At 65.2% G+C, this 57,671-nt stretch carries 52 protein-coding genes and 1 pseudogene (2 of these 53 cut by a window edge); 31 read left to right on the forward strand and 22 right to left on the reverse strand.

The annotated features are described in order from the left end of the window. From ACLJPD_RS24075 to ACLJPD_RS24085, 3 genes are all read left to right on the forward strand, one after another. On the forward strand, positions 1 to 239 hold the 3' portion of the coding sequence (locus ACLJPD_RS24075) for an SgcJ/EcaC family oxidoreductase (protein ID WP_410875047.1). 190 nt of this gene lie to the left of the window's left edge; the window shows 239 of its 429 coding nt (coding positions 191–429); its start codon lies beyond the left edge, outside the window; the stop codon is at positions 237 to 239. A 92-nt stretch (positions 240 to 331) separates the two neighbouring features. Further along, complete coding sequence (gene hemW, locus ACLJPD_RS24080; protein WP_410875048.1) at positions 332 to 1,606, forward strand: radical SAM family heme chaperone HemW; 1,275 nt, start codon at positions 332 to 334, stop codon at positions 1,604 to 1,606. A 250-nt stretch (positions 1,607 to 1,856) separates the two neighbouring features. Beyond that, positions 1,857 to 2,099 carry a hypothetical protein gene (locus tag ACLJPD_RS24085; RefSeq protein WP_410875049.1) on the forward strand — a complete coding sequence of 81 codons (243 nt, stop codon included), beginning with the start codon at positions 1,857 to 1,859 and terminating at the stop codon, positions 2,097 to 2,099. 66 nt (positions 2,100 to 2,165) lie between these two features. Here the strand turns inward: ACLJPD_RS24085 and ACLJPD_RS24090 are convergent, their stop codons facing one another. After that, positions 2,166 to 3,608 (reverse strand): hypothetical protein, encoded by a 1,443-nt coding sequence (locus ACLJPD_RS24090; RefSeq protein ID WP_410875050.1) that lies wholly within the window; start codon positions 3,606 to 3,608, stop codon positions 2,166 to 2,168. A 26-nt stretch (positions 3,609 to 3,634) separates the two neighbouring features. Further along, positions 3,635 to 4,054 (reverse strand): hypothetical protein, encoded by a 420-nt coding sequence (locus ACLJPD_RS24095; RefSeq protein ID WP_410875051.1) that lies wholly within the window; start codon positions 4,052 to 4,054, stop codon positions 3,635 to 3,637. 337 nt (positions 4,055 to 4,391) lie between these two features. On the opposite strand from ACLJPD_RS24095, the gene hrcA reads away from it, so the two are divergent. The 9 genes from hrcA (at position 4,392) to ACLJPD_RS24140 (ending at position 14,905) form a co-directional block, all read left to right on the forward strand. Then, on the forward strand, positions 4,392 to 5,426 hold the full coding sequence (gene hrcA / locus ACLJPD_RS24100) for a heat-inducible transcriptional repressor HrcA (RefSeq protein WP_410875052.1): 1,035 nt from the start codon (positions 4,392 to 4,394) through the stop codon (positions 5,424 to 5,426). A 130-nt stretch (positions 5,427 to 5,556) separates the two neighbouring features. Then, a complete protein-coding gene (gene dnaJ, locus ACLJPD_RS24105) occupies positions 5,557 to 6,711 on the forward strand; it encodes a molecular chaperone DnaJ (protein ID WP_101463914.1) in 1,155 nt (384 codons plus the stop codon). A gap of 4 nt (positions 6,712 to 6,715) precedes the next feature. After that, complete coding sequence (locus tag ACLJPD_RS24110; RefSeq protein WP_410875053.1) at positions 6,716 to 7,456, forward strand: 16S rRNA (uracil(1498)-N(3))-methyltransferase; 741 nt, start codon at positions 6,716 to 6,718, stop codon at positions 7,454 to 7,456. Between the two features lie 199 nt (positions 7,457 to 7,655). After that, the gene (locus ACLJPD_RS24115; protein WP_410875428.1) at positions 7,656 to 8,720 is read left to right on the forward strand and encodes a PhoH family protein; all 1,065 of its coding nucleotides are present in this window, start codon (positions 7,656 to 7,658) and stop codon (positions 8,718 to 8,720) included. 109 nt (positions 8,721 to 8,829) lie between these two features. Then, entirely contained in the window at positions 8,830 to 9,378 is a 549-nt protein-coding gene (gene ybeY / locus ACLJPD_RS24120) for an rRNA maturation RNase YbeY (protein ID WP_410875054.1), read from the forward strand. Then, positions 9,375 to 10,754, forward strand: coding sequence for a hemolysin family protein (locus tag ACLJPD_RS24125; protein WP_410875055.1), 1,380 nt, complete (start codon positions 9,375 to 9,377; stop codon positions 10,752 to 10,754). The genes ybeY and ACLJPD_RS24125 overlap by 4 nt, the downstream gene beginning before the upstream one ends. Further along, positions 10,747 to 11,082 (forward strand): cytidine deaminase, encoded by a 336-nt coding sequence (locus ACLJPD_RS24130; RefSeq protein WP_410875056.1) that lies wholly within the window; start codon positions 10,747 to 10,749, stop codon positions 11,080 to 11,082. Before ACLJPD_RS24125 ends, ACLJPD_RS24130 begins: the two co-directional genes overlap by 8 nt. Next, the gene (era, locus tag ACLJPD_RS24135) at positions 11,075 to 11,980 is read left to right on the forward strand and encodes a GTPase Era (RefSeq protein ID WP_410875057.1); all 906 of its coding nucleotides are present in this window, start codon (positions 11,075 to 11,077) and stop codon (positions 11,978 to 11,980) included. The genes ACLJPD_RS24130 and era overlap by 8 nt, the downstream gene beginning before the upstream one ends. Before the next feature lie 57 nt (positions 11,981 to 12,037). Continuing rightward, positions 12,038 to 14,905, forward strand: a complete 2,868-nt coding sequence (locus tag ACLJPD_RS24140; RefSeq protein WP_410875058.1) for a hypothetical protein — start codon at positions 12,038 to 12,040, stop codon at positions 14,903 to 14,905. A gap of 12 nt (positions 14,906 to 14,917) precedes the next feature. Here ACLJPD_RS24140 and ACLJPD_RS24145 read toward each other — a convergent pair whose 3' ends face one another. Continuing rightward, positions 14,918 to 16,345 (reverse strand): amidase, encoded by a 1,428-nt coding sequence (locus tag ACLJPD_RS24145; protein WP_410875059.1) that lies wholly within the window; start codon positions 16,343 to 16,345, stop codon positions 14,918 to 14,920. A 142-nt stretch (positions 16,346 to 16,487) separates the two neighbouring features. On the opposite strand from ACLJPD_RS24145, the gene ACLJPD_RS24150 reads away from it, so the two are divergent. From ACLJPD_RS24150 to ACLJPD_RS24170, 5 genes are all read left to right on the forward strand, one after another. Beyond that, a complete protein-coding gene (locus ACLJPD_RS24150) occupies positions 16,488 to 17,351 on the forward strand; it encodes an alpha/beta fold hydrolase (protein ID WP_410875060.1) in 864 nt (287 codons plus the stop codon). Further along, positions 17,338 to 17,940, forward strand: a complete 603-nt coding sequence (locus ACLJPD_RS24155) for a TetR/AcrR family transcriptional regulator (protein ID WP_410875061.1) — start codon at positions 17,338 to 17,340, stop codon at positions 17,938 to 17,940. Before ACLJPD_RS24150 ends, ACLJPD_RS24155 begins: the two co-directional genes overlap by 14 nt. Positions 17,941 to 18,003: 63 nt before the next feature. Continuing rightward, a complete protein-coding gene (gene recO, locus ACLJPD_RS24160; protein ID WP_410875062.1) occupies positions 18,004 to 18,795 on the forward strand; it encodes a DNA repair protein RecO in 792 nt (263 codons plus the stop codon). Between the two features lie 147 nt (positions 18,796 to 18,942). Further along, complete coding sequence (locus ACLJPD_RS24165; RefSeq protein WP_410875063.1) at positions 18,943 to 19,758, forward strand: isoprenyl transferase; 816 nt, start codon at positions 18,943 to 18,945, stop codon at positions 19,756 to 19,758. A gap of 77 nt (positions 19,759 to 19,835) precedes the next feature. Then, positions 19,836 to 20,189, forward strand: coding sequence for a YbjN domain-containing protein (locus ACLJPD_RS24170; protein ID WP_378608421.1), 354 nt, complete (start codon positions 19,836 to 19,838; stop codon positions 20,187 to 20,189). Positions 20,190 to 20,195: 6 nt separating this feature from the next. Here ACLJPD_RS24170 and ACLJPD_RS24175 read toward each other — a convergent pair whose 3' ends face one another. Continuing rightward, positions 20,196 to 20,948, reverse strand: a complete 753-nt coding sequence (locus ACLJPD_RS24175; RefSeq protein WP_410875064.1) for an LGFP repeat-containing protein — start codon at positions 20,946 to 20,948, stop codon at positions 20,196 to 20,198. 108 nt (positions 20,949 to 21,056) lie between these two features. After that, a complete protein-coding gene (locus tag ACLJPD_RS24180) occupies positions 21,057 to 21,668 on the reverse strand; it encodes a TetR/AcrR family transcriptional regulator (protein ID WP_410875065.1) in 612 nt (203 codons plus the stop codon). A gap of 106 nt (positions 21,669 to 21,774) precedes the next feature. Between ACLJPD_RS24180 and ACLJPD_RS24185 the strand changes: the two genes are divergently transcribed. Beyond that, positions 21,775 to 22,758, forward strand: a complete 984-nt coding sequence (locus tag ACLJPD_RS24185; protein ID WP_410875066.1) for a hypothetical protein — start codon at positions 21,775 to 21,777, stop codon at positions 22,756 to 22,758. Positions 22,759 to 22,770: 12 nt separating this feature from the next. Here the strand turns inward: ACLJPD_RS24185 and ACLJPD_RS24190 are convergent, their stop codons facing one another. Together ACLJPD_RS24190 and ACLJPD_RS24195 are read right to left on the reverse strand one after the other, a co-directional pair. Continuing rightward, entirely contained in the window at positions 22,771 to 23,202 is a 432-nt protein-coding gene (locus ACLJPD_RS24190) for a hypothetical protein (RefSeq protein ID WP_410875067.1), read from the reverse strand. Between the two features lie 97 nt (positions 23,203 to 23,299). Continuing rightward, entirely contained in the window at positions 23,300 to 23,539 is a 240-nt protein-coding gene (locus tag ACLJPD_RS24195; protein WP_410875068.1) for a CsbD family protein, read from the reverse strand. 272 nt (positions 23,540 to 23,811) lie between these two features. Here ACLJPD_RS24195 and ACLJPD_RS24200 point away from each other — a divergent pair, with 272 nt between their 5' ends. Then, on the forward strand, positions 23,812 to 24,519 hold the full coding sequence (locus ACLJPD_RS24200; protein WP_410875429.1) for a TetR/AcrR family transcriptional regulator: 708 nt from the start codon (positions 23,812 to 23,814) through the stop codon (positions 24,517 to 24,519). Positions 24,520 to 24,544: 25 nt separating this feature from the next. Here ACLJPD_RS24200 and ACLJPD_RS24205 read toward each other — a convergent pair whose 3' ends face one another. The 10 genes from ACLJPD_RS24205 to ACLJPD_RS24250 form a co-directional block, all read right to left on the reverse strand. After that, complete coding sequence (locus ACLJPD_RS24205) at positions 24,545 to 25,663, reverse strand: Fic family protein (RefSeq protein ID WP_410875069.1); 1,119 nt, start codon at positions 25,661 to 25,663, stop codon at positions 24,545 to 24,547. 65 nt (positions 25,664 to 25,728) lie between these two features. Continuing rightward, positions 25,729 to 26,481: an ESX secretion-associated protein EspG gene (locus ACLJPD_RS24210; RefSeq protein WP_410875070.1), complete on the reverse strand. Its 753-nt coding sequence runs from the start codon at positions 26,479 to 26,481 to the stop codon at positions 25,729 to 25,731. Further along, the gene (locus tag ACLJPD_RS24215; RefSeq protein ID WP_410875071.1) at positions 26,468 to 27,793 is read right to left on the reverse strand and encodes a hypothetical protein; all 1,326 of its coding nucleotides are present in this window, start codon (positions 27,791 to 27,793) and stop codon (positions 26,468 to 26,470) included. Before ACLJPD_RS24215 ends, ACLJPD_RS24210 begins: the two co-directional genes overlap by 14 nt. Then, positions 27,790 to 28,170, reverse strand: coding sequence for a hypothetical protein (locus ACLJPD_RS24220; RefSeq protein ID WP_410875072.1), 381 nt, complete (start codon positions 28,168 to 28,170; stop codon positions 27,790 to 27,792). Before ACLJPD_RS24220 ends, ACLJPD_RS24215 begins: the two co-directional genes overlap by 4 nt. Positions 28,171 to 28,184: 14 nt before the next feature. Further along, the gene (locus ACLJPD_RS24225; RefSeq protein WP_410875073.1) at positions 28,185 to 28,796 is read right to left on the reverse strand and encodes a DUF3558 domain-containing protein; all 612 of its coding nucleotides are present in this window, start codon (positions 28,794 to 28,796) and stop codon (positions 28,185 to 28,187) included. A gap of 56 nt (positions 28,797 to 28,852) precedes the next feature. Beyond that, entirely contained in the window at positions 28,853 to 29,359 is a 507-nt protein-coding gene (locus tag ACLJPD_RS24230; RefSeq protein ID WP_410875074.1) for a hypothetical protein, read from the reverse strand. Then, positions 29,356 to 31,215 carry a hypothetical protein gene (locus ACLJPD_RS24235; protein ID WP_410875075.1) on the reverse strand — a complete coding sequence of 620 codons (1,860 nt, stop codon included), beginning with the start codon at positions 31,213 to 31,215 and terminating at the stop codon, positions 29,356 to 29,358. Before ACLJPD_RS24235 ends, ACLJPD_RS24230 begins: the two co-directional genes overlap by 4 nt. Further along, positions 31,215 to 31,508: a type VII secretion target gene (locus tag ACLJPD_RS24240; RefSeq protein ID WP_410875076.1), complete on the reverse strand. Its 294-nt coding sequence runs from the start codon at positions 31,506 to 31,508 to the stop codon at positions 31,215 to 31,217. Before ACLJPD_RS24240 ends, ACLJPD_RS24235 begins: the two co-directional genes overlap by 1 nt. Before the next feature lie 105 nt (positions 31,509 to 31,613). Continuing rightward, positions 31,614 to 32,087: a Fur family transcriptional regulator gene (locus ACLJPD_RS24245; RefSeq protein WP_410875077.1), complete on the reverse strand. Its 474-nt coding sequence runs from the start codon at positions 32,085 to 32,087 to the stop codon at positions 31,614 to 31,616. Further along, positions 32,059 to 32,409 (reverse strand): ArsR/SmtB family transcription factor, encoded by a 351-nt coding sequence (locus tag ACLJPD_RS24250; RefSeq protein WP_067456316.1) that lies wholly within the window; start codon positions 32,407 to 32,409, stop codon positions 32,059 to 32,061. Before ACLJPD_RS24250 ends, ACLJPD_RS24245 begins: the two co-directional genes overlap by 29 nt. A 189-nt stretch (positions 32,410 to 32,598) precedes the next feature. On the opposite strand from ACLJPD_RS24250, the gene ACLJPD_RS24255 reads away from it, so the two are divergent. After that, on the forward strand, positions 32,599 to 33,999 hold the full coding sequence (locus ACLJPD_RS24255) for a glycine--tRNA ligase (RefSeq protein ID WP_410875078.1): 1,401 nt from the start codon (positions 32,599 to 32,601) through the stop codon (positions 33,997 to 33,999). A gap of 203 nt (positions 34,000 to 34,202) precedes the next feature. Continuing rightward, positions 34,203 to 35,471, forward strand: coding sequence for a phthiocerol/phthiodiolone dimycocerosyl transferase family protein (locus ACLJPD_RS24260; RefSeq protein ID WP_410875079.1), 1,269 nt, complete (start codon positions 34,203 to 34,205; stop codon positions 35,469 to 35,471). A gap of 15 nt (positions 35,472 to 35,486) precedes the next feature. Here ACLJPD_RS24260 and ACLJPD_RS24265 read toward each other — a convergent pair whose 3' ends face one another. Next, positions 35,487 to 37,460 (reverse strand): TPM domain-containing protein, encoded by a 1,974-nt coding sequence (locus ACLJPD_RS24265; RefSeq protein ID WP_410875080.1) that lies wholly within the window; start codon positions 37,458 to 37,460, stop codon positions 35,487 to 35,489. Between the two features lie 68 nt (positions 37,461 to 37,528). Between ACLJPD_RS24265 and ACLJPD_RS24270 the strand changes: the two genes are divergently transcribed. The 4 genes from ACLJPD_RS24270 (at position 37,529) to ACLJPD_RS24285 (ending at position 41,861) form a co-directional block, all read left to right on the forward strand. After that, positions 37,529 to 38,206, forward strand: a complete 678-nt coding sequence (locus tag ACLJPD_RS24270) for an MBL fold metallo-hydrolase (protein ID WP_410875081.1) — start codon at positions 37,529 to 37,531, stop codon at positions 38,204 to 38,206. Position 38,207: 1 nt separating this feature from the next. Next, positions 38,208 to 38,753: a DUF6998 domain-containing protein gene (locus ACLJPD_RS24275; protein ID WP_410875082.1), complete on the forward strand. Its 546-nt coding sequence runs from the start codon at positions 38,208 to 38,210 to the stop codon at positions 38,751 to 38,753. A gap of 172 nt (positions 38,754 to 38,925) precedes the next feature. Beyond that, a complete protein-coding gene (locus ACLJPD_RS24280) occupies positions 38,926 to 40,212 on the forward strand; it encodes a GTP pyrophosphokinase family protein (protein WP_410875083.1) in 1,287 nt (428 codons plus the stop codon). 350 nt (positions 40,213 to 40,562) lie between these two features. Next, positions 40,563 to 41,861: a HEPN domain-containing protein gene (locus ACLJPD_RS24285; RefSeq protein WP_410875084.1), complete on the forward strand. Its 1,299-nt coding sequence runs from the start codon at positions 40,563 to 40,565 to the stop codon at positions 41,859 to 41,861. 210 nt (positions 41,862 to 42,071) lie between these two features. On the opposite strand, the gene ACLJPD_RS24290 is transcribed toward ACLJPD_RS24285, so the two are convergent. Continuing rightward, positions 42,072 to 42,335, reverse strand: a complete 264-nt coding sequence (locus ACLJPD_RS24290; protein WP_410875085.1) for a hypothetical protein — start codon at positions 42,333 to 42,335, stop codon at positions 42,072 to 42,074. A gap of 205 nt (positions 42,336 to 42,540) precedes the next feature. Here ACLJPD_RS24290 and ACLJPD_RS24295 point away from each other — a divergent pair. The 5 genes and pseudogenes from ACLJPD_RS24295 to ACLJPD_RS24315 all read left to right on the forward strand — a co-directional run. Beyond that, positions 42,541 to 42,720: pseudogene (locus tag ACLJPD_RS24295) on the forward strand (MBL fold metallo-hydrolase); the annotation flags it as partial. A gap of 191 nt (positions 42,721 to 42,911) precedes the next feature. Further along, positions 42,912 to 43,490 (forward strand): YdcF family protein, encoded by a 579-nt coding sequence (locus tag ACLJPD_RS24300; RefSeq protein ID WP_410875431.1) that lies wholly within the window; start codon positions 42,912 to 42,914, stop codon positions 43,488 to 43,490. A 1-nt stretch (position 43,491) separates the two neighbouring features. After that, entirely contained in the window at positions 43,492 to 44,745 is a 1,254-nt protein-coding gene (locus ACLJPD_RS24305) for a deoxyguanosinetriphosphate triphosphohydrolase (protein WP_410875086.1), read from the forward strand. A gap of 25 nt (positions 44,746 to 44,770) precedes the next feature. Then, positions 44,771 to 46,696, forward strand: coding sequence for a DNA primase (gene dnaG / locus ACLJPD_RS24310; RefSeq protein ID WP_410875087.1), 1,926 nt, complete (start codon positions 44,771 to 44,773; stop codon positions 46,694 to 46,696). Positions 46,697 to 47,512: 816 nt separating this feature from the next. Continuing rightward, positions 47,513 to 48,007, forward strand: coding sequence for an SMI1/KNR4 family protein (locus ACLJPD_RS24315; protein WP_410875088.1), 495 nt, complete (start codon positions 47,513 to 47,515; stop codon positions 48,005 to 48,007). Positions 48,008 to 48,051: 44 nt separating this feature from the next. Here the strand turns inward: ACLJPD_RS24315 and ACLJPD_RS24320 are convergent, their stop codons facing one another. Next, entirely contained in the window at positions 48,052 to 48,462 is a 411-nt protein-coding gene (locus tag ACLJPD_RS24320; protein ID WP_410875089.1) for a DUF4189 domain-containing protein, read from the reverse strand. Between the two features lie 435 nt (positions 48,463 to 48,897). Here ACLJPD_RS24320 and ACLJPD_RS24325 point away from each other — a divergent pair, with 435 nt between their 5' ends. Next, positions 48,898 to 50,379 carry a tyrosine-type recombinase/integrase gene (locus ACLJPD_RS24325; RefSeq protein WP_410875090.1) on the forward strand — a complete coding sequence of 494 codons (1,482 nt, stop codon included), beginning with the start codon at positions 48,898 to 48,900 and terminating at the stop codon, positions 50,377 to 50,379. Positions 50,380 to 51,066: 687 nt separating this feature from the next. Here the strand turns inward: ACLJPD_RS24325 and ACLJPD_RS24330 are convergent. Further along, positions 51,067 to 55,839 (reverse strand): hypothetical protein, encoded by a 4,773-nt coding sequence (locus ACLJPD_RS24330; RefSeq protein WP_410875091.1) that lies wholly within the window; start codon positions 55,837 to 55,839, stop codon positions 51,067 to 51,069. 378 nt (positions 55,840 to 56,217) lie between these two features. After that, a protein-coding gene (locus ACLJPD_RS24335; RefSeq protein ID WP_410875092.1) for a hypothetical protein crosses the window boundary here: on the reverse strand, positions 56,218 to 57,671 show its 3' portion. The gene runs 592 nt beyond the window's last position; only the last 1,454 of its 2,046 coding nucleotides appear in the window; its start codon lies beyond the right edge, outside the window; the stop codon is at positions 56,218 to 56,220.

Genomic DNA, 57,671 nt, shown 5'->3' on the forward strand with positions numbered 1-57,671 from the left:
CCATCGCCGAGTTCACGGCGCAGGTGCTGCCCGGTGCCACGACGCACGGCACCGCGACCTACGAGGTCGAGTACGTGCTGTTCCTGCGACCCGATGTCGCCGCCGTGAAGATTCACCAGAGCTACTTCACCCTCGACGGCGAGCTGTCCGGTCGGGGCACGCCGATGTACGTGATGACCAAGGAAGCGGGCACCTGGGTGCTCACCGCCAACCAGAACACTCCCGTCGGGACGGACTGACGCGTCGACAATGCGGCGCAGGCGCCCTGCCGGGGATTGCCGCCGGTCGTGCACCGGTGCCCGCCCGCCTGTCCCCGTGCGGGGCGGGCGCGATGGCGGGCAGGGGCCGGGCGGGGCGCTGTGCCAGGGCCCGGCAGACTGGAGGGGTGACTACCAGCGCTGCTTCCGGGGCTCCCGGCGTGACACCGGCCGATGCCGATCGGCCGGTGCTGCGCGATTTCGGGGGCGGCGCGTTCGGGGTGTACGTGCACGTGCCGTTCTGTGCCACGCGCTGCGGGTACTGCGACTTCAACACCTATACGGCGGGGGAGTTGGGGACTTCCGCCTCGCCCCAGTCGTGGCTCGAGGCGTTGCGCGGCGAGCTCGCGACCGCCGCGACCGAGTTCGACGCCCTGCCGAGCGCGACCCCCGAGGTATCGACGATCTTCGTCGGCGGCGGGACGCCGTCGTTGCTCGGCGGTGATGGGCTGGCCTCGGTTCTCGACGCGGTGCGGGCGAACTTCACCCTGGCCGCCGATGCCGAGGTGACCACCGAATCCAACCCGGAGTCCACCTCGCCCGAGTTCTTCGAGCGGTTGCGCGCGGCCGGCTACACGCGGATCTCGCTCGGCATGCAGTCCGCCGCCCAGCATGTGCTGAAGGTGCTCGACCGCATGCATACTCCGGGTCGCGCGGTCGCCGCGGCGAAGGAAGCGCGCGTCGCCGGGTTCGATCACGTCAACCTCGATCTGATCTACGGCACACCCGGCGAGACCGATGCCGATCTCGATCTCAGTCTGGACGCGGTGCTGGCCGCCGGTGTCGATCATGTCTCCGCCTACTCCCTGATCGTCGAGGACGGAACCGCGCTGGCACGCAAGGTCCGCCGTGGTGAACTGCCCGCACCCGACGACGATGTTCTCGCCGCCCGCTACGAACGCATCGATGCCCGCCTCGCCGCCGCTGGCCTGACCTGGTACGAGGTATCCAATTGGGCCGCGAACGACTCCGCCCGTTGTCGGCACAACCTCGGCTACTGGGACGGTGGTGACTGGCTCGGCGCAGGCCCCGGCGCCCACAGCCATGTCGGCGGCGTTCGCTGGTGGAACGTCAAACATCCCGCTCGCTACGCCGACCGCGTCGCCCTCGGGGGTCTCCCTGTCGCAGGCTGGGAGGCGCTCACCGACGAAGAGCGCTACACCGAACACCTCATGCTCACCGTCCGTCTCCGTACTGGCCTGCCACTCGCTGATCTAGCCCCCTCGGCAAGTTCAGCCCTCGACCGCATCCTGGCCGACGGCCTCGCCCGGATCTCCGACAACTGCCTCGTTCTCACCGACCGCGGGCGTCTGCTCGCCGACGGCATTGTGCGCGACCTCCTCGACTGAACGACCGACTAGGGAAGTACACGGGTCGAGGAGAAACGCGCGGGTGGTGATGTCATCGTGATCTGAATTTCGAGATTTTCTTCGGCTTGGGATCGGTACCAAAGATTGCCCGGTCATCGTGGTGTATTCGAGCAATGCACACCTGGTGGAAGGCCCGGAACATTGGGGTCCTCTAAGGGTTTGTTCGGTGGGTTCAGGGTGGAAGATAACGATTAGGGGCGTAGGCTTCGGCTCGATCCTAGGGAGTTATATGTCCACCGAACGGCACATCACCCTCGTCCACGAGCAGAGCGAATTCGCCGAAGCGCGCTCCGCCGAGAAGGCGGAGACCGCTCGTCAGTGCGCGGTCGCCGCGCGAACGGTCGCCTCGCACTCGAACGACGCTGACGACTGCACATCGCTGTTGGCGATGCTCGGTCTCGACGCCCTCGCGGGCAAGGAAGTCGGCGCCCCCGACTCCGCCGCCCGCTGCGGCGCGGCTGCCCGAGTCTGATCCGGCACCGGCCACCCCGACGCGGGTGGCCACTGCCGGTGCTCGCGAAACTCGCTGACATCGCAGTCAGCCCCGAGTGGCCGATGAGGGCTGATCGGCGGGCACGAGTTCGTCTCCACCGATCACCCCACCGGTAATCGCCGGTCGTGGCTTGCCGAGCAGTTCCGCGGTATTCGCCGACGTGATCAAGTACGCAGGTAGCCCGTGCGCCGCCCCCTCGGCTGGTGCGGGCGCGGCCTGCGGCGCCCCGGCGCAGTGGAAGTAGCGATCGACAGACCGGCTTGCCGTGTGCCCCGCTGGTGGATCGGCGCTGATAACAGAGCCCGCCGCGCCGGGAACACTGTGCCCGACCCCTGGCCGCTGTACGTCATGCTGACCCGTCGGCTGATAGCGCGGTCCACCACCCGGCCCCGAAATACCCGCGCCGCCCGGCGCCGCCATCGCGCCGACAGCACCCGTCGGGGCTGAGGACGTCTGCGCGCCGCCCGGTTGCCCCACTCCGTTCGCCATGACGCGATCCGGCTCCGCCGACGCAGGCGCGGTACCGCCACCACGTGGACCTGCGCCATCGGCATCACCGCCGTCGAAGTCCGGTGCCGTCGCATCGCCCGCGAGGGCCGTGGCACCGCCGTCGTATTCCGCCGTCCCGTCGGCCGGTTCGGGCGCACCGCCGTCGTATTCCGTCGGCCCGTCGCCGAATGCGCCACCGCCGGCGGGCAGATCTTCAGCGCCGTCACTGCCGAGCCCTGCCGACTCCGCATCGCCGGCCGATCGGGCGCGGGGGGAGACTTCCCCGACGGCGGCGGATCCGTTCTGCCCGCCCTCAGCGGATACGCCCGCGCCGACCGCTGACCGGCTACGCCGCTCGTCGGGCAGCCATCCGACGCCGTCGACCAGCAACCGCTGATCACCCGGCTCGCCCACCGCACCAGAACGCCGAGTCGGCATGGGCAGCAACGGAATACGGTAGACCAGCTCGCCGAACGGCACGACATACCGCTGTCGCATCTCCGCCCGCGCGTGCTCCTCCGCTGCCGCCACACCAGCCGAACCCGCGTCTTGCACCGTGCCGCTCACCGGCCACGCCGAATCCGAGCCGTACCCCATCGCCGCAACCGCACCGCCCGCCCGCGTCGACGCACCCACCTCGACGACCAGTGGCGGAATCGCATTTTTGGTCGCCACGATCGCCTCGGCCGCCGCCCGAACGACATCCGGCAACGTCGCCAGTGCCACACTGAGATCGCGCGCTTGCGCCACATAAGCGTCGACCGTGGCACTCGCCGCCGTGGCGCCCACACTCGACCAAGCCTGCGCAAGTGACTCGCGCACCGCGTACTGAAAAGCACACAGACCTTCGTCCCACCACCGCGCGATCCGTTCGAACACCTCAGCCTGGGCCATGGCGTCGGTCACCTCGAGCGGCTCGAATGCCGCGAGGATCTCCCCGTGTCGCCACGAATGCGTGTTCTCCCCGCCGCCGGGAACACCCCACTGCGGGGAACTCACGGAAAGACCTCGTTTCTCGTGGCCGGTCACGCCGAATCCTGGGGAGTCGGAATAGATTGTGCTGCAATTGATTCCATGGAATGGATTCGGCCCGCCCACTCCTCGTCGGCATGCACGATCCGATCACGCGCGCCGCGGAACACCTGTCGAATGTCCTCGACGATCTGCGAATGCGCATCCAGGGTGGATGCGATGCTGTTCGCCTTCGCTCCTGCCAGCGAACGCAATCGCGTCACCAAGGTGCAAGCGGATATCAGCCGGGCATTGCCGTCGCCCAGCCCCCATTGCGTGTGCTCGCCGACCTCGACGGCAAGCGTCCGAATCCGCGCAATCACCCGCAGTAGTTCTTCACACGCATCATCGATCCCCGCGAACTCCGCCGGTCGCACCATGAGCGCGCCCGACCCGACATCCCACGTTTCGCCGCCCTCACCCGGATGCGCCACAGTTTCCCCCTCGATGACTGAAAAGTGCTGGTAAACCCCCTGATTCGATGTCGAACCTACGCTGGCCGCCGGACCCCGACAACCCCCGAAATCCCACCTGTGGACAACTCGGGCCTGTGGATAACTTTCCGCCGGGCCACCCCGCGTCGGCAGCCCGAACACCGCCCCCGAAGCCGGATATCCCGCGCATGACAGTTCGATGCCGGACGACCGTGCGATCCGGTGAGCGGGAACGAGACAATTAGACTGGACAACAGGACGCGCCGAGCGTCTGCGTGCGACCCTGTGCGAACGGGCACGCATGACGTACCGGGCACGAGCGAGGGAGGTGGGGTCGATGGCGTCGAGCACCGAAGATCGACGTTTCGAGGTGCTGCGAGCGATCGTCGCGGATTACGTCGCCACCAAGGAACCGATCGGTTCCAAGTCTCTCGTGGAACGGCACAACCTTGGCGTCTCCAGCGCCACCATTCGCAACGACATGGCGGTGCTCGAAGCCGAGGGCTACATCACCCAGCCGCACACGAGTTCGGGCCGCATCCCCACCGACAAGGGCTACCGCGAGTTCGTGGACCGGATCGCCGAGGTCAAACCGCTCTCCGGTGCCGAACGCCGGGCGATCATGGAATTCCTCGAATCCGGTGTCGACCTCGACGACGTCCTGCGCCGCGGCGTGCGCCTGCTGGCCCAGCTCACCCGCCAGGTCGCCGTCGTGCAGTACCCCACCGTCTCGGCCTCGATCGTGCGCCACATCGAGGTCGTCGCGCTCAACCCGGCCCGCCTGTTGCTGGTGGTGATCACCGATACCGGCCGCGTCGATCAGCGCATCGTCGACCTGGGCGCGGTGATCTCCGACGAAGACCTCGCCGCCGTGCGCGGCCTGCTCGGCGGCGCGATGGACGGCAAGCTGCTCTCGGCGGCCAGCGCCGCGGTGGCGGCTGTGCCCGAACGCGCACCGGCCAAGATCCGCGATGTGCTGATCCGGGTCTCCACCGTCCTGGTGGAGACGCTCGTCGAACATCCCGAAGAACGCCTCGTCCTCGGCGGCACCGCCAACCTCACCCGCAACGTCGCCGACTTCGGTTTCCCCGGTTCGCTGCGCAGCGTGCTGGAAGCCCTCGAAGAACAGGTCATCGTGCTCAAACTGCTCGCCGCGGCGCAGCAGCCGGGCCAGGTGATGGTGCAGATCGGCGAGGAGACCCAGGTCGAGCAGATCCGTGGCGCCTCGGTGGTCTCCACCGGCTACGGTGCGGCAGGCGCCGTATTGGGCGGCATGGGCGTGCTCGGCCCCACGCGGATGGACTACCCGGGCACGATGGCGTCGGTGGCGACCGTCGCCCGCTATATCGGCGAGGTGCTCGCCGAAAGGTGAAGCCAGCTCGGGATCCACGACGACCGGACTGTTAAGGTCGATACTCCGGCCGGTAAAGTTGAGTGGATTCGACTAAAGGATGCGCCCGGCGCTCGGCCGGCCCACACCGACCAAGGACTAGAGAACTCACGTGGCACGGGATTACTACGGACTGCTCGGCGTCGGCAAGAATGCCACCGACCAGGAGCTCAAGCGCGCTTACCGCAAACTGGCCCGCGAACTGCACCCCGATGTGAACCCGGACGAGGGCGCGCAGGCCCGCTTCAAGGAAGTCTCCACCGCCTACGAGGTGCTGACCGACCCCGAGAAGCGTCGGATCGTCGACCTCGGCGGTGACCCGCTCGAAAACGGCGGCGGTGGAGCAGGATTCAACGGCGCGGGCTTCGGCGGCCTCGGCGACGTGTTCGAGGCCTTCTTCGGCGGGATGAGCGGCCAGGGCGGTGGCCAGCGCAAGCCGCGCGGCCGCGTGCAGCCCGGCGCCGACTCGCTGATCCGCACCCGGCTCAGCCTGGCCGAATGCGCGGTCGGTGTCACCAAGCACCTGACCGTCGACACCGCGATTCTGTGTGACGTCTGCGTCGGTTCGGGCACCAACGGCAACTCCAAGCCGGTCCGCTGTGAGACCTGCGACGGCGCGGGCGAGGTGCAGTCGGTGCAGCGCTCGTTCCTCGGTCAGGTGCTCACCTCGCGTCCCTGCCCCACCTGCCGTGGCGCGGGCGAGACCATCCCCGACCCCTGCAACAAGTGTGGTGGCGACGGCCGGGTCCGCGCTCGTCGCGAGATCGCCGCGCCCATCCCGGCCGGTGTCGCCAGCGGCATGCGGGTTCGCCTGGCCGCGCAGGGCGAGGTCGGCCCCGGTGGCGGCCATGCCGGTGACCTCTACGTCGAGGTCGTCGAGCAGCCCCACGACACCTTCGTTCGCGACGGCGACGACCTGCACTGCACCGTCCGGGTGCCGATGGTCGACGCGATCCTGGGCACCACCGTGGTCGTCGACACCATCCTCGACGGTCCCACCGAGCTCACCATCGCGGCGGGCACCCAGCCCGGCGAGGTCATCCAGCTGCGCGCGCACGGCATGCCGCGGCTGCGTTCGGGTGCGCGCGGCGATCTGCTCGCCCACCTCGACATCGTCGTGCCGAGCAAGCTCGACGGCAGGCAGACCGACCTGCTGCGCAAGTTCAAGGGCATGCGTGACAAGGATCGCGCCGAGGTGATGTCGACCCAGTCCGAGCACAACAGCGGCCTGTTCGCCCGGCTGCGCGCGTCGTTCAGCGGACGCTGAGGCCGTGGCCGCGACGGTCTTCTACCTCGACGAGGTGCCCGAGCCGGGTGCCGTCGCGGTCCTCGACGGTCCGGAGGGTCGCCATGCCGCGACCGTGCGCCGGATCAAGGTCGGCGAGCCGATCACCCTGTCCGATGGACACGGCGTCCTCGCCGACTCGGAAGTCGTTGCGGCCCAGAAGGATCGCCTGGAGCTGGCGGTCCGCGACCGCCGCACGGCCACGCCACCCACCCCGCAGGTGACCGTGGTGCAGGCCTTGCCCAAGTCGGATCGCTCCGAGCTGGCCGTCGAGTTGATGACCGAGGCGGGCGCGGACCTGATCGTCCCGTGGCAGGCCGCGCGCTGCGTCGCGAACTGGGAAGCCAAGGCCGCCAAGGGAATCGAGAAGTGGCGTGCGACGGCCAGGTCCGCGGCCCGCCAATCCCGCCGCGCCTACATCCCCGAAATCGCCGGGCTGCACCGCACCCGCGACCTGGTCGAGCTGGTGCGAAAAGCCAAAGCGGACGGCGCGATCGTTGCCGCACTGCACGAATCCGGCGCGGGCAAGTTCACCGAACTGCCACTGGCCGAGGCGAGTGAAGTGGTCCTGATAGTCGGGCCCGAAGGTGGCCTCGACGACGCCGAACTGGCCGCGCTGGGCGAGGCCGGTGCCGACATCGTGCTCCTCGGCCCGACCGTCCTTCGGACCTCCACCGCGGCTGCCGTCGCGCTCGGTGCACTGGGGGCGTTGACCACACGCTGGTGAGCAGGAGTGGACCAGTGGGGATCGGGTATTCCGCTGGGGTCGGGAACGGCTTACCACGAGCGATATTTAACCGCTGTGCGGTGTCAGTGCTCGGCGGTAAACTGATCTCATCGAACACCAGGTCGAAACCGGAAGCAGGCTGTAGCCACTTTTGAAGAACTCAGGCGAGATCGGCAACCCCACCAACCCCGTATCAGACATCGGCGCAGGCGGTAGCAGTGCTGGTCCCGCGGCGCGAACCGTGCGTTCCAGCATCGAACTCGCCCCCGAGTCGGTTTTCGGTTTTCTAGGCTCGGCTGACCAGAACCTGCGTCAGCTGGAGAAACTGCTCCCGGCCGACATCCACGTTCGCGGCAACACCGTCACCATCACCGGTAAAGCGGGCGATGTGGCGCTGGCCGAGCGTGTGATCGAGCAGCTGGTCGCGATGACCGGCCGGAGCCGGGTGCTCACCCCCGAAACGGTGCGCCACACCATCTCGATGCTCACCGACGAGGGCGTGTCCGAATCGCCCGCCGAGGTGCTGAGCCTGGACATCCTGTCGCGGCGCGGCAAGATCATCCGTCCGAAGACACTGAATCAGAAGCGCTATGTCGACGCGATCGATGACAACACCATCGTGTTCGGCATCGGCCCCGCCGGTACCGGCAAGACCTACCTGGCCATGGCCAAGGCGGTGCAGGCCCTGCAGTCCAAGCAGGTCACTCGCATCATCCTGACCAGGCCCGCGGTCGAGGCCGGCGAGCGGCTCGGTTTCCTGCCCGGCACGCTCAACGACAAGATCGACCCGTACCTGCGCCCGCTCTACGACGCCCTGCACGACATGATGGACCCCGAAGCCATTCCCAAGCTGATGGCATCGGGTGTCATCGAGGTCGCGCCGCTGGCGTACATGCGTGGTCGCAGCCTCAATGACTCGTTCATCATCCTCGACGAGGCGCAGAACACCACGGCCGAGCAGATGAAGATGTTCCTCACCCGCCTCGGCTTCGGTTCGCGGATGGTGGTCACCGGTGACATCTCGCAGGTCGACCTGCCCAACGGGCAGCGCTCGGGTCTGCGGGCGGCCGCGGAGATCCTCACCGACATCGACGACATCCATTTCTCGGAGCTCACCAGTGCCGACGTGGTCCGCCACCGGCTGGTCTCCGACATCGTCGACGCCTACGACCGCTTCGAATCGGAGACCCGCGCGGTTCCCGGTCCGCACTACCCGGGCAATCGCGCTCAGCGCAGGGCCGCAGGTCGCAGCGACCGGCGCTGAGACCTACGCTGTGCCCTTGGCCGGCGGGGCCGGCGATCGGGGCGGGACACGATCAAGCTGGCCCGATGCCGCTCCCGGCGGCGTCGGGTCGGCACCGTACCCTGAACGGGTGAGCATCGAGATCGCCAACGAATCGGGTATGGACATTCCCGAAGAAGACCTGGTCAGCGTCGCACGTTTCGTGATCGCCCGGATGGATGTGCATCCGGCCGCCGAACTGTCGATGGTGCTCGTCGATCTCGACACCATGGCCGACCTGCACGTGCGCTGGATGGACCTGCCCGGCCCCACCGACGTGATGTCGTTCCCGATGGACGAGCTAGAGCCCGGCGGTCGTCCCGACAGCCCGGAGCCCGGCCCGTCCATGCTCGGCGACATCGTGTTGTGCCCGGAGTTCGCGATGGGTCAGGCGCAGAAGGCCGAACACTCCCTCGACCACGAGCTGGCCCTGCTCACCGTGCACGGCGTGCTCCACCTGCTCGGCTACGACCATGCCGAGCCGGAGGAGGAGAAGGAGATGTTCGCGCTGCAGGGCCAGCTGCTCGAGGAGTGGTACGTGAGCCTGAGCGAGGAACAGCGCCGCGCAGAGCTGGCCGAGCGTGACGACCGACTACTGGGCAAGGCAGGTTTCACCGCACCGGGTGAAGGCCCCGCGTGACCGTTCTTACCCTGATCTCGCTGGCCATCGTGTTGATCGGCATCGGCGGGGTGTTCGCGGGCGTCGACTCGGCATTGAACACGGTGTCACGAGCCAGGCTCGACGACATGGTCCGCGAGGATCGCTCGGGTGCCGCGCGACTGCGCACGATCGTCGACGACCGTCCGCGCTATGTGAATCTCGTTGTCCTGCTGCGCATTCTGTGCGAGATCACCGCCACCGTGCTGCTCGCCGCGGCGACCCTGGACATGTGGAACGAGAGTACGGCGCTGCTGGTCACCGCCACGCTGATGGTTGTGGTCTCCTACGTCGTGATCGGTGTCGGCCCACGCACCCTCGGACGCCAGCACGCCTACTCGATCGCGTTGGCCGCCGCGGTGCCGTTGCAGATCATCGGCGCGGTGCTCAGCCCGGTCAGTCGGCTGCTGATTCTGCTCGGCAACGCGATCACCCCTGGTAAGGGATTTCGCAACGGCCCCTTCGCTTCCGAGATCGAGTTGCGCGAGGTGGTCGACATGGCCCGTGAGCGGGGCGTGGTGGCCGACGACGAACGCCGGATGATCCAGTCGGTCTTCGAACTCGGCGACACCCCGGCCCGCGCGGTGATGGTGCCGCGCACCGAGATGGTGTGGATCGAGGACGACAAGACCGCCGCGCAGGCGATGTCACTGGCCGTGCGCTCCGGCCATTCCAGGATCCCGGTGATCGGCGAGAACGTCGACGACGTGCTCGGCGTGGTCTACCTGAAAGACCTTGTGCCCTATGCCGATCGCGCCCGCAAGGTCTCGGTGCGCGAGATGATGCGGTCCGCGATCTTCGTCCCCGATTCCAAGCCGCTCGACGAACTGCTCGACGAGATGCAGCGCCGCCGCAATCACATGGCGCTGCTGGTCGACGAATACGGCGGCATCGCGGGACTGGTGACGATCGAGGATGTGCTGGAGGAGATCGTCGGCGAGATCAACGACGAATACGACACCGACGAAACCCCGCCGGTGGAAGACCTCGGTGACGGCCGCTACCGCGTCTCGTCGCGGCTGTCGGTGGAAGACCTGGGGGAGCTGTACGGCCTCGATATCGAGGACGACGACGTCGACACGGTCGGCGGGCTGCTCGCGCACGAACTGGGGCGCGTCCCGCTGCCCGGCTCCAAGGTGACCGTCTACGGGCTGGTGCTGCGCGGCGAGGGCGGCGCCGACGCGCGCGGACGCATGCGAGTCAACACCGTGCTGGTGCGCCGGGTCGCCGAGAAGGCAGAGAAGGCCGAGAAGGCAGAGAAGAAGACCGACAAGCCCCGCAAGGGCACGACCGACGAGGCAACCGCCGACACCGACCAGGTGCGCGTGCCCGACGACAACGGAGAACACCATGAGTGAACTGAACGCCGAGGACAACAAGCTGCTGGTACTGGCGCGTGGCGCGCTGGGCCGCACCGGGGGCGCGAGCGGCGCCGCGGTACGCGACACCGACGGCCGCACCTACGCCGCGGGCGAAGTACAGCTCACCGCGCTGCGCCTGACCGCATTGCAGGCCGCCGTGGCTGCCGCGATCTCGAGCGGCGCCGAGGGCTTCGAAGCCGCGGTCGTTGTTGGCGGTGACGCCGAGGACGCGGGCATCGATGCGCTGCATGAGGTATCGCCCTCGGCCTCGGTCGTGCGCACCGACCGCACCGGCGCGGTGCTGAGCGAGGTGCACGGTGGCTGACAAGGAATTCCATTCCGGCTTCGTCTGTTTCGTCGGCCGACCCAATACCGGCAAGTCGACGCTGACCAACGCGCTGGTCGGCACCAAGATCGCGATCACCTCCTCGCGCCCGCAGACCACCCGCCACACCATCCGCGGCATCGTGCACCGCGAGGACGCCCAGCTGATCCTGGTCGACACCCCCGGCCTGCACCGCCCGCGCACCCTGCTCGGCCAGCGCCTCAACGACCTGGTCCGCGACACCTACTCCGAGGTCGACCTGATCGCGCTGTGCATCCCGGCCGACGAGAAGATCGGTCCCGGTGATCGCTGGATCGTCGAGCAGATCAGGATGATGGCGCCCAAGACCAAGATCCTCGGCGTGGTCACCAAGATCGACAAGGTGGGGCGCGACGAGATCGCCCACCAGCTGATGGCGCTGGTGAAGCTGCTCGGGCCCGAGTCCGAGGTCATCCCGGTGTCGGCCGTGAAGGGCGAACAGGTCGAGGTGCTCGTCGACCTGATCGCCTCGCTGATGCCCGAGGGCCCGGCGTTCTACCCCGACGGCGAGATCACCGACGAGCCGGAGGAAACCCTCATGGCCGAGCTGATCCGCGAGGCCGCCCTCGAGGGTGTGCGCGACGAGCTGCCGCACTCGCTGGCCGTGGTCATCGAGGACATCGAGCCCTACGCGGCGAACGAGGACATGCTCGAAGTGCATGCCCTGCTGTACGTGGAGCGGCCGAGTCAGAAGGCGATCATCATCGGCAAGAACGGTGCCCGCCTCAAGGAGGTCGGCACCAATGCCCGCAAGCAGATCGAGAACATTCTCGGCACTCGTATCTACCTGAACCTGCATGTGAAGGTCGCCAAGGATTGGCAGCGCGACCCGAAACAGCTGGGGAAGCTGGGCTTTTGACCGTTTGAGTGTCGGTGGTTCGGGGTATCGTTCGGCGAACACGCCGGTTCTTTCGGCGTGGTCGCTGTTCGCCCGGGGGAGGCCGAAGACGTGCCCGATGCCAATGATGTCGGCAAGCTGCTGGAGCTGCTGCGGGCGCTCGAGATTCCCGACACCCGCCCGCGCGTGCTGCGCACACTGGTACGCGGGCGGCGCACGCTGCCACGCCCGATCGTCGAGGTGGTCGGTGTCACCGGGCACACGGCGCTGATCGGCGAAATATACAGCTGGCTCAGCGAATCCGGGGGCAGGCGGGCGACTCCGCGCGTCAAGATCGACCTGCACGCGCCCGACCTGCCGCGCACGCAGCTCACCCCCGACCTCAACGCGATCGACGCGAGCCCGCACGCGGGAGATCAGGAGATCCCCGGCCACTGCCTGCCGATCGTGCAGCACCTGGTGGCGGGTTTCGCCGCCGACGACACCGCGATGGGCGCGATCAAGTTCCCGCGCTACCGCACCGCCGATTGGCTCACCCGCCAGCGGGTGACCTCCGACGAATCCGAGGCGCCCGACGAACTGCGCCGCAGGCTACCCAAGCTGCTACGCAGCGGTTCCTCGACCAACCGCTCCGATGCCACCGAAGGCGTTGCGGGCGGCATGTTTTCGAGCGTGGTCTTCGCGGTGCTGGCCCTGTGGCCGGTGCTGCGGTTGTGGCTGTGGGTGTCCGGGCGCATACCCGGCATGTCGAAGGTGACCCGGTGGTTCCTGCACCAGCGCTATCTGGCACCCGAATTGTCGGGCAGTTTCCTGGGTTTCGCGTCCCGGCTCACCGCGTCGCACCGGGTCGACGAAAACGAGGAGCAGGTCGCCAAGCTCCTCGTCCACGCCTTTCTCGAGGACCTGCGTGATGCGTACCGGCGCCGGATCTGGCGTCCGTCGAGCTGGCGGCGCACCGCGTACCCGGTGGCGCTGCTCGGTGGTCTGACCGAGGGTGGCGACGCCGCGCGCATCCTCACCTGGATCAACGAAATCCGTAACGAGACCGGCATTTTCGATCCGCTGGTGGTCGTGGCACTGCGCGATGAAGGGCCGATCCGCGAGGTCGGCGAGCTCTCGCACATCAGCGATCTGCGTCCGCTGCGCACCTTGGAAAGTCTCGCCGACGCGCCGACCCCGCAACCGCCCGATCCGTTGCAGGAGTGGGTGCGCGAAATCGACAACCGGCGCACCCATCGCCAGACCGACGCCTGGTTCCTGCCGTTGCGCGCGATCCTGCCGCCCGAGAGCACCCCGCGGGTCAGCGATGCCCGATTCCGTGGTCTCGCACTGCCACCCGCGCCACCGCTGGCCGCGCGCAGTTGGTTCGTCGGCCTGTGGGTGCTGATCCCGATCGTGCTCGCAGTGGCCGCGACGCTCGTGTATTTCCCGCCGCTGCGCGGTGTCGAATGTTCGCACTGGCCGTGGACCGGCGGTGTCTCGGTGAGTCTGCGCGGCGGTGAATGCGTCGGCTACAGCGACAACCCCCGCCAGACCTTCGCCGACGATCCCGAGTTGTCGGCGATGCAGCGAGAAGTGTTCCGGCTCAACGCCGAAGCTGGCGATGCGCGCGAGAGCAACCCGAATCGGCCGCTGGTCTCGCTGGTATATTTCGCGGGCCTGAGCTATGTCGACACCAATGTGCGCTACCCGCACGCCCAGGTGGAGGAACTGGCCGGACTGGCGGTACAGCAGCGTCGCGCGTTGCTGGCCTCCGACGAATCGGAACCGTTGCTGCGCATCATCATCGCCAATGGTGGTTCCAACATGCGCCACGCTGGTTGGGTGGTCGAGAACCCACTGCGCGAGCTCGTTGCCGATGACCCCAGCGTGTTGGGCGTCGTCGGAATAGATCGCAGCAACGACGAAACACGAAGGGCCATCACCCGTCTCGGCGAGCTCGGCGTGCCCGCCGTGGCGACGACACTGTCCGCCGATGGTCTCGAACAGGCCTCGCCGCTGTATTTCCAAGCCGCACCGAGCAATACGGTGCAGGCCCGCCTGGTCGCCGACTATGCGCAGGGTGCGCGCGATCTCACCGGCGCACCCCGCTACGACAAGGTGGCGATCTATCATCCCGACGACAAGGGCGATCTGTACGTGACCACCCTGGTCGAGGACTTGCAGAAAGAACTCACCGAACGCGGTGTGGCGCAGCAGAGTATGAGCTGGCGCGAACAACAGCAGCTCTACCGTTTCCCCGCGCCCTGCGAAACGGCCGGTTTCGACCGAAAGACCCTGCTGTTCTTCGCGGGCCGCAACGACGACTTCCCGACCTTCGCCAAATCGATGAGTCGCGGCTGCTTGAGCGGCGCGGGCCCGGCGATCCTCGGCAACGACGCGGTGACCCGGCTGATCACCGATCCGAAGGCCACCGCCGCGCTGCCCGCCAACCTCACCGTGCGCTACGTGTCCAAGGCATCGCCGGTGATGCTCGGTGGCGCCGATTGTGTCAATGGCATAGGCAAACTCGGCGACCAGCCGGTGCCGTTCGAACACGAACAGCTGTGCACCGAACTGGCCGGGTTGATCGAAGACCTGCGTGGTTATCCCGACCTCGTCGATTACCGGCCCACCTGGGCAGGCGACCGCACCGGCCTGGCCTTCGACGCGAGCGGCCTGTTCCTCCAAGCGGTGCGCAGCAGCCGTGGCGTGCTGGCCGACCCGAACCGAACCGCCATCGCGGTCCAACTGCGCGAGTCCGATTATCGCGGCGTCACCGGCACTCTCGGCTTCTCGACCAGCCGAGTCGCCGACGGCTCGTCGATCGCGGTCCTGGTCACCACCGCGGTCGGCGGAGCGGGCCCCCAACGCTGCCTGATGATGTTCCCCCGGCAGACCGGCCAGGACGGCTGTCCGTCGGGCACGAGGAGCGATCTCGAAAGGTGGGTTGAACCGGGGCGGTAAAGGCTCCGCGGTTCACCACCACTGTGTGGGTCGTGCCTGCTCCCAATGCATTGTCGATTCCAGTTGCGCGGCAAGCGAAATCAGCAGGGGTTCGGTGTTTGCGGTGCCCATCAACTGCGCGCCGATCGGTAGCCCGGCATCGGTGAACCCGGCCGGCACGTTCACGCTCGGCCAGCCGAGGACGTTCCACGGCCAGGTGTAGGGGCAAGCTGCGGTGATCAGGTTGTTGGTCGCGCCGACGCCGATTCCGTCGATCTCTTCCACGCGCGGGGGAGGGGTGGCCGTGGTCGGCGCCAACACGAGGTCGTAGTCGTCGAAGAATGAGCCGATTCGCTTGTGTAGCAGGGGCTCCGCGAGCCGGGCCGCGGTGAGCGCGGGTCCGGTGAGGACTCGGCCGATCCGCGCATTGGCCGTGGTCCTCGGGTCGACAACCGACCCGGGCAGATCCCGGTGCACTCGGCTGATCCCCGCCAGCGAACGCGGCAGGAAGGACGCGCCGATCATCAACCCGTAGTGCAGGTTTGTCACGGTGACGGTGTGGCCGAGTGTGCGCAGGGTACCGGCCAGCGCGTGCACGGCCGCCGCGATCTCTGGATCGAGCGCGGTCTTGGTCGCGGTGTACGGAATGCTCAGGGAGAGCGCGATTCTGAGCTTGCCGGGATCGCGCCCGACCGCCGCACTCGCATCGATCGGCGCGGGCTTGTGCCGGTCGCCCTCGTGCGGTCCGGCGGCGATATCGAGCAGCAGCGCCGCGTCACGCACGGTGCGCGCGAGCGGCCCGTTCACGGTGAGCCCGTTGAACGCCTCCGCCAGCGGCCAGGTGGAGATGCGCCCGCGCTGCGGCTTGATCCCGACCAGATTCGTCCACGAGGCCGGAATACGCACCGACCCCGCACCGTCGGAACCCAGTGCGGCAGAGACCAATCCGGCCGCGACCGCCGCCGCCGACCCACCCGACGACCCACCCGGTGTACGGGTGCGATCCCACGGATTGCGGGTGTATCCGAACGCGTCACCACTGGTGAACGGCAACTGCCCCAGCTCGCAGGTGTTGGCCTTGCCGACGATCACCGCCCCCGCCGCGCGCAACCGGCGCACCGATTCGGCGTCCGCGGTCTTCGGCGTGAACTCCCCACCGCAGCCGAACGCGGTGACCTCACCACTGATGTCGGTGTCGTCCTTCACCGCGATCGGCACGCCCAACAGCGGCAGTCGCACCCCCGCCGCCAGCCGCGCATCGGCCTCGGCGGCTTCTCGCAACGCCGCCTCGCGACGCACGACCCGAAACGCGTTGAGCGTCGGCTGGGACGCTTCGATGCGGTCGAGCGCGTCGGTCACGGCGGCAACCGAGGAGATACCGCCCTCGGCGATGGCCGCGGACAGTTCGGTGAGGCCGAGCTCGGCCGAGGAATTCGGCGCGAGGTGGTCGGGCGCGGACATCTGAGCTCCGTCTCTGCAGGTAGTTGGCTCGACCGTAACGCGAAGCTGGTCACCCGTCCACATCCCCTAGGGTGGGTATAGACATACATACAGGATGTATGTAAGAGTGAACACGCCCAGCATTCGACCAGGGGAGGACCCCATGGGAATCAGCTCAGCACTCGGCCCGGCGCACGAGATCGCCCTGTCGTCCGGCCGCGTCCGCTACCACGACACCGGCACCGGATCGCCGGTCGTGTTCGTCCACGGACTGCTCGTCAACGCCGATCTGTGGCGGGGTGTGGTGCCCGGCCTCGCCGCCACCGGACACCGTTGCCTCACACCCGACTGGCCACTCGGCTCGCATTCGATCCCGATGCCCGCCGCCGACCTGACGCCTACCGGCATCGCGGATCTGATCGGCGAGTTCCTCGAGGCGCTCGACCTCACCGATGTCACGATCGTCGCCAACGACACCGGCGGTGCGCTCACCCAGATCCTGATGACGCGCAGACCGGAACGGATCGGCCGCGTCGTCCTGGCCGCCGTCGACTGCTATGAGATCTGGCCGCAGCCTTTCACGACCCTGCTGAAGGTCGCGAAGATCCCGGGCACGATCGCCCCGCTGCTGGCCCCGATGCGGTGGCGGTTCATGCAGCGGTTGCCGCTCGGCTTCGGCTGGCTGACCAAACACGATCTGCCGCACGAGATCGCGGAGTCCTTTCTGCGGCCGGCCCGGCGCAGCGCCGCGATCCGCGCGGACCTGCGCCGCTTCGCCGCGACGGCTGACAAGGGGTGCACCCTGGCCGCCGCCGAACGTTTCGCCGAGGTCGACCTCCCGGTGCTCGTCGTCTGGTCGACCGAAGACAAACTGTTCCCGATGACCCTGGCCGAACGCCTGGTCGCCGACCTGCCCCGGGCGACCCTGCGCACCGTCGACAATTCCTACACCTTCATTTCCGAGGACCGGCCGGAGTTGCTCACCGAACTGATCGTGGAGTTCACTCGGCTCCATGCAGCGCCGTAGCCAGGAGGATCGCTCCCGCACCACCCGAGCCGCGCTCGAGCGGGCAGGCCGCAGCCTGTTCGGCGAGCGCGGCTTCGCCGGTACGTCGGCCGAGCAGTTGGTGGCCGCCGCCGGTGTCACCCGCGGCGCCCTGCACCACCACTACGGCGACAAGCGCGGACTGTTCCTCGCCGTCCTCGAACAGGTCGAGACCGAGGCCACCGCGGAGATCGAGAGCGCGGTGGCCGCTGTCGACCGCGCCGACGTGCTCGGCGGCATGACCGCGGGTCTGGCATGTCTTCTCGAACTCTGCGGGCGCCCGGAAATGGTGCGCATCGTGCTGATGGACGCTCCGACCGTGCTCGGCTGGCCCGCCTTCCGTGAATTCGAGGCCCGCCACGGCCTGGGCCTCATCACCGCCGAACTGCAACGCGCCACCGACGCGGGCCTGCTCCCGGTCGCCCCCGTCCCGGTACTCGCGCAGCTGCTGCTCAGCGCCATCACCGAAGCCTCGCTCATCGTCGCCCACTCCGCCGATCCCGACCGTGCTCGCGCCGAGACCCAGCAATCGCTGCTGCTGCTCATCAGCGGTCTGCTCCAGCGGAGCTGAGCTGTCGCGCGGCGACATCGTGTCCGTGATCGCGGTGTCGGGCCGACATGCAAGACTGGGCGCGTGCGGTTGTATCGGGATGAGGCGGTGGTGGTTCGCCAGCACAAGCTGGGCGAGGCCGATCGCATCGTCACGCTCCTGACCAGGCAACACGGGCTTGTCCGGGCGGTGGCGAAGGGGGTGCGGCGCACCAAGTCGAAGTTCGGGGCGCGGTTGGAGCCGTTCTCCTACATCGACGTGCAGTTGCACCCGGGCCGCACGCTCGACATCGTCACCCAGGTGATCACCGTGGAGGCGTTCGCCGCCGACATCATCGACGACTACGGCCGCTACACCACCGCGTGCGCGATCCTGGAAACCGCCGAACGCCTCGCGGGCGAAGAACGCGCGCCCGCCCCGAAACTGCACGTCCTCACCGCGGGTGCCCTGCGCGCGATCGCCGCCAAACAACGCCCCCACGAACTGATCCTCGACGCATTCCTGTTGCGCGCCATGGGTTTCGCCGGTTGGGCACCCGCGCTCGACGAATGCGCCCGCTGTGCCACCCCCGGCCCGCACCGCGCCTTCCATGTGGGAGCGGGCGGCGCGGTCTGTGTGCACTGTCGGCCGCCGGGCGCGAGTACGCCGCTCACCGGGGTGCTCGATCTGCTCGTCGCGCTGTTGAAGGGGGAGTGGGCCTACATCGACGGCGTCCCCGACAACGTCCGCCGCCAGGCCAGCGGTCTCGTCGCCGCCCACCTGCAGTGGCACCTGGAACGTCAGTTGCGCACGCTGCCGCTGATCGAACGATCCCGCATCGAATCCCCGACGGCAGTGGTTCGGTCCGACGCAGGTGTCGTCGGCCGGGCCGGCTGACCAGGCCGAGCTACCTATCGCGCGCTCGCGTCCGCCGAGTCGGTCGCAGTGCGCGCGGCCTACTCGGTGCCCACGAGTAGCTCGACTGACGACCGGTCCGCCCGTCAACCCGGAGCCCGTGCAGCCCGCACCCGGCGATCAGGCAGGATGGATGCCGTGATCCTGCGCCGTGACTCTTCTCCCGCGAGCAAGGACGGCACCCGCACCGTGCGCCCGCCGTCTCTGCATCCCTCCGGCGCGCGCCCGCCCGCGATCCCGCCGGAGCTCGTGCCCAACCACGTCGCGTTGGTGATGGACGGCAACGGCCGCTGGGCTCAGGAGCGTGGCCTGCCGCGCACCGCCGGACACGAACGCGGCGAGGCCGTGCTCATGGACTCCGTCGAAGGCTGCATCGAGATCGGCGTCAAGTGGCTCTCGGCCTACGCCTTCTCCACCGAGAACTGGCGCCGCAGCCCCGACGAGGTGCGCTTCCTGATGGGCTTCAACCGCGACGTGATCCGCCGCCGCCGCGACGAGATGCACGACATGGGAGTGCGCGTGCGCTGGGCCGGGCGCCGACCTCGCCTGTGGCGCAGTGTGATCAAGGAACTCGAGGTGGCCGAAGAGCTCACCAAGGACAACGATGTGATGACGTTGACCATGTGCGTCAACTACGGCGGCCGTGCCGAAATCGCCGACGCCGCAAGGGAAATCGCGCGCCGGGTGGCCGCGGGCGAGATCGACCCGGAGAAGGTCGACGAGGCCACCGTCGCGAAATACCTCGACGAACCCGACATGCCCGACGTCGACCTTTTCCTTCGCCCCTCCGGTGAGTTCCGCAGCTCCAACTTCCTGATCTGGCAGGCGGCCTACGCCGAATTCGTTTACCAGGACACACTTTTCCCCGACTTCGACCGGCGTAACCTGTGGGACGCGTGCCTGGAATACGCCAAGCGCGACCGTCGCTTCGGTGGCGCGAAATGAGCCAGGAAATGAGCGACGAAGCCAACGTGGTCAGCCCCGAGATCGACCTGCAGGCGCGCACCGGTGCCTGTCTGCAGATGCAGGAAATAGACGTGCGCGTCGACGCCGACGGATCGCTCGGTTTCGAATACAACGGCGCCCTGTGCTCGATCCGCGCCGTGACCCTGGCACCGGGCCTCACCGTGCTGTCGCTCACCAGCGTGCTGGCGTGGGATCGCCCGCTCAAGCCCCAATTGCACAAGCGAGTCGCCGAGCGCAACAACGAGATTCAGTTCGGCTCGGTCACCCTGATCGCCCGCGGCAAACTCGGCGACGTCATCCTGCGCTACACCTTCCCCGCCGAGGGTCTCGACGACGGGGCGCTCACCACCATGCTGCTGCTGGCACTGTCCGGCGCGAACAAGGCCCGTCAGGGTTTGCTCGCGCCGTAGCGCGTGCTAGTTGCCGGGCTTCCAGGTGATCTTGCCGCCCTGGAAATCCTGGGCCTTGCCGCCCTGGTAGTCGTATTCGTCGCTGGTCGGGTAGCCGTAGCGGCCGCCCTCGGCGCCCGCGCGCGTCCAGTCGGCCTGGATGCTGCCCCAGACCGCGTGCGCGCCGGTCTTGGCCGTCCAGTAGATGGCGCCGGTCGGGAACATGGTGAACTGGCCGTCGCCCTTGCCCGCGGCGGAGACGTCGGTGAGCGGGAAGCCGAGCGGGCTCGACTCCCAGCCGAGTGCGCCCCACTTGTCCCGGATCGGGCCGCTGATCTGATGCGCGCCGGTGCCGACGGACCAGTAGATCGAGCCCTTCTGGAAGTGGTTGTAGCGACCGCCGCCCGACGGGGTGGACTGCTCGCGACCGGTCGGGTAGCCGAGCGGGCCCGACTCGTTGCCCGTCGCGGCGAACTTGTCCCGGATCTGGCCCGCGACGGTGTTGGCGTTGGTGTCGGGATGCCAGTAGATGGCCGCGTTGTTGGCGAAGGTCTGGTACTTGCCACCGGCCGCCGCATCGGCCTCCGGGGAGGTCGGCTCACCCAGCGCCGGGCCACCCGCCTGGTCGTACTCGATCTCGATCGCGCCGCCCACCTCGAATCCGCCGATCATCCGCGCCTGCGCGGTGCCTGCCATGGCCGCGGGCAACGCGGCCGCGACGGTGACGGTCGCCAGCGCGGCCAAGCCGCGTGATCGAACGGTTCGACGGTGAAATGTCACAGAAACTCCCTGGTCGGATCGATATTCAACGATGTCCGGCGCTCGGGACCCCCTCCGGTGCCGCACCCGAACCTACCCGTTGTGCGGCGGTGGCAACAGTGGCCTTGCTCACCCCGGGTGGCGGTGCGGCGGTCCCGGCAGCATGATCTCGAGGCCGCGGGCGAAGTCGTCCGGTGCGACGTCCCCGAGTAGCAGGTGCTGCAGGATGAACCCCGGCAGCAAGCCGATGAGCGTCTTGGCGATCACGTCGGAATCTGTGCCGGGGGGCAGCCAACCGGATTCGCACAACCGGTCCGCGTACTCGAACCACAGCTCGCGCATCGACGCGATGGCGTTGCGGACCGGGACGGCCGCCTCGTCGGAGACCAAGGCCAGCGCCCACGCCTGCGGGGCGAGCCGCAGCGGACCGTCGGGACCACTGCGCTTGACGATCTCGCTTGTCAGCAGCCGGATGACCTCCGAGGGGGGAGGGAGAGTTTCACCGCGAATGATCTCGGCGAGCCGCTCGCGCAACGGTCCCATCGTGCGGTGCACGAGCGCGCCGATGATCTCGTTCTTGCTGGTGAAGTACCGATAGACCGCACCCGCCGACATCTGCGATTCGGCGAACACGTCCTGCATCGAAGTCTCGTGGAACCCCTTCCTGGCGAAGCACAGCTGCGCGGCGTCGAGGATCTGCTGCCTGCGGCGTTCCAGGTGTTCTTCGCTGACTCGGGGCATGGGTCAAAAGTAAAACGAATATCCGTTCTTGACAAGCGAGGTGCCGTGCTGTCACGGTAGAAGCATCAAAAAGAACGAACATTCGCTTTAAGGGGAGAATGCCGACATGACGATCACCCGCCGAGCCGTAGCCCTCGGTCTCGCGGCCACCGCGATCCAGGCGCTGATGCTCATCGCCTTCGCCTGGCCCACCGTCAATATCGCCCCGCGCGACCTGCCGATCGCCGTCGCGGGTCCCGCCTCCGCCCAGATCGCCCAGCAACTGCAGCAGCGTGACCCCGGCGCCTTCGAGATCACCACCCTCGCCGACGCGTCCGCGGCGCGAAACGCGCTGGCCGACAGGGAAATCTACGGCGCGATCGTCACCGGCAACGGCGCACCGCAGGTCATGGTTGCTTCCGCCGCCGCACCCGCCGTCGCCCAGCAACTCACCGCCGTCGCCCAACAGCTCAGCGGCGTCCCCGCCGTCGCGGTCCAAGACGTGATCGCCACCGACCCCGACGACCCCCGCGGCGCCGGCTTCGGCTCGATGGTCCTACCCCTGGTCATGTCCGGCATCGCCGCGGGCGTCCTGCTCACCCTTTTGATCCCGTCCCTCAGCGCCCGCCTCGCAGGCCTGACCACCTTCGCCATCGCAGGTGGGCTCCTCAGCACCCTCGTCTTCCACACCTGGCTCTCGATCCTGCCCGGCTCCTACCTCGAACTGGCCGCCATCGCCGGCCTCGCCTCCTTCGCGGTCGCCGCGACAATCGTCGGCCTGGCCGCCGCCATCGGCCGCCCTGGCATCGGCCTTGGCGCCCTCACCATGCTGCTGATCGGCAACCCGTTCTCCGCCGCCACCTCAGCCCCCGAACTCCTGCCCCAGCCCTGGGGAACCATCGGCCAACTCCTCCCGCCCGGCGCGGCGACTTCCCTCCTTCGCTCCGTCGCCTACTTCGACGGCGCGGGCGCGGTCGGGCCGCTGACAGTGCTGCTGGTGTGGGCTGTGTCGGGAGTGGCTCTGCTCGGCCTCGGCGCACTGCGGACGCCCAAGGCCGCTGCCCCCGCTGCCCCCGCTGCCGCAGCCGGACAGGTGGCGGTACCCGCCTGAGAGGCCGCGACGTCACATGGCCGGGTCTGGACTGCGTACGTCGGCGTCCAGGCCCAGTCGTGTGTGGTCGGCAACTACGGTGGGCGCGTGAGCGGGCCTTGCCCGGACGCAATTGGGGGACAGGGCGGCGCGGACCCCTTCGTCGGTGATGCGGGGGTGTCGAACGGCCGCGAGCTGGTGGGCGCCGATCTCGACGGGATGGAACAGCCCCGTGCGCACCAACCACAGCGCGGCCCACACCACCTCGTCCTCGGTGATCGGCTCGCCGCGCCAGCGAACCGACGTCGCGACAGTGAATGCTCCGAGCAGCGGCGCCGGGTTGCCGGAAATGTCTTCGTTGTAGGCCCACTTCAGCACCGCTTCGCGCACTGCCCACTGACGGTCGGCGTAGCCGGGCATCGTTCTCGCAGCACTGCTCAACCGCAGCCTTCCCGACCTGTCCATGTCACTCCTCGTTTTCGATCCAGTAGCTGGTGACCCAGCCATCGGCGGACCAAGGGCCCGACCGGTCGCTCCGGTCGGGCCCGCACAGCACGAGTTGTCAGTCCTGCTCGGCACGCTGACGTGCCTCGTTGGCGGCTACCTCGGCTCGGGCCTTCTCGGCTTCGGCTTCCTTCTGCGCGACCTCACGCTCGGAAGCTGCTTTGTCCCGCTGTGCCTTGCCTTCACGCAGCAGCGAGTCGTCGCCGACGGCAGCGCCCGCGACCTCCTTGGCCTTGCCCTTCACGGCATCCGCGACGCCCTTGACTCCGGCCTCGACTCCACTGTCCTTATCCGACACGGCGTTCCCCTTCCGATAGGCCTTGTGGTTGTCCCTGCGTGACTGCGACGGCACACAGGGAGGTGGCAGCCCTTCGACTGCCGTTTACAAGATAAACACATCTTCGTTTATCTTGTAAACGGAAGTGACCGCTCTCATTTTCCCGGGCCTGCCGGATCTGGTCGAACAACACCGGTATTCTGTGATCATGGTGGCGTGCTGGAAGACCAGGGCCCGAGGATTTTGACAGGAGCTCTGCCCTGAGCGAGGACACGATCGATTCGGGCGCTGAGCTGCGCGACAAAGGTCAGCGGGAGGCAGGCAGCCGACGCCCCCCGCGCCTCGACCGCGCCCTGATTCTGGAATCAGCGATCGCGCTGATCGACGAGGAAGGCTTGGGCCATCTCACGATGCGCCGTCTAGGGTCCTGGCTCGGCGTCGAAGCCATGGCTCTGTACCGGTACGTTTCCGGCCGCGACGACCTGTTGGCCGGCATCGTCGACCACCTCGTCGACCAGCTCTACGACCAGAACCTGATGGAACCCGACGGCCAGGGCGGCGGCTGGCAGGGCTATCTGCAGCGTTTGGCGCACGGCGTGCGCCGGGTCGCGCTGCAACACCCCGAGGTGTTCCCGCTGATGGCGTCGAGCCCACCCCAAGCCCCGTGGCTGTGCCCGCCACTGCGCAGCCTGAACTGGATGGAATCCTTTCTGGGAACCATGGTGAACTACGGTTTCGACGACCGCCAAGCCGTCCAGGTCTACCGCTCCTTCGCCACTTTCCTCCTCGGTCACCTCCTGCTCGAGGTCGCCACCAGGGGTGTCGACCTGAGCCCGATCACCACCAGCGAACCAGGCCGACACGAATCCGCGAACCTGGCCGACTACCCCCACGTGTACCGCCTGCAAAGCCACCTCTCGACCAACCGCGCAGCCGACGAATTCGAAGAATCCCTCGAAGCCCTCCTCGACCGCCTCGGCTCACTACGCCGCTCCCACTAGCTGGTTCGCCCCGCTCGCTTCGTGGCTACGGGATGGCGTCCGTCAGCTCGTAGGAAGTGCTGCGTCCGCTCGAGTCGGAGCGGCGTAGGACTCCGAGGTCGAGCAGTTCGTTGATGTCGCGGAGGGCTGAGGCCTGGGAGGTTTTGGTGATGGTCGACCATTTTCGGGTTGTCAGTTTTCCGTTGAAGCCGTCCAGGATTCGGTTGAGCATGTCGATCTGGCGGGGGTTCATCGGTGTTCCGTGCCAGGTACGCCAGAAGCGGGATTTTGCCAGGGCGGCGTCGATGGTGTTGTCAGCGTTGTCGATTGACTGGTGTAGGGCGTCGAGGAACCACAGGAGCCAAAGGGTGACATCGAGGTCGCCTCGTTGGGTGCTTTCGAGGACGGCGTAGTAGTTCTTGCGGTCGCGCTGGATCTGGGCGGACAGGCTGTAGAAGCGTAGGGGGCTGTGTTCGGAGCGGGCGAGGGCGAGATCGCCTATGGCGCGGGCGATTCGGCCGTTTCCGTCATCGAAGGGGTGGATAGTTACGAACCAGAGGTGGGCCAGGCCTGCTTTGAGTACTGCTGGTTCGGGCGTTTCCGCGTCCAGCCAATGCAGGAAATGGCGCATGTCGTCGTCGAGGCGGGCGGCGGGCGGTGTCTCGAAGTGGACTTGCTGTCGGCCGTAGGGTCCGGAGATAACCTCCATCGGGCCTGTCTCGTCGGTGCGCCACCCGCCCACGCGAATTCGCGAGATGCCGGAGTATCCCGTCGGAAAGAGTCCGGCGTGCCAGCCGAACAGGCGCTCTGCTGTGACCGGATGGTCGTGATGACGGGTGGCGTCGAGAATCATGTCGACCACGCCGTCGACCCGGCGGTCGGACGGAGTCGTTGCTCCGATATCCACGCCGAGCCTCCGGGCGATGGACGATCGGACCGATGCAGCGTCGAGCAACTCGCCTTCGATGGCGCTCGATTTCACGACGTCGGAGGTGAGCGCTTCCAGGCCTGCACGTTCCTGCGCGGCGTCGTCGGCATGCGCGAGTCGACCGTGCAGGCGCCCCTGTGCGAGTGCGACCGCTGCGGTCGGTTTGGCGAGCAACGCGGCGTCAAAGGTGAAGTGTGGCCACTCGGCCGCTTCCCAGATGTACCTCCTGCTCGCCATGCAGCGATTCTACGCCCTATTCGCTGCACAATATAAAGCGAATAGGGCCGTAATCGCTGCGAATCTCAGGCAGGAAATTCTTGGTGGTAGCGCTGGGCTCGGGTGAGCATGCGGTGGATGCCGGCGATCATGCGGTCGGTGGGGAGGGGTTCGGCGATGATGGGGTCGCCGGTTTTTACGTAGTAGCGGCCGTCGGGGTAGTCCATCCACCAGAAGGTGCGGGCGGGGGTGGGGCGGGAGTCCAGAGCGGGGCCGGAGAGGGCGGAGATCTCGCCGAAGGCTTGGCGGGGGCGGTGGAAGATGCGGTTCAGTTGGTCGGCGGAGCTGAGGCGGCCTGCTCGGTATTCGAAGTGGTCTTCTTCGGCAGCCAACTGGTCGCGACGGACCTCGACCGGGGGTTTCGTGCCGGGTTTGGTGCGGGGGAGGGCTGCGACCGTCAGGGCGGCTACCTGGGCGGGGGTGCAGTAGGTCAGTGTGACGTTGGCGCCGGTGTCCTCGTCCGCGCCCGGTGCTTGGGTGAGGGTGGCGCCTGTCTCGCCGCGGACCGCGCCGTGGAAGCGGATGATGGTCGAATTGTCTTGACCTACATAGCCTTTGGATTCGACTCTGGCTTCGGGGTCGAGCAGGACGGCGATGGCGCGTTCGATCGCCGGATCATATTTTCCGAGCAGGCGTCCCACGGCTTCCTCGCGATGCCGCTTCAGTTCATCGAATTCGACTATGTCGGTGCGGTATTGGAGGGGGTAGGGGAGACGGTCGCGCCCGTAGCCGGACCAGAGGATGTCGAATTCGATCCCGGTGAATTCAGCTCGGTGCACTGTCGTTGTCTCCGCCGATCACTGGGGGTACGGTCCGGATCTCGTTCGTGCCGAGCAGGAGCTCGCCGTTCTCCTGGGTGATCAGGTACTCGGGGATGCCTTTGGTGCGTTCGTCATCCGAGCCGCCCCGAGCGCCCGGCGCGCCCATGCCGCCCATTCCCGCGGCGCCGCGACCACTGCCGGCAGCCGTGCCCGCGCGAGTGCCCGCGGCTGCTGCTGCGGCCGGACTGCCCGGTGTGCTCTTTCCCGGGGTAGCGGGGCTGCCCGCGGAGCCACCGCGGCCACCGTTGGCGCCGACGCCCCCACCAGTGGAGCCGCCTCGGCCTCCTGTGGCCCCGCCGCCGGGTCGACCCGTGCTCGGAGTGCCGACGCCGGGGGTGGTCGCCGTCGGAGTTCCCGCGGTGGGGGTCGAGGTGGTCGGTGTGCTTGATTGCGGTGCAGCAGTGGAGCTTTGCGGCGTAGTCGATGCGGCCTCGGTGGATTGTGGGGTGGTCGAGGCTGGTTCGGAGTTCGGTTCCTCGGTGGTTGTGTCGGCGTCTGGCTCGCCGGTCGACGGGTTCCCGGTCGTTGCACCACCGGTCGAATCACCTTGGGCGCCATCGGTATTCGTATCGCCGTTGCTGCCAGGGCCGCCGCCGTCGCCGTTGTCACTGGCGATCGTCGGTGCGGTGGGCAGAAAGGGGACGCCGACGTCGGTTTGGTCCGCTACCTGGCTGTAGACGGACCGCAGGATCCGGCGTGCCTCCTGGGTGGCCTCTTCGCGGTTGTGGTCGTCGACCTTCATCACGCCGTCGGCGGGCAGCGACTTGCCGGTGACGTTGGTGCGCTCGGTGAGGCCGGGCATCAACGCTTGGGTCTGCTCGATTCCGGTGCGCATCTCGTTCAGTTTAAGGCTGATCGCGGTGGCGGCCTGGGACAGTGGGATCGATTGCTGCGCATAGTTGTTCACGGCGGCGACCGCTGCGGAAGCTGCCGCGCCTGTCCACCCGCTGTGGCCACCCGCGCCGGTGACTGTGCGTGCGAACTGCTGGTTGAACCCGGTGAACGTGCCCATCAGCGCGCCGCCGATATTCGCCCATGCAGTGACGGCGTCGTCGACGAGTTGCGGTTTCATCGCCGCGACCGCGGCCTGCATCTGCTCGAGCGTCATGCTGTCGTAGTTGTCGGGGGTGGTGATGTGCGGGGGTTGGGTGTCGCCGTCGAAGATCGTGGAGTAGTTGCCCGATCGCTGGCGGTCGTAGATCTTGGCCCGCTCGGTGTTCCACTGCTCCTGCGCGGCGATCACTTTGGCCTTGTAGTCCTCGTAGGTCACAGGTGTTCTCCCGTCGCGGAGATCTTGGCGCCGGTCGCTTCGTCCTGCGCGACGAAGTTCGCAATCGCTTTGGCGACAACCTCTTTCGCTGTCTTCACTGCCTCGATGTGCTTCTTGAGCGCTTCGTCCAACGGGCGGTCACCTTCGGATGCGGTCAGGGAGAACTTTCGTTCCAGCGTCTTGCCCGAGTCGAAGTCGCCGAATCCGGAAATCGCGCTGACAATGGCCACCTGCTCGAAAACCTCTTCGAGACGGTCGAGATGGTCGTCGCACACACGATCGAGGTCCTTGCCGACCTCGGGATCTAGCGAGAGCTCCCCGGCGTTCGCCTGGACGAGTAGATGATTCCACTGAGCGGGGTCGATGCTGAGGTGCACGTGCGATCACTCCCTCAAGCTGCGGGAAGGTATTGGACCAGACCCGCGCTCAGTCGACGAGCCTCAGGACACGGGGGCAACGGGCTGTCCGCGCTGACGCGGTTTTGGAACCTGAACATGACCGACCCAGCCGGGACTTCGACGGCGACGAAGCACGACAGCTCATGGGATGCGCCTGCCTGTCGAAATTCGAGCGCGGCGTGTGAGCCGACAGTCAGCGAGTTGAAGTCCGAAAAGTCAGTTCGCGCGCGGGATTCGGCCAGGGTTTTCTCGGATGACATGACAGCCAAGCTGTACTGCTTGCCCGGATCCATCCAACTGCAGACCTTCCACCCCGTGAAGTCCACCCCAGCGACATCCTTCTTCTTACTCGCCGCGTTCAAGCCCACATCGCCAACAGCCGAATCCGGCAACGAACACGGATCCCACACCTTCGCTTCGGCATCCACCGAAGTAGGACTCGCCGCCACACTCACACCACTCGTCTGCGGACCAGCCGTCCCCTGCTCCCCACCCCCGCACCCCGCGACAGCCAACCCCACCGCCCCGAGCATGCCGAACATCCGAACCGCGCTACCTCGAACCGCCATGCCTTCGTCCCTCCCACAGAACCGGTGCTCGTTCATGATGTCCCCCTCCCGAGATCGTAGTCACGCTGACATGCATCGCGAAAGCTCAAGCCCTACTCCGCCGCACACGGCGAGGACGCGGACATCGAGAATCGCACCTCTTTCTTCGGCCCTACGTTCGTGCTCAGGTGCGATGAGACGGTGTAGCCGTGTGAGTCGCGGAAGAACCGGCTCGCCGGATGGGTGTCCGGTCGCTGGCTGGGTACGAAGGTGAAGCCGCGCGCGGTCATCGCCTCGAGGTTGGCCATCGCACGGTCGATGAACTCCTGGGAGGGGTTCACCTCCTCCATCTCGACGCGAAGCCGCCACGGCGGTCCCTCCGACATCATCGAGTCGTTGGTTCGACAGCCGACGCCGGAATAGGGCAGCGGGGCGCGTTGGATCCTCACCTGTTGCGGCCAGACGAGTTCGAGATTGCGCTCGACAATCGGGCTCGCTTCGGCGACGGTCAGCCCCGTTGTGTCCTTGATCTCCTGGTTGGTCGGACCTTCGTTGATGAAGGCGCCGCATCCGGTCAGCGTTGCGGTGGCAAGCACCGCGAGCGCGGTCACCAACCTCATCTGATGTCGATCTTTTCGCCGAGTTGGGGGTTGTCGGTGACGCGAGGGTTCGCGTACGGGTCCAGGTTCGGGTTGCCGAAGGCGTCCGCGAGGGCCGCGGCGGCGGCGGCCTTCGAGGCATCGAATCCTTCCTTGCCACCGTCGCCGTTGTCGCCCAAACCGATGTCGACGTACTGTGTTTCGATCCCACGCTCGACATAGGCTGTCGCGTCCGATCCATCGATGACTCCGACGATGTTCTCGAACGCTGTCGAGCCCGGGTCGTCCCAGTAGTTGCCGTGCCCGTCGCTTCCGAAGACGACCTCGTTGCGGTGGTCGGTGGATTCGTCGCTGTAATAGCCGGTGTCCAGGCGGGTCACGCCGGGTACCTCATCGGGATCGCCACCGAGAACGTCCGAGGCGTGCGGATTGCCGGGCAGATGAATTCCGCCGGGCACGGTCAGCCCGCCCTCCGGGTAGGACTGCACTACGCCGATCAGATCGCCGGGCGCGGTCATGGAATAGCGCCCGACATTCGGGTTCGGATTGTTCCAACCACCGTCGAACACGCCGGTTCCCGCCGACGAGGCGTGCAGCACGCGGTCGGCCCGAAGGCCCAACTGCTCGGCCGACCCGACGATCGAGCCACCGTAGGAATGTCCTACGTAGGAGACCGGCGTTCCAGGTGCGGTCGCCCCTACTTCGCGGTCGATTTCGCGGCCGAAGTCGACGAGGCGAGGTGCCATGTCAGCGGCGAATTTCGGGCTCGGCGCACCGTCGGAAAGGCTGGTCAGACTCTGCGGGAAGTCGCCCTCCATGTACAGGAAGATCGGTCCGCCCGTCTGATCGGCGAGGTTCCACGCGGCCACGTGATTCGACCCTGAACCGTTGAGATTCGTACTGGTGCCGGGCACATAGACCCCAACCCCGGGCGCACCCGACTTCATATCGCCGATCATCTCGATCATTCGACCGTTGCCCTCGGTGCTGAACATGACGAACTTGCGGTCGACCATATCCAGGCGTGGGGTTGCCTTGTCACCGGTCGCTGCGGGCGCAGTGGCGAGAACGCCCGCACCTTCCGGATTCGGAACGGGCGACAGCATCGCCTCCAGCTGTTCGATCCGGGATTCGTCCCGATTCGGCTTGGCCTTCTCCGATGTCAGCGCATTGCGGACGTTGATCTCGTTGGCCTCGATCCGCATCGCGAACGGCACTCCGTTCAGGTTGCCCAGCTTCTCGGGCGCCGCGATCACCAACTGACGTTGCGCTTCCGGGCTCAAACCGGCCAGGAACGTCGCCCGCTCGTCCGGTGACATCGATGCCAACTGGATTGCCACCGCATCCGGATCCTGGACCGACCCGTCGGCGAGCGTGATGTCGGGTTGACCGTCGCGCATCGCGCCGAGGTCGCCGACGGACTCGCGCAGACGCGCGCCGAACAGATTGTCGAGGCGTTCGATTTCGTCCAACCCACTCAACAGGTTGAGCTGGAAAACCCCTGCGTCGCCTTCTTTTTCGGGATCAGGATGGGTCACATGCCCGTCGGGCGCGACCGTGAAGCCTTGCGCAACTGCGAGGTTCTTCTGTTCCAGCACATAGGTTTTCGAGTGCTTCAGGCCCTGATAGGCGTCTTCGGCATCGTCGGCGACCCGCAGCAGTACCGTGCGAACTTCGTACCCGTGATCGACTTCCTCATCGATGCGCCGTGAGGCCGCGTCCTTGGTCTGCCCGTGCCAGCTACCCGCCGCGGACACCGCCCGCGAGCATTCGTCGACCGAGGCCGAGAGGACGTCGGCGTTGGCGCGGGCGGCTTCGGCGGCGCGGTGCAGGCCCTCGAGATTCCAGGTGTCGAGTTGGGGGATCGTGGGCCGCATCAGCGGGTACCGAGCTTCCCGATTTCGCCCGCGGTCTCCCCATCGCGCGCCTGGATGTCGGCCGAGAACTTGTCGACGAGGTCGGCCAGTGTCGTGTAGCGGGTCGCGATCGAGTCCATCGCCTGCGACGCCGGGTCGGACAACCCGCGCACGGCAGCCAGCACGTCACTACCGTCACCGGTTGCCTCGCCCGAAGCCGCCCAGCTCAGCGCGTCGACTTCGCCTGCCTCTCGACGCCAGGTCGTCGCCATGGTCTTCAACTGGTCGGGTTCGACGCCCAGGGTCGGACTCACGATGTCCCTCCTCCGCTACCGAAGGACTACGCGTCCGTGCGGACCGGTCCCTTCGTGAAGGTTGGACGGGGCGTGCGTAGCGGAGGTTCCATCATGTGATGTGAGTCACACGGATGCGGACTCGGCCTCGGCTCGGCTGTGCACGCACTCGCGGCAGGTGCCGAAGATCTCGAGGGTATGGCTCACCTCGGTGAAGCCGTGATCACTCGCGATCGCCTCGGCCCACGCCTCGACCGTCGGGCCCTCGACCTCGACGGTGCGCCCGCATCGGCGGCAGACCAGGTGGTGATGATGGCCGCTCGAGCACTGGCGGTAGACGGATTCGCCGGTGTCGGTGCGCAGCACGTCGACCATGCTCGCGTCGGCGAGGGACTGCAGGGTGCGGTAGACGGTGGTCAGGCCGATGTTCTCGCCGCGTTTGCGGAGCTCGTCGTGCAGTTCCTGCGCCGAACGGAACTCGTCGATATTGCTGAGCAGGGCCGAGATGGCACTGCGCTGACGGGTGCTGCGAACACCGACTTGCTTCGCGGAGGTGTTGTCTACCAACGGATTACCCTTCTTCGGCATGGGCGACGGCATCGACCACGATATGCGCCAGATGATCGTCGACGAGTTCGTAGAGCACCTCGCGACCCGAGCGTTCACCGTGTACGACGCCCGCCGATTTGAGAATGCGCAGATGCTGGCTGACCAGCGGCTGGGTGACGCCGAGTGCGTCGACCAACTCGTGCACGCAGCGCGGCGACTCACGCAGCTGCAGCACGATGGCGATGCGGACCGGCGCGGCCAGTGCCCGTAACAGCTCGCCCGCGTCCTCGAGTACCGTGCGCGACGGCACGGCGGCGGGAGCAGGGGAGTGGTAAGGGTTGTGCGGGTGCGCGGGCGCGGCCTCGGTGGTCATGAACCAACTCCTTAATGGAAACAGATCCCATTTTGATATGCACAATTGCGCATGTCAAATGACGCGCCGCGCGGACACCTCGGCTGCTGCAAACCCACTGGACGCGTCCCGATACGCTGGACCCACTTACGTACGGTAGGCCGCATCGAACGCTGGTACGACCTACCGAACAATTCCGACTCGCAGTGGATGGAGAAATCTCGCGTGGCACCCAAGTCGAAGGTGGACACCGTTGCCAACCTCGCCAAGCGCCGGGGTCTGGTCTACCCGTGCGGTGAGATCTACGGAGGCACCAAGTCGGCGTGGGACTACGGTCCGCTCGGCGTGGAACTGAAGGACAACATCAAGCGACAGTGGTGGCGGACCATGGTCACCAGCCGCGACGATGTCGTCGGCCTGGACTCCTCGGTGATCCTGCCGCGTCAGGTCTGGGAGGCCTCGGGTCACGTGGCCACCTTCTCCGATCCGCTGGTCGAGTCGCTGCACACGCACAAGCGTTACCGCGCAGACCATCTCATCGAGGCCTACGAGGCCAAGCACGGCCACCCGCCCGCCAACGGCCTGGCCGACATCAACGATCCCGACACCGGCCAGCCCGGCAAGTGGACCGAGCCGCGCAACTTCTCCGGTCTGCTCAAAACCTTCCTCGGCCCGGTCGACGACGAAGAAGGCATGCACTACCTGCGTCCCGAGACGGCGCAGGGCATCTTCGTCAACTTCAAGAACGTGCAGGAAACCGCGCGCAAGAAGCCGCCCTTCGGCATCGCCCAGATCGGCAAGAGCTTCCGCAACGAGATCACGCCGGGCAACTTCATCTTCCGCACGCGTGAGTTCGAGCAGATGGAGATGGAGTTCTTCGTCAAGCCGGGCGAGGACGTCGAGTGGCACAAGTACTGGATCGACACCCGGTTGGCCTGGTACACCGACCTCGGCATCGACCCGGAGAACCTGCGCCTGTTCGAGCACCCGAAGGAAAAGCTGTCGCACTACTCGGCCGGCACCACCGACATCGAGTACCGCTTCCGCTTCCAGGGCGGCGAATGGGGCGAGCTCGAGGGCATCGCCAACCGCACCGACTATGACCTCAAGACGCACTCGGAGCATTCCAACGTCGACCTGAGCTACCGCGATCAGGCCAGCGGTGAGCGCTACACGCCGTATGTCATCGAGCCGGCCGCCGGTCTGACGCGTTCGCTGATGGCGTTCTTGGTCGACGCCTACACCGTCGATCAGGTGCCGACCGCGAAGGGCACGACCGAGGAGCGGATCAGCCTGCGTCTGGATCCGCGCCTCGCGCCGGTCAAGGCCGCGGTGCTGCCACTCTCGCGCAACGCGGACCTGACCCCCAAGGCCAAGGACCTCGCTGCCCAGCTGCGTCGCAACTGGAACGTCGACTTCGACGACGCGGGTGCCATCGGCCGCCGCTACCGTCGTCAGGACGAGATCGGCACGCCGTTCTGCATCACGGTCGACTTCGACACCATCGACGACCAGGCGGTGACCATCCGCGAGCGTGACTCGATGGCCCAGGAGCGCATCGCCCTCGACAAGGTCGAGGCCTACCTCGCAGCCCGCCTGATCGGCGCCTGATCCCCCACCGTTAGCGCCCGCGCCACCTGAGTCGGCACGGGCGCCTACGTGTCGGCGGCTGGACGGTTGATCACCAGGCCTTCAGGGAGACATCGCCCGAGAAGGAAAATCCCTGAGGGCCTGATGATCTTGATCGAGCTACGTTGATCACACTGTGTAGCTGGCGGTTTGCGTTGGGGAGTCGTGTGCCTCACGATTTCGGGGTGTTGTGGGAACCGGAAGACGTGGTGCGGGTGCTCGACCCGTCGGAACAGCGATTCGTGCGGCATGCGACCTTCACCGGACGGTCCGTCACCGTGCTCGGGGAGCTCGACGCGGTCGCGCTCGGGGCGGCGTTCGCCGCCTTGCAGCAGGCCTTTCCGATTCTGGTGTGCCGGATCGTCGAGGACGCCGAGGAGAACGGAATCCTGTTGCGGCCCGGGCACATCGAGGCCGTCGGTGCGTGGGTGAGTTTCGGTGATCCCGACTCGGTCCGGATCCCGACCGAGTCGATGGATCCCGGTGCTCAGCTGGCGTATCTGGATGTGGTTCTCGCCGAGGAGGATCGGGCGCGGATCACGTTGTTCGTCCACCACGGCATCGCCGATGCCGCACATTGTGTGGAACTGTTCGCGCGGTTGTGGGGCTACTACACCGATCACGTGGAAACCGGCGCCATCGCCGCGGGCCCCCGCGAGTACCCGGTGTCACTGGAGTCGCTGCTCGCGCGACGGGGGATCGAGCGCGGTCCGCTGTCGGGTCTCGAGCCGGTGACCCGTTCGCTGGTGGTGGCCGACGCGGTGGGTGTGGTCGAACCGTCCCCGCCTGCGAGTCCGGCGCTGGCCAGGCCTGCCCGCATCCATCTGGACGAGATCGAGACCGCGCGGGTGCTCGAGCGGGCACGGTCGCAGGCGGTGAGCGTGAACGCGCTGGTCACCGCGGCCGTGCTGCGGGCGTTCGCGGCGGTGTACGGGGTGACCAAGCTGGGGTGCGTGTACCCGGTCGACATGCGCAGGCGGCTCGATCCGCCGGTCGCGGCGGAAGCGGGAACCAACCTGTCCGGCCTGGCCGCCTTCGCCACCGAGCTGCCCACCGACGACCTCGTCGATCTGGCCCGGCGCATCGGCACCGGCCTGCACGACGATCTCCGCGCCGGTGTCATCGAACAGTCCGTGCTGCACTTTCCGGACTTCTTCGGTAGCGACCGAATTCATTCCATCGCAGGCCATGTGGCGTTGACCAACACCGGAGCGGTGCCGACGTTCCGAGTCCCGGTGGGGCTGGTCATCGACGACTACGAGATCGTCTACCTCTCGGCGCATCCCCGCCCGTCGACGGGAGCTTCGGCGGCGGCCACCTTCCTCGTCTACACCTACCTCGGTCGGCTGACCATCGCCCGCCTCGGCGGTGGCATCAGCGCCGCCGGGCTGCTTCCCGCCGTGGTCGCCGAGCTCTCCGAGGGGAGCGTTGAGGAAACCGCGGCCACCGCGTAGTCATCCGGCGGCGGATCAGAATCTGCCACCTCGACTTACTCGGCGAGATCCCGACGAGCCACCAAACGATCCCGGCCGGTAGCCGCCGCCGCCATAACCTCCGCGCCGCGAACCGCCGCTCATCGCGCCGCGCATGAGCTCGTTCAGGAGGATTCCGCCCAGCACCGCGCCGGACTGCGAGCCGCCGGACACCGGCTGGCGTGTTTCCCATGCCTGCACACTGGCCTGCGCCTGCTGCATCGCCCGGCCGCCGAGGTCGGCTGCGGTCTGTGCGCTGACGAGTGCGCGTTCGGGGTCGCTGCCGGTGAGTGCGCGGGCTTCGTCGAGATGGCGTTGCGCTTCCGAAAGCCGGGTGCGCGCCTCGGCGTCGACGCCGCCGCGCCGCGTCGTGATGAAGGACGTCGCCGCGTCGATTCGGGCGGCCGCATCGGTGAGGGTGCGATCGAGTCTGCGTCGCAGATCCTCCACGGCCAGTTTGCGATCCGAGGCCGCGGCGATCGCCCGGTCCAGTTCGGCGTCGGCGGTGACCGCGTTGTGGAAAGCGCCGAGAGGATCTGTCTCGGCATTCGTGGTGTTCAGGGCTGCGGTGGCGGCGGCGACTGCGGCGGTGAGGTCCGCGCTACCGAATTCGGTGAGACTCTTGGCCGAGCTGAGGTCTGAACCCAGTTCCTCGAGGGCGGCAGGCAGACCGTCGCGCGCCTGCTGAATATTCGTCGCGGCTTGATCGACGGCACCGAGCAAGGTCCTGGCCTGCCCGATCGCGCCCTCGGCCGCACGGATCGCCGCGACCGCACCACCCTGCTCCCCGACGGGTCGGGTGAGCGCGGTGCGGGCGCTGTCGATGTTGTTCTGGGCGAAGGTGGTTCGTTCCAACGCCATTCGCACGTTGTCGTGGATCGGGGCGATGACCGAAGGCGGGTAGGTCGAATCGAGCCGGACAAGTTCGGCTTCGGCGCCGGGCACGCGTGCGGTGAGCTCGATGATGTCGCGGGTGAGGGCGTCCAGCCGGGCGGGCGCGTCGATGAGCAGATCACGCATCGCGTCGAAATCGGCGACCTGCGTGTCGAGTTCGCGATCGGCCTTACCCGCGGTGGCGAGAAGTTCGATGAGCATGGCGCGCTGCTGATCGGGGGTCTCGGGGATGGCGTCGTCGAGTTGCTGGCGAATGGTGAACGCCTTCGCGGTGGCGGCGCGGGCGGCGTCGAGCGCGGCGCGGAACGGGGTCACCGCGGTGTCGCCGAATTCGCCGGTGGCCAAGGTCAATTCCTCGGCGCTCGTTCGCACGGCATCGTCGATCTCGACCAATCGCTCGCTGGAGAGCGTGTGCAAGGTCGGCAGCGACAGTTTCGCCAAGGCCGCCGAGTCGGTCGGGTCCATCTCGCGCGCGGTGGCCAGTTCGGCACGGTCCCGGTCACCACGGCGCTTGCGCGAGAACAGGATCAGACCACCGGCCACCACGATCACGGCCACGGCGAGCAGGATCAGCACACCCCACGGCACCCCGCCACCACGGATCGCCGAACCGATGCCCTCAGCGGTGTCGACCGCGGCCTGCGCCCACTTCTGTTCTCGCAGAGCGGGTTCCACCGAACCGGCGAGCAGCGAGTCCAGTTCGGCGTCGCTCACCTCCTCGGGCAAGGTGCCGTCGAGCCAGTACCCGCGATCGTCGACCGCCACCGCCAGCAGCAGGTCGCGATCGCTGAAACCGGAGAGGACGGAGGTGCGCTCGGCCCAGTCCTGCGGCGCCATCGACGCGAAGTCGCGCACGTAGATGACCCACAGTTTCACCTGGTGATCGCGGTACAACGTGTCGACCGCGTCGAGCACCTGGCCCTCGTCGGCGGCGCTGAGCACACCGGCGGAGTCGACCACCTGCGGACCCATCCGCGACGGCGGCTCCGCAACGGCACCCGGCGCGCACAGCACGACGAGCGCGGCGATCAGCGCGGGCACCAGGAGCAGGGCCGAACTCTTCCTCGACAGCGGCATGCGTCGAATCTAACGCCCGCGACCGACACGAACACGACATCGCGACGCGTGGCTTCTACGATCGGTGCATGGTCTCAGTCGATCGCCAGTACACCGGTCACGTCACCGCGGGCGCCGCCGCCCAGCAGCGCGATGTCCCCGGCGCCCGGATCGTGAAGATGTCCGTCGGCCCGATGGACAACAACACCTACCTGATCCAGAGCGCCACCACCGGCGCCACCGTGCTGATCGACGCCGCCAACGACGCCGAACGCATCATCGAACTCACCGCCCTCGAGACGCCGGGCCAGGTCGAACAGATCATCACCACCCACCGCCACCCCGACCACTGGCAGGCACTGACCGAAGTCGCCAAGTCCCTCGGCACCCCCACCGCCGCCCACCCCCTGGACGCCGACCACATCCCGGTCCGCCCCGACCGACTCCTGGAAGACGGCGACACCATCGAAGTCGGCGACCTCGTCCTCCACGTCATCCACCTGCGCGGCCACACCCCGGGCTCGATCGCCCTGGCCCTCACCGACAACGCAGACCACACCCACCTCTTCACCGGCGACTCCCTTTTTCCGGGGGGTCTTGGGCGGACAACAAATCCCACCGACTTCGCGACCCTGTTTAGCGACGTGACCAGCAAGATCTTCGATCATTGGGGCGACGACACCGTCGTCTATCCGGGCCACGGTGACGACACCACACTAGGCGCTGAACGTCCCCACCTGACGGAGTGGCGGGACAGAGGATGGTGACGTGGTCGAGTTCGAAGCGGACTACAGTCTAGGAAGAGATAGCTCCATGTCTCGCCATGATCTCGCTTCGCTGAAGGTTCGCGAGTTGCTCATGTTGGAGGTCGCGATCGTGGAAGAACTCCGTCGACGTGGCTTGGTTCGGACCAACAACAAGCCGCTTGGTGACGTCGGCGAGCAGATCGTTCTCCGCGCTCGAGGTGGTGTATTGGAGCCAAATTCCACGAAGTCGCACGACATTACTACACGGGACGCTCAGCGAATCCAGGTGAAAGCAATGGGTGGTCGTGCTGCAACGGGAGGCGCCGCCAAGTTCAGTCCGTTCCGCAGTGTCGCGTACGACACCGCGATCTTCTTGGTATTCGAGAGCGCGCAGTTCGGTATCGCGGAGGCATACGAGGTGCCGTCGGGCCTTATCGCTGAGCACATCCGGTACGTCACTCATGTGAACGGCCGACAGCCAACACTGCGCGAGGTGCGCAAGTTGGGTACGGATGTGAGTGCGGAGATGCGCGCCGCATACGCGAGCATTGACAGCGGCATCGTCTAGCCTCAGCAGGAGTGGTGCGGGAGATGCCGCATGGCGGAAGCGTAATGGGTAATCGTCCGCAAACGGTACACGTCGGCGGTCAGGCCACTGGTCGCGATATGATGCTCGTCATAGGCATCGCTCGAAGAGCTCACTTGGGTGGTGTGTGGCAGCGTCTCGAATTGGGGTACTCGTGGAAATCATTGATTCATTGATGACGCAATATCGCAAAGAGTACGACTTTTACCTAGAGACTGCCCGCATTGCGGAACGACGTTTGAGTGAAGCGCTAAAGGCTGCAGGTATTCGTGGGATGGTTACCAGTCGTGCGAAAGACTTCGCCAGCCTCAAGGAAAAGTGCATCAAGCGTTATGAAACCCGGCAGTATGAATCGTTCGATGACGTACGAAACGATATACCTGACTTGGCTGGAGTCCGTGTTGCGCTGTACTTTCCGGGGGAGCGCGACAGGGTAGACGCAATAATCGTCAGATTGTTTGAGATGCTAGAGGAGCGGATTGAGCATCCGCGGCCATCGGGCGAGTCCGACACGGGCGTTGATAATCCGAATGTTCAATCGAAGCGCTTTCCGGGATATTCTGCGATTCACTATCGGGTTGCGCTTCGGGAGGATGGGCAGGATGGAAATGAGCTTCGGTTCCTTGATGCCCGTATCGAAATTCAGGTGGCGTCGGTGCTCATGCATGGATGGTCTGAGGTCGAGCACGACCTTGTGTATAAGCCAAATGCCCCGCTGTCGCCGCAGGAAGAGCAGCTGATAGATCAACTGAATGGGTTGATACATGCGGGAGAGATCACTCTTGAGCTCCTGCAAAAGGCAGGTCAGCAACGCATTGAGGACGGTGCGCGTAGCTTTGTTACGCACTACGAATTGGCGGCATATCTTCTAAGTTACGTTAGGGGGATACGAAAGGAGGCTGTAACTGAGACTGAGCTCGGTAGAGTGGATGTACTTTTTTCGTTCCTGCAAAGGGTTGAAATATTGACGCCCGATGAGCTCCGGCCCTTCGTTGACGGAATGCACACAAATCTCGACCGCCGTCCAGTTGCTGAGCAAGTCGCCGATGCGATATTCGATGCCCGCCCGGAGTCGATGGATATCTACTTGAGCGAAGTTTATCGTCATTCCGCAAACGCGGATTCAAATGAGGAAATGTTTCGGAACATTTTGGTTGGTCAATTTATGGCAAAATGGATGAAACTTGAGCGTATGGTTGTCGGCGAAGAACGGTCTAGGGTGTCGTTTCCAAGGGCTCTTGACGGTTTACTCTCGCAAGGGCTCCCGGTCTCGGTCGTGGCAAATCTTCAGCGAGCTCGAATGTTTAGAAATGAATTCATGCACGGGCATTTTCGGCAAGAACCGGAATGGCTTGCGAAAGAAAATGCTCTCCTGGATAAAGCTATCTCCGAAGTGGCGCACTATCTCCAAAGTGGGAGCAATCAAACCCCGACTACCTAGCTTGATCTCGCTGGGTGTTGGTCCTCTGCCTTTCGGATCCGATAACTATCTAACAAGTTCGGCGCATGTGGCCATGCTGTGTCGGGCAGAATGGTTGGATGACCGCGTTGCTGCTATCCCGGGATCTGTGCGGCCAATCGGCTGTGCGCCTCGCAAGCGAGAGAGGGTTGCCGACCGAGTACTCGAAGACTGTTGAGTATCTGGAAACCAGGGCCAGTCTTGCTGGCGGCTCTGGTTCGGCATCGAGTAGCGTTCGGCTTGGGAATCTGCAGTTGGTTCTGCGGGAGGGTTACGCGTGCACCGTTGGGCTCCGAAATGGACGAGCCTCTTATAGGTTGGAGGTTTAGGTCATGCCCGTCGCGATTGGGCAGTTTTGGATAGCCGGTTACGGTTCGAGCCCCCAGCGGGGGACTTTGACCTATTTACCGGATGGTTCCAAACCGACGTTGAGAGTAGACGGACCGATCGTCGAGAGCGACTACTTCGGTACCGTAGAGCAGCAGGTTGAGAGTTTCGCTCCGCGAACAATTCTTGGTTGTTTGGAAAGTGGCGACGACGTTACTCTACTATCCGCGCAAGGAAAAAGCGATCCTTTTGGTGGCGCACAGGAATTTTCCGCACGACATTTGGTCATCGGTGTGCACCTTAAGTCCGGAACGGAAAATTCATTCATTGGCATTAGGCTCCTTTTGGGTCCGAAGTCGTGTTGGAGGCATCTCGGAGGCACGGCTCACCAGTTTGAAATGGGCGAGTTGCTGGCAGTTGAGAGTCAGCGTGGCATGTGGCTGGAATTTAATGGGATTGCGCAAACTTCGATCCAGCAGTTGAATATCAACATAAAGCTTGCTGTTCGGGTATTGATTGAGCTCGCGACGACCAGTCGCGCGGCTGGGTCGGCGATCGAATATAGATCAGTTGCCGACGGTCCGTGGTTGCAGGTTTTTACTGCTGAGCGCCGAGATCAGGAATTTGGAGTGTGTCCTGATCCTCTCTCGTTGCGTCGTTTGCTTACGCTGCAGCGATTTGCGTCGTGGATTGAGGCATGTGAGAAGCTAGATGGTTTGGCTTTACCCGTGGGCTCGCTTCCAGATTCGGTTCCAATTGAGTCCCAGGTCCTGACTTATGTCTCGGTCGCTGAGGGTCTGCATCGACGACTTGCGGATCGGCCGAGATTTCCTGGACTAACAGGTGCTAGGATCGCCAAGATTCGGCGTGAAGCGCGAAAAGCTGGAACTGCACAATTCATCGCGGCAGACGATCAGCAAAAGGCTGATATGGATAAGTTCTTCGCTGATGTTTTGAACGAAAAGATCTTCAATCAGTTGCCGTACGGTATTCGCATCGAAGAGCTCCTGAAGTGTGCACAGGAAGCAGTTCCTGATATCGTGAGCACCTACCCGGATTGGCTGAAAGCGGTCAAGGACACTCGCAATAGGTTGGCTCACCAACTCGAATGGCGCGACAGGCTTCAGTCGGACACTGCGCTCGATCGGATGATAGCTGTCAGTACGTCGTTGCGGTGGGTTCTTAGAGTCGTTCTACTTCGTGTGGCAGGATTGGGCGACGACGAGTTGCGAGCTGGAATTCAGAGTAGCGATTTTTATCGATTCTACCTTTCAAATCTGAAACAGCTGTCATCGCTCGACTGACCATGTGCTGACGGAGTAAACTTGCTCGCTCCTCATCGTTCGATGAGCAGGGCGTGCTGCGCGACTAGCGCACGGTGGCGGCGATTCGAGGCGCATCTGTTTGCCGTGTGCTGCGAACGCCCTGCAGGCACAATGAGGTTCATGACTGCCTTCACGCTGTCCCCGGATCGTCGCGACCAGTTGGCCACGCTTCTCGCGGATGAGGTGAGGTTACAGACCGAGTATCCGAAGGTCGCCGAGTACCTCGATACTGCGGCAAGTCTGTCTGGCGGCTCCGATCCGGAGCAGGACAGGCTGCTGGATCTCCGGATGCTTCACTTCCTCGCTGGTGGTGAGACCTCGAATCCGTACTGGGAGATCATCGAGCCGCTTGTCGGCGCCGGGCGAGAGGAAGGCCGCCGGATACCCGGTGGCGATGAGCGAGGCAGCGGACGACTCGGATATGCGCAGACTGTGCTCAGGAGACGTACGCATACGCGGTCCCGTCGCCTGGCACGCTCGCGTGGATCGAGGGAGTCGCCGGCGGGCGCGGAGTATGTGAGATCGGCGCGGGGCGTGGATATTGGGCTGCCATGCTGGCGGGGCGTGGCGTGGATGTGGTCGCGTTTGACTCCGAGCCGCCGGAAGCGTCGACGAATCCGTCGTTTCCCAACGCGCCGGGGCGCCGCGCTGAGTGGTTCCAGGTGGAATAGGAAAAACGCACAACCCCACCGATTTCGACACCCTCCTCACCGACGTCGCCACCAAACTCTTCGACCGCTACCCCGACGACACCGTCGTCTACCCGGGCCACGGCGACGACACCACCCTCGGCGCCGACCGTCCTCATCTCACGGAGTGGCGCGACAGAGGCTGGTGACGTGGTTCACCGGAACGGAATCCGGTGGTGACCGCTGACCGAGCGGTGCGTCGGCCCGACCTGGCAGACTGACGAGGGTGAAGTCGGGTTTCTCGCGAACGACCGCGCCCGCCCCGGATGTCAGGCATCCGCGCGGGCTGGTGTCGACGGTGTCGGTGTGGTTCGTCCGGTTGATCGCCGGGGCCGTGCTGATGGGGGTGGTGCTGGTCGCCGGGACGGCGTTCCGGGTGTGGCAGGTGGCGCGGATCGACGACTACACCCCGGCGAACGCGATCGTGGTGCTCGGCGCGGCGCAGTATTCGGGGACACCGTCCTCGGTTTTCGAGGCGCGGTTGTATCAGGCGTGGCGGCTCTACGAAGCCGGGGTGGCGCCCATGGTGATCACCGTGGGCGGCAAGCAGGAGGGCGACCTCTACACCGAAGCTGCCTCCGGTAAAACGTATTTGGAAGACAAGGGCGTGCCCAGCGAGAACATCCTCGCCGTCGAAACAGGATCCGACACCCTGCGCAGCATCGAGGCCGTGGCATCGGCGATGGGGGAGCGCGATATGTCATCGGCCGTACTCGTGAGCGATCCGTGGCATTCACTGCGAACCAGGACGATGGCTCGCGACGCCGGTCTGGAAGCGTGGAGCGCACCCACCCGCACCGGTCCGGCCGTCTACACGAGGGAGTCGCAATTCCACGGCATCGCCCGCGAAACCGGCGCGCTGCTCTGGTATCAGCTCACTCATTTCTCGGCGGACTTCCCTTATGAGGCGGGACAGTGAGATGACACAGACCTATATCCCGCACGACCAGGAACGCATGGTCCACGAGTCGGGCAAGACGGCATGGCCGGGGGCTGCGGACAAGGGGCATCGCAGTGAGTTCTCCCGCGATCGTGCCCGGGTGCTGCACTCCGCCGCGCTGCGCCGCCTGGCCGACAAGACCCAGGTCATGGGCCCCCGCGAGGGCGACACCCCACGCACCCGCCTCACCCACTCGCTCGAAGTGGCCCAGATCGGGCGCAGCATCGCCGACGGTGTCGGCGCCGACCCCGACCTCGTCGACCTGGCCGGCCTGGCCCACGACATCGGCCACCCGCCCTACGGTCACAACGGCGAACGCGCCCTCGACGAATTCGCCGACGCCTACGGCGGTTTCGAAGGCAACGCGCAGAACCTGCGCATCCTGACCCGCCTCGAACCCAAGATCCTCGACGCCGACGGCGAAAGCTTCGGGCTCAACCTGACCCGCGCGGCGTTGGACGCGACCCTCAAATACCCTTGGGGCAGAAGCGGTTCCGGCACCAAGTTCGGCGCCTACGATGACGATCTCGAGCGCCTGGCCTGGGTGCGCAAAGACGCGCCCGACCGCAAGCAGAGCCTGGAATGCCAGATCATGGACTGGTCCGACGACGTCGCCTACTCGGTGCACGACGTGGAGGACGGCGTGATCGTCGGCCGCATCGACCTGCGCGCCCTCGCCGACCCGGCCGAACAGGCCGCGCTCGCCGAACAGGGCCACGGCCAGCACCCCGACCAGTCGATCGAAGCGCTCGCCGCCGCCGCGCAACGGCTCTCCGAACTCGACATCGTGGCCGACGCCGCCGACTACGACGGCAGCTTCACCAGCTCGGTGGCCTTGAAACGGCTCACCAGCGAACTGGTCGGCCGCTTCGCCACGGCCGCGATCTCGGCCACCCACGAGCGCTACGGCGAAGGCCCGCTCATCCGCTACGAGGCCGACCTGATCGTGCCGCCGATCGTCGCGGCCGAGGTCGCCGTCCTCAAGACCGTGGCGCTGCGCTACGTGCGCTCCGACCCCGGCCACCTCGCCCGTCAGCAGACCCAGCGCGACCGCGTGCAGGCCGTCGCCGACCGCCTGCTCACCACCGCGCCCGCCCACCTCGACGATCAACTGCTGCCCTGGTTCAACGCCGCCACCACCGAGGTCGCTCGCGTGCGCGTGGTGATCGACCAGATCGCCTCCTACACCGAGAGCCGCTTCGAACGCGTCGCCGCCTCGCTGGACTGCCGCTGAGTAGACCCGACTAGACTCGCTCACTGTGGCCGGACGAATCCCAGATCGCGATATCGCGGCGATCCGTGAACGTGTCCGGATCGAAGATGTAGTCGGTGAGTACGTGGCGCTCAAGCGCGCGGGCGCCGACTCGATCAAAGGTCTGTGCCCGTTCCACGACGAGAAATCACCGTCGTTTCATGTGCGACCCAACCACGGGCTGTTCCACTGCTTCGGTTGCGGCGAGGGCGGCGACGTCTACAAGTTCCTGCAGCAGATGGAACACATCGGGTTCGTCGAGGCCGTCGAGCAGATTGCCGACCGCGTCGGTTACCAGATCAACTACGAGGGTGGCGGCACCTCGGTGCAGCGCGACCGTGGCACCCGCTCACGGCTGGTCGCCGCCAACGCCGCCGCGCAGGAGTTCTACGCGGCACTGCTGCACGAACCCGAAGCCGAGGCCGCGCGCAAGTATCTGACCGATCGCAACTTCGACAAGGCCTCCTGGCAGCAGTTCGGATGCGGGTACGCGCCTGCGGGCTGGGACGGCCTGACAAAACACTTGCAGCGCTTGGGTTTCGAGTTCAAGGAGCTGGAAGCGGCCGGTTTGTCCAAGCAGGGCAAGCGCGGTCCGATCGACCGGTTCCATCGGCGCCTGCTGTGGCCGATCCGCAATCTCGGCGGTGAGGTGATCGGGTTCGGCGCGCGCAAGCTGTTCGACGACGACACCATGCCCGGCAAGTACGTGAACACCCCGGAGACGTTGCTGTACAAGAAGTCTCAGGTGCTGTTCGGTCTCGATCATGCCAAGCGCGACATCTCCAAGGGCCATCAGGCAGTGGTCGTCGAGGGCTACACCGACGTCATGGCCATGCACCTGGCCGGCGTGAAAACCGCGGTGGCGTCCTGCGGTACCGCTTTCGGTGAAGAACACATGCAAGTACTGCGCAGGCTGCTGATGGACGACAACTTCTGGCGCGGCGAGATCATCTACACCTTCGACGGTGACGCGGCCGGGCAGGCCGCGGCGTTGAAGGCGTTCAGCGGCGATCAGCGGCTGGCCGGACAGACCTACATCGCTGTCGCGCCCGACGGTCAGGACCCGTGTGAGTTGCGTCAGCACTCCGGTGACAGCGCCGTGCGTGATCTGGTGGCACGACGAACCCCGCTGTACGAGTTCGTGATTCGAGGCCTGCTCGCCGAACACAATCTCGACGACGTCGAGGGCCGTGTCGAGGCGTTGCGTCGTACGGTGCCCGTGGTGGCGCAGATCAAGGACAACGCCACCCGCAAGGGGTACGCCACCAAGCTGGCCGGCTGGGTCGGCTGGGACGACATCCAACTGGTCGTCCGCCGGGTCGGTGAGGAAGCGAAGAAGAACCGGACGGGCGGTAGCTCTACGCCTGCGCTGAAGTCCGGCGCCGCGGCGCTTCCCGCGCCACGCGTCGAGGAAAGCTCCTCGGTGCGGCCTGCGCCGAACGATCCGGTGCTCTACGCCCAACGCCAATCCCTCAGCGCCGCACTGCAATACCCTGGCATCGCGGGTGTTTCCTTCGACGCGATCGACACCGCCGCCTTCACCCACCCCGCCTATGTGGCCGTGCGCATCATGATCGCCCAAGCGGGCGGCACCGCGGCTGGGCTCAGCGGTGCGGAATGGGTCGCCGCGGTGGCCGACCACACCGACGACCTGATGATCCGCGCCCTGGTCTCCGAGCTGGCCAACGAGCAGCTCCCGGTGCGTACCCAGAACGACACTCCACGCTTCATCACCGGCATCCTCGCCCGCACCCAGGAAGCCTGGGTGGGCCGCCAGATCGCCGAGCTCAAATCGAAGTTGCAGCGACTTTCGGCCAGCGAGGAGCCCGAAACCTACATGACGCTGTTCGGCGACCTGGTGGCGTTGGAGCAATACCGCAAGAGCCTCGCGGCTCAGGCGATGGGCAACGAGGGCTACGCGGCCGGCGCCTGACAACGGACTTGCGGGTCACGGCTTGGTGGCTTCGGTGAGCTCTGGAAGCAGGCGAGGGGAGACAAGTCGCCTGGATCGCAGCCAAGACCTTCCGCAAGACCGTCGCCACGATGATCGCGACCGTGCAAGTCCGGAGGTGTAGCCCGCCAACTCGGCCACGCAGGCGATGCGGTGACCCGCCGCTTCTACATCGATCAACCGACGCAGGCACCCGACTTCACCGCCACTTTGGAGCGACTGAAACTGTGAAAAGATGTGTTTTCGTGTAGTGAGGGGTCGGAATAGTCAAAAACCAGGGTCAAACGATGACGTTTGCCCTGGCTGATGCTCCCCCATCTGGACTCGAACCAGAAACCTGCCGTTTGAATTCCGTTGTGCCCCAACATTTCTCATCGATCCCCAATAGGGCCGATCACCTGCGGATTTGTCGTTGAAGGTGTTCCTACTGTATCCCAACCGTTCCCGCTACTTCCCGTTGAATCCGTGTTGTTTCCGTGTTGTGGGTCGAGTCAGCCTGTGTCGAACAGCCATGTCGAGTGGCACACCTGCGAGCCTCGAGCCAGGGCGGCCAACCTGACATCTACTCGTGAAGCAGCCCGTGCTCGAGTCACCGACCTGTGGTCTAGGACAGGATAGGGATAGGGAAGCGACGCTCAGATTCCTGGCCGAGTCGCGCGACGTCGGCGTGTTCCCTTCACGGAAGGAATGGATGGCATTGACTTCGCCCCAATGAAAGGAAAGCCGGTCAACGAAAATGTCAGAATGTGATAGAACAATTCAGGAGGAAATATCCTGGAGTAGAGGTGAGTATGACCTATGGCGCGTGACGATAGTAACCACGACATAGAGACGTTCAGTCGTGAGTTGATAGAGTCTGGATTTGCAACGAGCGACTCGATCATAGGGTGCGACTCGGCAGAGATCGCACAGGTATATTCCGTCGCACCCGATGGCTTTCCTGTCCCCGATGAGTATCAGGCGTTTCTTGAATATATGGGAAAGGAGGCTGGCACGCTCTTTAAAGGAACTGACCTATTCGTTCCGCGGATGCTCGATGCCATCGAGGCGGCCGAAGACGTCGCTGGCAAGGGATTAACGTTGGATGGCCAGTTTTTCTTCGGTCATCACCAAGGCTATAAAGTGTATTTCTTTAAGCGCGGATCTGGTGCAGTCTATGCCTACCAGGAGGGTTTTTCCGAGGATCAAAAGCTTGCAGATGAGTTCATTGAATTCCTTCGGCAGTCCTGGCGTATCCAGCAGAAGACTCGCGAATCCACGGAAGCGATGCGTAGGCAGAGGAATCCGATGTAGGGGTGTCAGCCCGACATTTTACCGAGGACCGTGCGAGAACTAGATCAAGGCCGGGTGCAGGCGTGGTCGCGATTGAACGAGCCGGCGCTTCCGGTGCCGGTGGGGAGGTTGCGGGTGGCGTCTGCGTGTGCCTCCCCTGGGGTCGACCCTTTACCGAAGCCCACGATCGGGAACCCTGCGACGATCGCGAGCGGACTCGTCACGACTGCACCGCAGCCGTTCGCGAACGTCACCATCATCCGGCAGTCGATGATGCCTTGACCCTTGCATGCTCGGTCGGCGGCTTGAATGGCGTCGGCTTCCGTCGGGTGGTTGACCGAAAACGCGTAGACGTTGCCCCACACGCTGAGGGAAACGGCGCCCCAGTTGACCGGGTCGGCGGCGGCGGGCGGTGCCGCGAGGACGGCAGCGGCGCTCACCGAGAGCGCGGCGGCCGCAAAGGACTTGTTGAACATGTGGTGTGTGCTTCCTCTGCGCGCCGACTAGGTGCGGCGATCGCATGGAAGATACCGCAGCGCATGGACGCGAGGTCGCCCCAAAAGTCTTGGGGTCACGGCAAAGACCGTCACGAACTGCGGCGTTCGTGGCGGATCTGCCGAAACCGATCTAATCACCCTTGGTTGCGCGAGCGGCCTCGTCGGCGGCCATCGCCTCGCGCAGCGACTTCGGACGCATGTCTGTCCAGTTCTTCTCGACGTAATGGAGGCCAGATCGGCGCGCGGGCGATGATCCAGACCGCCGAGGCCACCGGGGTGACGAACTTGTCCATCGACCAGGTTCTGCCAGTGCGCCGTCCGGGTACCGAGATCCCGGGCTGGTGCCTGCTGCCTGTTTTGCCGATCAGCAGGTAGATGAAAGATTCTGTCCCGCAGCGAGAAAGGGACTGCTGGATGTTGGCGACAACGCCGGAAGCCGACTGGGCCGAGGGCCTCACCGGTCGCCTCGTTGCGCCACGATCCGCCGCGGTGCTACGCACGAGCATGGCAACCCCTGCAATCAAACCTGGCACCGCTGGACGGCCCCACATCCGACAACTCGACGACGGCCGATACGAAGCACGACTGCTGTGCCGTGACAACTTCGGCGGCTACCACAAACCCAAACGCGCCGGCCGAACCAAACGCGAAGCGAACACCAGGCTCCGCGCAGCGGCAGCGCGATGGACCGGCCCCCACGCCGGCAGCAAGACCGTGACCGCGACTACCCGGCTCAGCGACCTCGCCGACATCTGGCTGGCCGAGACCGAACTGCGCGGCCACCTCGCCCGAGGCACGCTGCACCTCTACCAAACCCAACTCGATACCGCGCACGGGCCGACCGCACGACCCGATGCCGTCAAGATCAAACCCACGATCGGCGCACTGACGATCCGCGAAGCGACCGCCGCGCGCATGAACGACTACATGATCCTGCTCATGGAACGCGGATACACCTCCAAGGTCACCCACCAGTGGTGCATCCTCGCCGGCGTGTTCGACACCGCCCGCCGCCACGGGGCGATCGACCACAACCCCATGGACGGCACCCTCAAACCCAGCCGCAAACACGCCGAACCCACCGCACTACCACCCAGCCTTTTCGACGACTTCCTGCGCCACATCGAGAACTGGGCCCACAACCGAACCCCCGACGGCGCCACCACCCACTACTACGGCCCCGCCCACAACACCCGGCTGTATTGGGCAATCCTGCTTCTGACCAACACTGGAGTCCGGCCCACCGAACTACTGGGCCTGCGCGTCATAGACACCGACATCGACAACCCAGTTCCGGGAATCTGGATCCGAGGCAAACTCGAAAACCTCGAAGACGGCCGCGGCTGGCGGTGGCAACCCCGATTGAAGACGGGAACCAAAGGCATACGCCGACTAGCCCTCTCGGCCCGAGGTGTCGAAGCGGTCCACGAACTGCTGGCTTGCCGCGTCGAGTCCCAGGACCACCTCTTGATCCCGAGCCGACACGGAGAAGGCTGGAACCCCAACAACTTCAACAGACTCCTCCGCCGAGCACGAGGAACGAAATTCGCCGCGATCACACCCACCCAGATCCGCCACCGCGTCGCGACCGACATCCGCGATATCTACGGCATCGAAGCCGCCGCCGCACAACTCGGCGACTCACCCCTCGTCGTCGCCCGCTACTACGCCGCCCGAAATGCCGAGGTCGACAACCGCGGTGCACTGGGGAGACCCCCGCCTAGGACACGCCGCCCGCGACCACCGCGAATTCCGCCATCACGGACCCATGACGGACCTCTTCGACCCCCCAACACGAAAAAGCCCCTGACCGACGGAGAATATTCGCTGGTCAGAGGCTATTCACTGCTCCCCCATCTGGACTCGAACCAGAAACCTGCCGTCCAAATGCTTTGAGGCCCAGGATGTTTCAAGGTGTCCCAAGGAGCCCATCGCCTGCGGAGTTAACATTCAATGAGTTCCTGTTGGATCCCACTCGGGCCCGTTGATTCCTGTTGAATCCGTGTTGTTTCTGTGTTGTGGGTCAAGTCGGGGGTGGCGCCGCCGTACGCCGGTGGCACCCTCCGCCACCTCTGCGTGTCAGGGTGAGTTGAGTCCATCGGCACTCAGCAAATCCGGCCCGACGCGGGGCGCGATCGGATCTGCGGCTCCACAACTCACGTGGCGCAGAGGCTGTTCCTTGGGGAAGTGCTCGAGCGAGCCCCTCTCGAACGCGCCCCCGCGGACCATCTGCTGTGTTCCCGAACCGTCCTCCACATCCGAGTCTTTCCTCAAACCTGAGGCCAACCCGCTGCGGACCCATCCTGACGCGACCCTAGAAGGGAATCAGCCCGGTGTAGCTCACCCGCTGCGGATGAAGTTTGTCTTGGTGAGCCACGCACGACCGCACACCGCCGCCCACAGCATTCCCCGGCTGTCGACACGGTAGTGCCGCGCGATCATCAGCAGATGCGGACGTTCGTGAGCGCGCGCCCAGCGGCATAATATGATGTCGGCGATGGACAGAACCAATTGATCTCGTTCACCACCGTTTCTGGCCGCGGATGAGGGACTTGAGGATCCACGTCGCCGTCAGCAAGCCCTTCAGAACGGGCCCGCGATTTCATCTGCCTTGAGGTTGGCTCCGCCAGCACCGTTCTCGACGAGGCAGTCGATAATATCGAGACACCGGTCAATCATTGCCTTCGATGATGCTGCGTTGTAGGTGGCCAGGACGATATTGGTGACTTCGTAGGCTTCTGCCGCGGCGTGTGTGCTGATGTCACCGGCGACGGTACTCCAGTGTTCGAGCCAGTCCTCACACAGCGCCACAACAATGTCCGGTAGCTCCCCCAATCGGCGGCTGAGCCCGGCGAGCACCGACGCGGGTGCCTCGTTGAACATTTTCGTACCCCGGATTTTTTCGAGCAGGTCGGTGTATGCCGGCAGTGGGCCCTCCATGTATTGGACCACCGCCGTGGTATTGTCGCGCACCTCCTTTGACTCGTCGTTCATCAACCTGAGTAGCAGTCCTTGGCCAGGAGATGTATCTGGCTCGTCGACGTCATAGGGCGGCAGGCTGCTCACCAACTGGGTCAGGAAGTCTGCAACGGCGGCTCTGGTATCGGTCTCGGAAAGGAATTCTTCGAGCAGGCCGGAGTCGAACCCTGGCAGGTCGACGTTATCGACGGCGAGCATCGTAGCAATTCGGGCCGCATTGTCGCGCGCGTGGGCGGCTGGTGATGTAGCCATTTTCCGCAGGAAGGCCGCCGTCAACTCTGGGTATTGCTCTCTCATAAGCCACATCAACCCGGAAAGGCGCGGGGCTTCGAACACGGCGGAAGTTGCTGTAGCAAGCCATCTTTCGGCTAGCGCGACAACGAGTTCAGGCGATTCCGCCCATACTATCGTCAGCGCTTGCGGCACGAGTATCCGTACGGCCTCGGACGGGTCTGTTGTTACTTGTTCCAGAAGTGGTCTGACAATAGCCAGCCGCTCGACGCGCGTAACTGATGGAGCGAGAAGAGCCGCAATGGTATTGAGCGCGACACCCCGCGGCTGACTGTAGGCCTGACCGATGAGGTGATCATGTGAGACCTCGCCGTCTGTCCGGTTACGGCCGAGATCGCATATCTGGGTCGGGATTAGGACGATGTCCTCGGGCAGGTCCGGTTGGTCTGCAAGATGATGAATACATCTCGCGATCGCCATGTCGAGATCTGGATCGTGTGGCCGGCCGAATGCGTTGCGGATTGCATCGTAAACCCGAACAATGTTCGCCCCCTGCCGGAGCTCGTCGGTCTGCGGACGAGCTTCCAGTGCGGTTGTAATACCAGCGATGACAGCGATCACCGCTGTCGCGGGCGCGGATGCAGGGAAGTCGATTAGCAGACGAGCGAACCGGGCAGGAGTTTGTTCTGCCGCAGCGCGTAGTACGCGCTTCGTCGCGTCCGCTCGTTCCTCGTTAGTCAGAGTGTCGGGCCAGGCTGCTACCACGGCTAGCCAGTCCGAATCATCGTGTTCGGTAGGAATCGAGACCTCGGCCTGTCGAAAGGAACCGACTCTGAACAGCGGCACGGGTTCGTTCTCAGCCTCACCCACCACCGCGTCGAGGGCATCCAATCGGTGACCAAATACCTCCGGCATCTGATCACCAGTCAGGCGGCGCAGCAGCGACAGCACTACATGCTCTTCATCGGTCAGGCGCGTTCCTGTATCGACCGCTGTTGGGTCACTGTGATCGTCGTGAATGCTGTACGCATCGGCCACGAGGGCGATTGCGCGGTCACGTTGCTCGTCGCTGCCAGCGTTAGCAACACGCCCGACTACTGACCCCCATGCCCATCCAGGTGTGGCTCCTTCGGGGAAACCACGCACGCGAGGATTGGCGATCCACCTTGCGGCGTCATCGATGAGGGTGCCGGTGGCGTTGCTGTACGCGACCGCCAGCAGCCGGTGGGCTGCGAAGGTGTCCAAGTCGGCGAAGCGGTCCAGAATCGGTGCCAGCAGATCCGGATTGCTGCGCGCGGCGGCGGCGACTGCGGTTCGGATGGCGTGGTCGGCTTGGCTCTCCAGCGAATCTGCTGTGGCGAACAGCCGTACATCCCGTCGCAGGCCTTCTGCCGGGTCGATGGTGGACTCGCTGGGTGTCCAGCCGGGCCCGGTGGCAATGCGACGGTAGTCATCGAGCACGAAGTTCGACAGCTGTTGCACGTAGCGTAATGGTGTTTGCTCGGCACACTTTCGCAAGTTCGGGCCGCCGCGCTGGTAACTGGCCCGTGAGCCACGGTTGAGGACTGACTGCTGTATGCCGAAGTGGTCGCTAATGCGCCGTGCCGCGTCGAGCCAAACTGTGACCGCGTCAGCGGCGACGGCTGGGAACCTGTCGATGAAGTTGTCGACGGCATACACCGCGCTGGAGTTGGACAGCCATTGATCGAGTGCGGCCGGCGCTTCGTCTGATTGCCTATTCTGCCTGTCGCCACCGCACTCAAAACTGCAGGCGGCAGCGGTTACTCTTCGAAACAGTTGCAGGAGATCGTTTCCTGTCCCTGTGCCGCCCCCGACGCCGGCGAGATCAGTGAGGCGGGTCAATGCATCAACCCACTCGTCGCCCCGATCGGTCATTTGTGTGATCGGCAGGGCTGCTTGTGCTGCGCGATCCGGGCGAAACCGGGCGGCCTCGACCACCAGGTAGAGCAACTCTTGAGAGGAGAACTTCCGGAAGGCTGCGCGGACTCGGTTGTCGCCCCCTGGTCGGTTCATTCCGCAGTAGATCTCGCATACGACATTGAGCATGCCCTGGTCTGCCATGGCTTCGGCCAGTGGCTTGGTTGCAAGGGTCCGTATCACCTGATTTCGCATTGGGTCCGTCTCGTCGGCCGCGATGGACAAGAGGATTTCGATTTCCTCAACATCAACCTCGCTTTGCGTGCTGAGGAAAGAAAGTACAGCACCGCGAACGTGAGAACGATTGCTACGCGCCAGGACTTGTGCCAAATCCTCGCGATATCTCGGAGGGTCGTCGCGTTCGAGCGCGAGAATTGCACGTACGAGTCCGCGCCGGGAGAGCAACTGTGTAGCTTCGGACAGTACGTCCGCAGCGTTCCGTCCGTCATTGAGGATGGTCAGTGCCGCGAGGTATTCGTAGTAGGTCTCGTGAAAGAACCGTATCCGTCCCTGATCGCGGACGAGTACTCCGTGATGGATCAGCGTATCAACCGAGTCACGTACGGGCGCCAGTTGGTTCAGCGGCAGTGACAGAACACCGCCCTTATGCATTCTCGTCGCGATATCTAGGGTGATTTCAGCAAAACCATTGTTGCCCAGCTTCTCTCGGCATCTGTCGCCTTTCCACTGGTGGAAGCGGTCGAGCAGATTCATCCGCGACCGCGTCGCCATCAGCGAGTCCCGGTCGCTCTCGGAGCTACCTTCGAAGATCTTTATGAACAGGCCGAGGTTCAGGGGGCTTCGGAGCAGCTCCAGTAGCTTCGGGGCAGCCGAGGATACGTCGAGTCCGATGCGATGGAACGCCGAATCTACCTCTGCCATAGTCAGCTCCGACAGTTGGAACTGTCGTGGTTGTTCGGCGCTGCCGGAACCATCCATTCCGACCAACCGGCGCAAGTCGGCGTCAAATGTGAGATCCTCGATTCTGCAACCCATGATCAGCGTCAGATCACCACTGGCGCGCAGGTTTTCGAGCATCTCAGCGACTGCCCGTCGAATTTTGTCACCCCGGCCGGACAGCCTCGACATCGTGTCGACCTGGTCGACAACGAGGACGCCAACCCTGTCCGCTTTCGCGCGTGAGACGACAGCAACCGGTGAGCCACCGAACCCGATGCCCTCTTGTCTGCCCAGTGCCTCAGCAGTCGAGACGGGTGCCGCGTCGTCCAGCCGCATAACGCCCACAACCACGCCCCTGTCGCGGAGGCCGGACACGACTTGCGCCAACACATTGGACTTTCCACTGCCCGGCGTACCGGTCAGCATGATCGCAGACGGTCGGTCGGCTCCGGTCACGACTTCGATGATCTCGGCGGCCTGCTGGCGCGGGATTTCGGCCAGCGACTGCGGTCGCTCCAATTCTGCGTGACGGATATATGCATCGGCAAGTTCGGACAGTCGCCCGGCTAGATCGATCGGGTCCCCACCCCGCGGCCCATGGCCTGCCGCCTTCAATAGATCCCACAATGCTACCGAATCTAATTCGACCGGTGCTGTTTCCTTCAGGCGCTGCCACAGAACCGATACCGCGACACCGGCGTCACCTTCCATCACGTAGGGCAGCAGCTCCATTGTGATTCGCTTCAAAGCCTCGTGCCCGACGACGTTGAAGGACATCAGGCGAAGCCGTTCATGCAACGCTTCCTCGCCGAGCCCCCATTCGAGACACAGTTCGTCGAATGCCGTCCGCTCCTTCTTGTTTAGGTCGCGAAGAAACTCGCCACCAGCGACGCGTTTTGCCTTCTCCGCTAAGCTTCCCAGGACGGAAACCTGCTCAGAGACAAAAACGGCACGCCATCCACCGTCGGTCATTCTCTGAAGCCCGGCCAGGAAGCCAACACTCCGCAATGCGCCAAGAGTCCATGTTGTTTTACGGGACCGCTTGCATTGATGCCCCTCAATAGGTCCATCCGAAGCAGAGCTGAACAGTTTGAATTCGATTGAGTCTTCGCCGGGAGGCTCTACACGCAATGTCGAGAAGGTACCGTTGAGTACCGGTAGGACACCGCGCAGTACGGTCCAATAACCCTCGTAGATATCGGCTAGTTTTGCTCCCAGTCCGCCGCCCGCAGTCGTGGCTCCTGCGGCCGCCGAGGCATCGGCTCCAGACGAAAGCGTGCTGGCTGTATCCGCGTCATTGCCTGTCAAGTGCTCACACCTTTCCGGCATTCCACACCTCTGCATGTACTCTGACAACGCCCTCACGGCCGGACTCCCCACCGTGGGAGAACATACATACTAGTTGACTGTCGTGGGTCGAAACCACGCATTCGGCTGCCGGACCGACCCTGCCCAACGCCGGGCCCCACACGTTGATGGACATGGTTGGATGGCTGTCCCACGTCGGTGAAAGCGCGGCTGTCGACACTGGCATCCACCCACCCGGATGTGGAGGAAGTTCGATGATGGTGGCTTGTCGGTCGAATTGATCGCCGACCTCCGGAGTTGCAGGCTGACTCCCGTCACAGCGACGGCGAACAACGGACAGGCGCCTTCCTCGCTCTCAGCGATGGCTTTGTTGCACCGTCAGTCAGTGGCGTCGTCAATAAGACCGTATGGAGGTACGGCGTGATTGCGGGAGTAGCGCACTACGATGTCTGGGGCAACAAGCTCTGGCGGGCTGTTGTCTACAACGACCAACTGTGCGCCTGCGCCCGGTCCTGCAAGCCATTCTTTGACATGCCGGTAAAAGTTCTCCACCAGGCGTGTATCAGCGAAATCGGGGTCATCTGGATGGGCTCCGTGACCAAGGTTTTTTTGTGGGCTGTCGATAATAAGCAGACCGGGTGCACGGGCGCCCGTTTCATAGGACACTTCCCACAGAGTCAGGTACCACGCCAGGCTTATCAAAACCAACCCGCCGCTACTTGCCGATGTATATGGAAGCCCCCGGACGTAAGGGGTCAGCCGGTCATCAAGCCTAGGCTCGCTGAGTTTCGGGTAGCCGATTGCTGCAAGGATTTCACCGAAGCGAGCAGATAGCTGGCGTACAACGGCAGCTCGATCAGGACGAGCGACCGTAGCGCTACGTTCGGCTCTTAGACGCGCAGCTTGCCCCGCAAGGCGTTCTGCCACCTCTTCGGCTTGGCGAACCCGTTCCCACAAACGCAGTCCCGCAGCCGCTTCCTGCTCTCGAAGCTGTGCGTTCGCGTGTCGGCGGGCAAGATCATCACGAACCGCAAGGTAGGGCGCTGGCGTGTTAACTACTCTGTCGACTGCAGTTGACGCTGCCACTACTGCACGGTCTGCCTTTTCCTGAGCCGATCGAAGCGCAGTTAGATCCTCGTACAATCGATTCCAATAGTCGTTCAATTCATCCAGGCGACGATTCGTTGCCTTGAGCTCCGCCTCAAGTACCGCAGTTGCTCCCTGGTTCGTCGCGCCCGCATCACCGTCGACGTGCGCGTGCTCCGCTTCTGCACTGTGCGATGCATGCGCACCGCCTTCTCCCGGTAGTTCATGCCCGCAGAGGCTGCATGCCCCGTTGACGATGACAGGACTGGCCTCCAATTGGGATAAGCACGCAGGACAGACGCTGACCCGTAGGGGGTCGAAAAGACGCTCCGCCTCTTTGAGGAAAGTCAGCTTCTTCTTGTCGTCAGCGTACTGGCCCCTAAGAGCTGCCAATCTCTCGACCAGGCTCTCGCGATTTCTAACACGCACAGCTGCATCACGTGCGGCGGTCTGTGCCGAGGCCAAGCGTTGACGGAGTTCGGTTATGCCGTCTCCTCGCGTTGTGTAATCGCTGTCGAGTTGGGCAAATTGGGCGCTTATCGTCTGCGCTTCCATTTTTGCTCGTTCTCGATCAGTGTCGAGCACCAGCGACCCTAGGGGATGCTCCTCCTGAACTATGGCGCGAAGAGAACTCGCGGCCCGGTCAGCTTCACGGGCCGCATCTGCCGCGACCTTCAGCCGCGACGCAAGATCGTTGCCATCAGCGTCGTGGACATCAAACATGACATCGATTGTCTGCTGAAGCT

Source organism: Nocardia sp. A7, from assembly GCF_046549215.1.
Classification (GTDB): domain Bacteria; phylum Actinomycetota; class Actinomycetes; order Mycobacteriales; family Mycobacteriaceae; genus Nocardia.

What these genes read in the sequence shown, in the direction of transcription:
- ACLJPD_RS24155 (WP_410875061.1), top strand. Translation starts at nt 17,338, where the DNA reads ATGCAGCGCCGTAGCCAGGAGGATCGCTCCCGCACCACCCGAGCCGCG.
- ACLJPD_RS24185 (WP_410875066.1), top strand. Translation starts at nt 21,775, where the DNA reads ATGACGATCACCCGCCGAGCCGTAGCCCTCGGTCTCGCGGCCACCGCG.
- ACLJPD_RS24305 (WP_410875086.1), top strand. Translation starts at nt 43,492, where the DNA reads ATGACACAGACCTATATCCCGCACGACCAGGAACGCATGGTCCACGAG.
- ACLJPD_RS24150 (WP_410875060.1), top strand. Translation starts at nt 16,488, where the DNA reads ATGGGAATCAGCTCAGCACTCGGCCCGGCGCACGAGATCGCCCTGTCG.
- ACLJPD_RS24325 (WP_410875090.1), top strand. Translation starts at nt 48,898, where the DNA reads ATGTTGGCGACAACGCCGGAAGCCGACTGGGCCGAGGGCCTCACCGGT.
- ACLJPD_RS24165 (WP_410875063.1), top strand. Translation starts at nt 18,943, where the DNA reads ATGGATGCCGTGATCCTGCGCCGTGACTCTTCTCCCGCGAGCAAGGAC.
- ACLJPD_RS24320 (WP_410875089.1), bottom strand. Translation starts at nt 48,462, where the DNA reads ATGTTCAACAAGTCCTTTGCGGCCGCCGCGCTCTCGGTGAGCGCCGCT.
- ACLJPD_RS24270 (WP_410875081.1), top strand. Translation starts at nt 37,529, where the DNA reads ATGGTCTCAGTCGATCGCCAGTACACCGGTCACGTCACCGCGGGCGCC.
- ACLJPD_RS24315 (WP_410875088.1), top strand. Translation starts at nt 47,513, where the DNA reads ATGGCGCGTGACGATAGTAACCACGACATAGAGACGTTCAGTCGTGAG.
- ACLJPD_RS24245 (WP_410875077.1), bottom strand. Translation starts at nt 32,087, where the DNA reads ATGCCGTCGCCCATGCCGAAGAAGGGTAATCCGTTGGTAGACAACACC.
- hrcA (WP_410875052.1), top strand. Translation starts at nt 4,392, where the DNA reads ATGGCGTCGAGCACCGAAGATCGACGTTTCGAGGTGCTGCGAGCGATC.
- ACLJPD_RS24205 (WP_410875069.1), bottom strand. Translation starts at nt 25,663, where the DNA reads ATGGCGAGCAGGAGGTACATCTGGGAAGCGGCCGAGTGGCCACACTTC.
- ACLJPD_RS24285 (WP_410875084.1), top strand. Translation starts at nt 40,563, where the DNA reads ATGCCCGTCGCGATTGGGCAGTTTTGGATAGCCGGTTACGGTTCGAGC.
- ACLJPD_RS24180 (WP_410875065.1), bottom strand. Translation starts at nt 21,668, where the DNA reads ATGCCCCGAGTCAGCGAAGAACACCTGGAACGCCGCAGGCAGCAGATC.
- ACLJPD_RS24085 (WP_410875049.1), top strand. Translation starts at nt 1,857, where the DNA reads ATGTCCACCGAACGGCACATCACCCTCGTCCACGAGCAGAGCGAATTC.
- ACLJPD_RS24290 (WP_410875085.1), bottom strand. Translation starts at nt 42,335, where the DNA reads ATGCGTACGTCTCCTGAGCACAGTCTGCGCATATCCGAGTCGTCCGCT.
- ACLJPD_RS24170 (WP_378608421.1), top strand. Translation starts at nt 19,836, where the DNA reads ATGCAGGAAATAGACGTGCGCGTCGACGCCGACGGATCGCTCGGTTTC.
- ACLJPD_RS24255 (WP_410875078.1), top strand. Translation starts at nt 32,599, where the DNA reads ATGGAGAAATCTCGCGTGGCACCCAAGTCGAAGGTGGACACCGTTGCC.
- ACLJPD_RS24300 (WP_410875431.1), top strand. Translation starts at nt 42,912, where the DNA reads ATGGGGGTGGTGCTGGTCGCCGGGACGGCGTTCCGGGTGTGGCAGGTG.
- ACLJPD_RS24250 (WP_067456316.1), bottom strand. Translation starts at nt 32,409, where the DNA reads ATGACCACCGAGGCCGCGCCCGCGCACCCGCACAACCCTTACCACTCC.
- hemW (WP_410875048.1), top strand. Translation starts at nt 332, where the DNA reads ATGGCGGGCAGGGGCCGGGCGGGGCGCTGTGCCAGGGCCCGGCAGACT.
- ACLJPD_RS24235 (WP_410875075.1), bottom strand. Translation starts at nt 31,215, where the DNA reads ATGCGGCCCACGATCCCCCAACTCGACACCTGGAATCTCGAGGGCCTG.
- ACLJPD_RS24130 (WP_410875056.1), top strand. Translation starts at nt 10,747, where the DNA reads ATGAGTGAACTGAACGCCGAGGACAACAAGCTGCTGGTACTGGCGCGT.
- ACLJPD_RS24225 (WP_410875073.1), bottom strand. Translation starts at nt 28,796, where the DNA reads ATGAACGAGCACCGGTTCTGTGGGAGGGACGAAGGCATGGCGGTTCGA.
- ACLJPD_RS24230 (WP_410875074.1), bottom strand. Translation starts at nt 29,359, where the DNA reads ATGAGGTTGGTGACCGCGCTCGCGGTGCTTGCCACCGCAACGCTGACC.
- ACLJPD_RS24145 (WP_410875059.1), bottom strand. Translation starts at nt 16,345, where the DNA reads ATGTCCGCGCCCGACCACCTCGCGCCGAATTCCTCGGCCGAGCTCGGC.
- ACLJPD_RS24190 (WP_410875067.1), bottom strand. Translation starts at nt 23,202, where the DNA reads ATGGACAGGTCGGGAAGGCTGCGGTTGAGCAGTGCTGCGAGAACGATG.
- ACLJPD_RS24265 (WP_410875080.1), bottom strand. Translation starts at nt 37,460, where the DNA reads ATGCCGCTGTCGAGGAAGAGTTCGGCCCTGCTCCTGGTGCCCGCGCTG.